The organism is Marinobacter sp. SS5-14b (assembly GCF_030541005.1).
GTDB lineage: Bacteria > Pseudomonadota > Gammaproteobacteria > Pseudomonadales > Oleiphilaceae > Marinobacter.
Genome location: NZ_JASSVM010000007.1, coordinates 1 through 57,671 on the forward strand (window position 1 = coordinate 1; position 57,671 = coordinate 57,671).

Genomic DNA, 57,671 nt, shown 5'->3' on the forward strand with positions numbered 1-57,671 from the left:
GAAATACCTCGGCCAGCGCCCACACGAATTACTTGGTCAACTTTTTAAAGAGCGTTTGAGCTGTTGCTCAATCAAGGTGGCGTATTCTACATCGTTCCGCTACCTTGTCAACCGTTTATTTCGAAGATTTTAAACTCTAAATTTTCGAATACTTTCAAACAGTTGCTTTCGTTTGGGAGGTTGCCGTTAGCGGCTTGTCCCTCAGAAGTGGTGCGCATTCTACAGGCGTAAGAAAAACTGTCAACACTCTTTCTCAAAAAAACTCTCTAACTTCGGTTTCCACCTATTCGACTGATCAATACCCCACCAAAAGGAACAAACTTTGATCGAATTTACGCTTTTCTAAGGGGAACCAATGAAGACAAACCGGACCAATATGCCCTTACCGCAAGAAGAAGAAACAATAACCCGCCGTAAACCACCATCTCGGTGACATCACTTCTTGCCTGCCAGAGAAAATGCACCCACACCAAAATGGCAGATGGGTAGATCAGTCGGTGCAATGGCTTCCACCAACGCCCGGTGCGCTTCATCATTTTCCTCGTCGACGTCACCGCCAGTGGAACGAGCAGAAGAAATGCCGCAGCACCAGCGATTATGTAGGGCCGGCGAGTAAAGGTGACCCACAGATCCCCCCACCCTAAAATCAACTGCAGAAACGCCATCACATGCAAAACGGCATAAAAAAATGCGAACAACCCCAGCATCCGGCGACATTTCAGCCAACCACTCCACCCAGTGAGCTTTTTCAGGGGCGTTATCGATAGTGTAGCAAGCAGGAGCTGAAAGGCACCAAGACCCAAGCTCTCGGTGATGACCTGGGCAGGATCCGGCCCCAGGTTACCTGTTACCAGGTTTTTGATCAGCACCGCGAGTGGCAACAAAGCTATTAGAAAAAGAGCGATTTTTAACCAAACCACCGAAACGCCCTTACGCATAACCCCTGCCATCAGTAGAACTTCGCCAAATCCATTCCTTTATACAGATGGGACACCTGCTGCTCATAGCCATTGAATTTCGTCGTCTCAATCCAATTCGGCCGAAAAATTCCGGACGGCAAGCGTCGTTCGCGCTTCTGACTCCAGCGCGGATGATCCACGTCCGGATTTACATTGGCGTAGAACCCATACTCACTCGGAGCGATCATCTCCCAACTGGTTTTCGGCTGCTCTTCCATAAAACGGATGCGGACTATGGACTTGATGCTTTTGAAGCCGTACTTCCACGGCACGACCAACCGGATCGGGGCGCCGTTCTGATTAGGCAACGCTTTCCCATAGAGCCCGACTGCCAGGAATGACAACTCATTCATCGCCTCATCCATGCGCAAGCCTTCCCGGTAGGGCCAGTCAATAGTACTGAACAGTGAGCGCTGACCCGGCATCTGCTCCGGACGATGAAGCGTCTCAAAGTAGACGTACTTCGCCTTCGACGTCGGCTCCAGTCTTTTCAATACATCAGCAAGGGGAACGCCCACCCACGGGATAACCATGGACCACGCCTCAACACAGCGTAGGCGATAGATACGCTCCTGGTAGCTGTGGGGCTCAAGCAGGTCGTCCAGAGCATACCTGCCTGGGCGAGCACACTCACCCTCCACCTCTATCGACCAGGGATCGACCGACATCTGTCCCGCATGATGGGCAGGATCGCCTTTATCGGTGCCAAACTCGTAGAAATTGTTGTACCGGGTTATGTCGTCGTAGGGAGCAGGGGGCTCATCCGTTGAATACTCGGCAGCCTGACGGTAATCCAGCGCCTCAAGCTTTGAGCTTTCTTTCGCCTGTAACAGGCCCGGCATGGCAAGCGTTGCCGCCGATGCAACAACGCCAGACATGAACTTGCGACGATTCAGATAGACGGATTCAGGTGTAACTTCGGATTCGGAAATAGCCCAGGACGGGCGCTGCTTGATAAACATCGGAAGGCTCCAGAGTTCGCTGTTATCCACATAGACCGAACATTCCTGGAGAAATTCCCGCCCGATTTAACCCGGGCGGAAACAGAGTGGCCGTCAGGCCCGCTTACCCTTATTGCGAAAGAGGGCTCGCACCGGACCGGACAACGCGTATATCAGGAACGCAGTAAACAGTACGGTAGCGGGATCAAGTGCGATCACCACAAAGATCAGCACAACCAGCAAAATGGCCGCAAAAGGCACCCTTCCCCGGAGATCCAGATCCTTGAAACTGCGATACAGAATATTGCTCACCATCAGCACTCCGGTTCCCCCGACGACAACCATCGTAAGCAGGGTAAGCCATCCCGCTGGCTCGAAGGTGTGGAAACACCAAACCAACCCGGCCACACAGGCAGCGGCAGCAGGGCTTGGCAGGCCAACAAAGTACTTTTTATCTACCGAGCCGATCTGGGTATTGAACCTCGCCAGGCGAAGAGCCGCACCCGCGACATAGATAAATGTAATGGCCCACCCCAGCTTATCCATACCGTTCAGTGACCAGAAGAAAGCTACCAGGCCTGGCGCCACACCAAAGGCAACCATGTCTGCCAGGCTGTCGTATTCCTCACCAAACTTGCTTTGGGTATTGGTCATACGGGCAACACGCCCATCGAGGCCATCAAGAATCATGGAAACAAAAATGGCAACGGCAGCGTTATCAAAAACACCATTGGCGGCAGAAACAATCGCGTAAAACCCGGAAAATAATGACGCGGTTGTCAGCGCGTTGGGGAGCAGATAGATACCTTTTCTGCGCACTTTAGCCCCCTCAACCAATTCTTCTTCTACCACCTCACCTGCCTCAATATCCGGCTCAACAGCCTGCTCGGGATCGGTATGTTCTACAGATTTTCTCTTTTCAGTCATTCCATCAACTCCGGAAAGCGTTTGAGCGGAGTATATACGAAAAACGCGGCCACTAGGGCCGCGCTTCCAAACCGTACCGGTAATTCCGGATCAGTTCTTTTCTTTATCCACGATCTTGTTCGCAGAGATCCACGGCATCATGCCGCGCAGCTTCTCACCCACAACTTCGATGTCGTGAGCCGCATTCTGGCGACGACGCGCGGTCATGGACGGGTAGTTCAGCGCTCCTTCGGAGATGAACATCTTGGCGTACTCGCCACTCTGAATACGCTTGAGAGCATTACGCATGGCTTCACGGGACTGCTCGTTGATCACCTCAGGCCCGGTCACGTACTCACCATACTCCGCGTTGTTGGAGATGGAGTAGTTCATGTTGGCGATACCGCCCTCGTACATCAGGTCAACGATCAGCTTGAGCTCGTGCAGACACTCGAAGTAAGCCATCTCTGGCGCGTAACCGGCTTCGGTCAGAGTTTCAAAACCCGCCTTGACCAGCTCAACCGCACCACCGCAAAGAACCGCCTGCTCACCGAACAGATCGGTTTCAGTTTCGTCTTTGAAGGTCGTTTCGATGATACCGGTACGGCCGCCACCGATACCGCTGGCGTATGACAGAGCCAGGTTTTTGGCTTTGCCGGATGCATCCTGGAAGATCGCGATCAGATCAGGAATGCCACCGCCTTTGGTGAACTCGGTACGCACGGTGTGGCCCGGAGCTTTCGGAGCAACCATGATGACGTCCAGATCTTTACGCGGAACGATCTGGTTGTAATGGATAGCGAAGCCGTGAGCAAACGCCAGGGTAGCGCCCTGCTTCAGGTTTGGCTCGATTTCTTCCTTATACAGCTGTGACTGGAATTCATCCGGAGTCAGCACCATTACAACGTCTGCCGCTGCAACGGCTGATGCAACATCGCTGGTCTTAAGGCCGTAGGCCTCTGCCTTGGCAATAGAGGATGAACCCGCGCGCAGACCAACAACCACGTCCACACCGGAGTCTTTCAGGTTACACGCGTGAGCGTGGCCCTGAGAGCCGAAACCCAAAATGGCAACTTTCTTGCCCTGGATGATGGACAGATCGCAATCCTTATCGTAATAAACCTGCATTAGAAACCTCTGCTATTAAGTAATGGCCAACCGGGGCCATGATGTTCGAATTTTTGATACAGCCATTAAAGGCTGAGTACTTTTTCGCCTCGCGCGATACCGGATACACCCGTACGCACCACTTCCAATACCCCTGACGTACCAACCGCCTGAATAAAGCCATCAAGCTTGCTGCTGTCACCCGCCAGCTGAACGGTGTAGACAGAGCTGGTTACATCAACAATCTGACCCCGAAAAATATCGACAGTGCGCTTGATTTCAGCACGCTGAGAGCCCGTCGCCTTCAGCTTGACCAACATCAGCTCGCGCTCGATGTGAGCACCCTCAGTCAGATCGACCAGCTTGACGACCTCGATCAGCTTGTTCAGCTGCTTGGTGATCTGCTCGATCACCTTGTCTGATCCGGAGGTGGTCACGGTCAGGCGTGACAAGGTGGGGTCTTCCGTGGGAGCCACCGTCAAGGTCTCGATATTGTAGTTGCGCTGCGAAAACAGACCAACCACGCGGGACAGTGCGCCCGGCTCGTTTTCCAGCAAAACAGAAATGATTCGACGCATGATCACACCCTCTCCGTTTTGCTGAGCCACATATCTTTCATCGAACCACGGGCAACCTGCATCGGGTACACATGTTCAAAGCGATCCACATAGATGTCGACAAACACGAGTTTGTCTTTCATCGCCAGAACCTCTTTGAGCTTGGGCTCAAGATCTTCCTTGCGATCTATGCGCACACCTACGTGACCGTATGCTTCTGCCAGCTTGATGAAATCCGGCAGGGACTCCATATACGACTGCGAATGACGGGATTCATAGTTCATATCCTGCCACTGCTTGACCATGCCCAGCGCCTGGTTATTCAGGTTGATGATCTTCACCGGCAGATCGTATTGCTTGCAGGTAGACAGCTCCTGAATATTCATCTGGATACTGCCTTCACCGGTAAAGCACAACACTTCGTGATCCGGGTGCGTCAGCTTGACACCCATGGCGGCCGGCAGACCGAAGCCCATGGTACCCAGGCCGCCGGAGTTGATCCAACGGTTGGGTTTGTCGAACTTGTAGTACTGGGCCGTAAACATCTGATGCTGACCCACATCGGTGGTCACGAAGGCATCACCGTTGGTGAGCCGCCAGAGCATCTCGACCACTTCCTGAGGCTTGATGACATCCGGGCTGGTTTCGTAACGCATACCGTGGAACGCGCGCCACTCTTCAATCTGTTTCCACCAGGCCGCAATGGCGTCCGCGTCAGGCTTCTCCTTGCTTTCTTTAATCAGTGAAAGCATTTCCTTCAGAACAGCATCAACGGGGCCTACGATCGGCACATCGGCATCAATGGTTTTGGAAATAGACGCCGGATCGATGTCGATATGAATAATCCGGGCACCAGGGCAAAACTTCTCTGTCGCGTTGGTGACCCGGTCGTCAAATCGGGCTCCGACGCAGAGAATCAGATCAGAATGGTGCATGACCATATTGGCTTCGTAGGTTCCGTGCATACCCAGCCAACCCAGATGCTGCTTGTCAGTTGCCGGATAACAGCCAATCCCCATCAGCGTATTGGTGATCGGGAAACCCAGCGTGCGGGTCAGCTCCGTCAACTGGCTGGACGCCTTGCCAAGAATGACGCCGCCGCCGGCGTAGATGACCGGACGCTTGGCCGCCATCAGCATGTCGACAGCCTTCTTGATCTGGCCTGCGTGACCGCGAATGGCCGGATTGTAGGAGCGCAGCTTGACCTTCTTCGGGTAGGCGTACTCATAGCGCTCGTTCGGCGTGGTCATATCCTTCGGGATATCCACCACAACCGGGCCTGGGCGGCCGGTCGCTGCAATGTAGTAGGCCTTGCGAATCACTTCCGGGATTTCCTCCGGGTGGCGCACACTCAGGTTGTGCTTCACCACCGGCCGGGAAACACCGATCATGTCGGTTTCCTGGAAGGCGTCTTCGCCAATCAAGGTCGATGCCACCTGACCGCACAGAACCACCATCGGGATGGAGTCCATAAAGGCGGTAGCAATACCGGTAATCGTGTTGGTGGCGCCAGGACCCGAAGTAACCAGTACGGTACCCGGTTTTCCGGTTGCACGGGCGTAGCCGTCGGCCATATGGACCGCCGCCTGTTCGTGCCGAACCAGAATGTGTTTGACTTTATCCTGCCTGAACAGCGCATCATATATATGAAGGGCTGCACCACCCGGATAGCCGTATATGTATTCGATCCCTTCATCTTGAAGGGAGCGGATCAGCATATCGGCACCAGACAATAACTCCACGTTTTCTACCCTCTTCTACGAGTGAATGAGCCGGGTTACGCCCCGGTTGCCTGGATTTTCGGTTTCCCTGCTTCTTTTGAAAGCGGAACCGGCGTATTCCTCCACACCAATTCTAAAGAGGTTGTCTCCTGGCCAGCCGCCCTCCTGAGGGTTGCGGAGAACGGCCAATCAACGGGTTGCACGTAAGCAACAACCATCGCCCGCCAGCACATGGCGCACTCGGTGTGGTGATTAACGGGGGATACTCGCTCGGGATTGCCTGCCGTATTGACCCCAGTCTTCAGGCAATCGGTAATTCTGACAGCGGGAAACTCGCTGTCAATAGTCGTTGTGGCTTAAATGGCACCATTTTCTGTTCTACTCTGCCATACTGGGCAAATAACAATGCAAGAGTTTTGAACCAGGCAGAAGAAAATCCATCCTCCGGATGGCATGATACCTTCAGGCAGTAACCGAAAGACGGGCAGAGACATGAACCGAAAAATCCTGATGTTTTCTATTCTGATGGCCGCCACCCCCGGCCTGGCCATGGGTGGTTCAGTATACAAATGGACAGACGAAAACGGCGTAACACATTTTGGCGACCGGCAACCGACCGGCAAGAATGCTGAGCAGGTGAATGTTCGCTCCGGCACCAGTCGCAATGCCGAAAACAGCCGGACAAGCCCGCAGGAACAACTGAATCAGCTGGAAGAACAGCAGCAAACCGCAGCGCAACGCCAGCAAGAAACCGCCGCTGAGGAAGCAAACAGAAAGCAGCGCGAAGCAAACTGCGCCACGGCCCAGTCGAATCTGAAAGTGATTAACAGTAATGCGCGGATTCGGGTCGAAGAAGATGGCGAAATGCGCTACCTCAACCCCGAGGAAATTGAAGAGAAGCGCCAGCAGTTTGAAGAGATTGCAGCTGAAAACTGCGGCCCCGCGCAGGCTGGCGACGCTCCACGCTGAAATTTGACCAACTGAACGAATAAGAGCCAGAGCGGGCAACCGCTCTGGCTCTTATTCTTTGGCGCAGGGTCCAGCAAAGCCTTAGCCTTTGGTGAACGTCAACTTATCGCCCTGCACGGTCGCCCGAATGATATCACCCGACACAAACTCCCCTTGCAGCAGCATCTGCGCCAGCGGGTTTTCGATCATACGCTGAATGGCTCGCTTCAGCGGGCGAGCGCCATAGACCGGGTCATACCCCACTTCGGCGAGCAACTGCAGTGCATCATCCCCCAGTTCAAGCTTCATATCCTGATCTTTCAGGCGCTTAGCCAGGTTTTCAACCTGAATGCTGGCAATGCCCTGAATCTGGCTTTCCGCCAGCGGGTGAAACACCACCACCTCATCTACTCGGTTGATGAACTCGGGACGGAAATGGGTGCCCACCACTTCCATAACGGCGGACTTCATATCCTCGTAGTTCTCTTCACCGGCCTTTTCCTGAATGATGTGAGAGCCCAGGTTCGACGTCATCACGATCACGGTATTCCGGAAATCGACGGTTCGGCCCTGGCCATCGGTCAGACGACCATCATCCAATACCTGCAAAAGCACGTTGAACACATCCGGGTGCGCCTTCTCCACCTCATCCAGCAACAGAACTGAATAGGGCCTGCGGCGAACGGCTTCGGTCAGATAGCCACCCTCTTCATACCCCACGTAGCCAGGAGGCGCGCCAATCAATCGAGCGACTGAGTGTTTCTCCATAAACTCGGACATATCAATCCGAACCATGGCTTCTTCAGTGTCGAACAGAAACGAAGCCAGAGCTTTACACAACTCGGTTTTCCCCACACCAGTGGGGCCAAGGAACAGAAAAGACCCATTCGGCCGGTTAGGATCTGACAAGCCGGCACGGGATCGGCGAACCGCATTGGAAACGGCCTCTACCGCTTCATGCTGGCCAATCACACGACCATGAAGGGCTTCTTCCATTCGCATCAGCTTGTCGCGCTCACCTTCCAGCATCTTGGACACCGGAATACCGGTCCACTTGGACACAATCTCTGCAATCTCTTCGTCCGTCACCCGATTGCGCAACAGCTTCATTTCCATCATCTCGGCCTGGCTGGCCATATCCAGCTGGCGCTCAAGTTCCGGAATCTTGCCGTACTGCAGCTCAGACATCTTGCCCAGATCACCGGCCCGACGCGCATTCTCCAAGTCCGTCCGCGCCTGCTCCAACTGGCTCTTGATCTTCTGGGAACCATGCAACGCTGCCTTCTCAGCATTCCAGACCTCTTCAAGATCCGCGTATTCACGCTCAACACAGCCGATAACCGCCGACAACTCTTCCAGGCGCTTCTTCGAGGCCGCATCGGTTTCCTTCTTCAGCGCCTCCCGTTCAATTTTGAGCTGAATTAGCCGACGCTCCAGGCGATCAAGTGCCTCGGGCTTGGAGTCCATTTCCATACGGATCTGACTGGCCGCTTCGTCCACCAGGTCGATAGCTTTATCCGGCAACTGACGGTCGGTAATGTAGCGATGCGACAATTTGGCGGCAGCAATAATGGCACCATCCGTGACCTCAACGCCGTGATGAACCTCGTAGCGCTCTTTGAGGCCGCGAAGAATCGCTATCGTGTCTTCCTCATTGGGCTCGCTGACCAACACTTTCTGGAAACGACGCTCCAGGGCTGCATCTTTCTCGATATTCTCTCGGTATTCATTCAGGGTTGTTGCACCCACACAGTGCAACTCACCGCGGGCCAGAGCCGGCTTGAGCATATTGCCTGCGTCCATCGAGCCTTCGGCCTTGCCAGCACCCACCATGGTGTGGATTTCATCAATAAACAGGATGATCTGGCCTTCCTGCTTCGACAGCTCGTTGAGCACGGCTTTCAGGCGTTCCTCGAACTCGCCGCGGAACTTGGCTCCGGCAATCAGCGAGCCCATATCCAGTGACAATACTTTCTTATCTTTGAGGCCATCCGGTACTTCGCCGTTCACAATGCGCTGAGCCAAACCTTCAACGATGGCCGTTTTACCGACCCCCGGCTCGCCAATCAGCACCGGGTTATTCTTCCGGCGACGCTGCAGCACCTGGATCGTGCGACGAATTTCATCATCCCGGCCAATCACCGGATCAAGCTTGCCTGCCAAAGCCCGTTCAGTCAGGTCAATGGTATATTTTGACAGCGCCTGGCGGTTTTCTTCGGCGCCGGCATCGTTAACGGATTCTCCGCCTCGAACCTCATCAATCGCTTTTTCCAGAGCCGCTTTGTCCAGACCATGTTCACGAAGAATGCGGCCAAGAGAGCCCCGATCTTCCACTGCCGCCAGCAGAATCAATTCGCTGGAGATGAACTGGTCGCCTCGCTTCTGGGCAAGCTTGTCCGAAATATTGAACAGGCGCCCCATGTCGTTCGACATGGAAACGTCGCCGGCATTGCCCTGTACTTCTGGCAGGTTTTCGATTTCCTTGGCAACCGCCTGGCGCACCCGGCCCGGCTCTACGCCGACTTGCTTCAGCAGCGGCTTCATCGAACCACCCTGCTGATCGAGCAAAGCCTGCATCAGGTGAACCGGCTCAATGAAGTTGTGGTCTTTACCAACCGCAATGGACTGGGCATCTGCCAGTGCGCTTTGCAACTTGCTGGTGAGTTTGTCGATTCTCATAGTCTCTGTCCCCGAATAATTCTGGAATACCTGGCATGCCATACGGACGGCAGCACGTTCAATCTGACGGCATTCACCTTGTCTTGATGTTTAATGTAGGGGCAATACGGGGGACTTCAAGCGAGGCCAGCAGAATATCGTCAGAAAATTGACGGTTGTCAGTTCATCCAGACCAATGTTGCCATACGACCGGTCTGACCATCTCGTCGATAGGAATAGAACCACTCCTGATCATAAACGGTACAGAGGCTGCCACCCAGAACCGTCGAAACTCCCGCACGGGTCAGTCGCAAACGCGCCAGTTTGTAAATGTCAGCGAAGAAATGCCCCGGGCGGGCACCCCGCTCACTGAAGGCAACAGCCGATTCCACCTGCTCGCTCACGAACGCAGCACGAACCTCCGGGCCAACCTCGAAATTTTGCGGGCCAATGGCCGGGCCGAACCAGGCGACGAGTTCAGAAGGATCTACCGCCATGGCGTCAATCAGGTTTTCCAGCACGCCGCCGCAAAGGCTGCGCCAGCCTGCATGGGCGGCACCGACCACGCTGCCCTGCCGGTCGGCGACGATAACCGGCAGGCAGTCTGCCGTCAGAATTGCACAGGCAACACCCGCCTGCCGGGTAAAGCTGGCATCGGCATCGGGGCAGGCGCCCGCGTTATCCGCAGTGAGTTCGACAACCCGGGTACCGTGTACCTGGTTAAGCCACCCGATACGATTCGCATCAACACCGGTGAACTGCGCCAGTCGCTGGCGATTCTGGCCAACATGCTCCGGATTGTCCCCCACATGCACCCCGAGGTTCAGACTATTCCACGGGGGCCGACTGACACCACCCTTGCGGGTTGTGCAAAGCGCCCGCACCTTTCGGGGAGCAGGCCAGTCCGGGCGCAGAACCAGGCTCTCAGAAATCATTGTTTTCCAAATCCCGGGCATGCTTGCGCAGGGCTTCGATGAGCTGCACCATGTCTTCCGGCAGCGGGACTTCCCAACTGAGGATCTCTCCCGTTTCCGGATGTTGCAGGGTAAGCTTCCTGGCATGCAATGCCTGCCGGTGAAATGCGGCCAGCGCTAAACGCAACTCTTCGGTGGTGCCTTTGGGTAGGCGCAGGCGGCCACCATACACCGGATCACCGACCAGCGGGTGGCGCACGTGGGTCATGTGAACCCGGATTTGATGGGTTCGCCCACTTTCAAGCTTGCAGTGGATATGAGTGTGGGCGGCAAAGCGTTCGATCAGCCGGTAGTGAGTAACCGCCGGCTTCCCGGAAGAGACCACTGCCATGCGCTTACGGTCCTGCGGGTGTCGGCCGATCGGAGCATCTACCGTAGCGCCGCCGGTGAGCGAACCCACCACCACCGCTTCGTACTCCCGCCCCATGGTGCGTGTTTGCAATTGATCCACCAGGGAGGTGTGGGCAATGAGGCTGCGGGCAACCACCATAATCCCGGACGTATCCTTGTCCAGACGATGCACAATGCCAGCCCGGGGCAGATTCTCAACCTCGGGGGCATGGTTCAGCAGAGCATTCACCAGAGTACCATCGGCATGGCCCGCTGCCGGATGAACCACCAGGCCGGCAGGTTTGTTGATAACCAGTATGTGTTCGTCTTCGTAGACAATATCCAGGGTAATGGGCTCGGCTTCCCAGGTCACCTGAACTTCCGGCTCAGCATCCAGCTCCAACACATCATTGAGCATCACCTTGTCTCTGGGCTTGCGGATGTTGCCGTTCACTGTCAACGCGCCGCTTTTGATCCACGACTGCAGGCGGGAGCGAGAATGCTCAGGAATCAACTCGGCAGCCGCCTGATCCAGACGCTTGTCACTGAGTTGCGGGGGTATTACGTAATGTCCGGTAATCCGGTTATTGGAAGACATTCAGCCTCTTTTTGCTACAATGCGAAATTCATTCAAGTTGTGACCATTATACGGGATTCCGGCATGAGATCAGTTGTCCGATTACTGCTACTTTCCACAATCATCGCGCTGGCCGCTGGCTGCGCCTCCCAGAAAGACGTGGAAGTACTGCCGGAAGAAACCTATTACGAGAACGCTCGTGCTGCCATGGACTCCGGCAATTTCAACGAAGCAGAACAAAACCTGGATGCGCTGGAGACCTACTATCCGTTTGGCCGCTACGCCGAACAGGCGCAGCTCGACCTGATTTACGCCCGCTACCAGAACCTCGACCTGGAAGGCGCCCGGGCCGCCGCCGACCGCTTCATCCGCCTCAACCCCCAAAGCGAACAACTGGACTACGCTCTGTATATGCGCGGCCTGGCATCTTACAACCTGGACCTGGGACTGGCCGCCCGGTACTTCCCGATTGATGTCGCCGCCCGCAACCCGGGCGAGCAGCTGCAGGCCTTCCGAGACTTTTCTCAGTTGCTGAACCGTTTCCCTGACAGCGAATACGCACCCGACGCCCGTCAGCGGATGATCGCTATCCGTAATCGCATGGCCGAACTGGAAGTGCATGCGGCCCGCTATTACATTAAACGTGAAGCCTATATCGCCGCCAATAACCGGGCTCGCTACGTGGTCGAAAACTACCCCTCGTCACCCGCCGTTGAACAGGCCCTTATTATTCTGGCCGACACTTTCCGCTTCATGGACCTGAAAAAAGGCGCCAGCGACGCCATCGCCACCTTGCGCAAGAACTTCCCGGACAGTGACGCGTTCAACGAAAACGGTGAGTTTCAACCAGATCAGATGCAGCAGCAGAGCCGATCTCTCACCAACGTGATCACCTTCGGCCTGATCGGCGACGAGTAAGGCCCACGCCTTACTTGCCGATTTTCCAACCGTTGGTGATCGGATACCGGCGGTCCTTACCAAACCCGCGCTCGGTAATGCGCACCCCGATAGGGGCCTGCCGGCGCTTGTATTCGTTGATATCCACCAGGCGAGTAACCCGCTCTACATCCGCACGGTCAAAGCCTTCCGCTACAATCGCGTCGGCGCTGTAATCCCGTTCCACGTATAGGTTGAGGATCTGGTCCAGAATGTCATAGCCCGGCAGGCTATCTTCGTCTTTCTGATCCGGCGCCAGCTCCGCTGATGGCGGCCTGGTGATAACCCGTTCCGGAATCACCGGAGACACCTTGTTCCGATAGCGTGCCAGACGGAACACCAGGGTTTTGGGCACATCTTTCAGGACATCAAAACCGCCAGCCATGTCACCGTACAGGGTCGAATAACCAACCGCCATTTCACTCTTGTTGCCGGTGGTCAGCACCAGAGAACCGAACTTGTTGGACAGGGACATCAGCAACACCCCACGCAACCGCGCCTGCAAATTCTCTTCCGTCGTATCCGGCCGGGTGCCTTCAAAGGGCTGGGCGAGTGTTGCCATGAAGGCATCGTACATGGGCTCGATGGAAAACACGTCGTAATGAACATCAAGCGCCGAAGCCTGCGCCTCTGCATCTTCCAGACTGGCGCTGGAGGTGTAACGGAACGGCATCATCACCGCCCTCACCCGCTCCTTGCCAAGGGCGTCAACCGCCACCGCCAGTGTCACTGCCGAGTCAATGCCACCAGACAACCCCAGCACCACCGATTTAAAGCCATTTTTGTTGACGTAATCCCGAACTCCGGTCACCAGAGCATTGTAGACGTTGGCTTCCAGGGATGGCTCAGGACAAAGCGACTGGGAAACCGGCTGACAATGGTGCTCACAAAGGAAATCCACCGGGAACAGACCGGCCGTAAACTGGGGTATCTCAACCGCCAAAGCTCCGGAATGATCGAACACCATTGAGCCGCCATCAAACACCAGCTCATCCTGGCCACCCACCAAATTGGTGTACACAATGCTGACTTTGTTGTCGGCCGCCTTACGCTCCAGCAGGGCCTTACGCCGAGCCTGCTTGTCGATGTCGTAAGGCGAAGCATTGAGATTGAGAACCAGACGAGCTCCGGCCGCGGCGGTGTCTTCCAGCGGGCCATCTTTCCAGAGATCCTCACATACCGTGATGCCTACGGGTACCCCTTTGATATCCAGCACCAGGGTTTCACGGCCCTCGGCAAAATAACGCTTCTCGTCAAACACCTGATAGTTAGGCGGGCAGCGTTTGAAGTACTGGCCCCGCAGCTCGCCACCCTCGATCACGATACCGGCGTTGAACAGCAGGCCACCAGAGCGCACCGGCGCACCTATCACTATGGCCGGCTCGAGCTTTTCCTGCCTCAACCGATCCAGTGCTTCCGCCACCCGCAAATCCAGACTTGGCCTCAGCAACAGGTCCTCCGGAGGGTAGCCCGTCAGACACAGTTCCGGAAACACCACAATGTCGGCCTGGTAATCCTGCCAGGCTTCACGGGCAGCCTGAATGATCAGGTCCGTATTGCCGGGAATGTCTCCCACCAGAAAATCCAGCTGGGCCATAACCACCCGCAAGTTCTTTGCGGCGGATAATTCCTCGCGTACTTTACCCGGTGCCGACATGCAAAAGGCTCCTGTAACTTATTGCCGTTAAAAGGCTATTATAACCCCGCACAGCCGAGAAATTCTCCTGACCAACTGCAGATAACACGACCTATGGCAGAAGACTCCCTCACAACAGCCGTCGCGCACTCGCCATTCGGGCCGCGCGCCAAGGGTCAGCAGGCCAGGCTGTTCCGCATTTATAACCACTACCGGGTTGTGATCAGCCTGGTGCTGGTGGGGTTGCTGTTCGTTGAACCGTTTATCGCTGACACCAAATTTCGCTGGCTGGACTACTACCAGGCAGGCGCCGTTGCCTACCTGGCCATCAACGGCTTTGTGGCCTTGATCCTGGTCGCCGGCTTTCATCCCCGGCAACGGCACATTACGCTCTCCATACTGGCTGACATTCTTCTGATCCATGGATTGCTGCTGGCCAGCTCCGGTATCACCAACGGCCTTGCCAACCTGGTCATTGTGTCTGTTGCCGCCGGAAACATCCTCACGCCCAGTCGCCTGGGCACCTTTTATGCTGCACTGGCGGCTATCTGTTCACTCGGGATTTCCTCCTGGGCCGTACTGGCCATCAACGAATCCGCTGACGATATCGTGCGGGCCGGCTCATTGGGGATTCTGTATTTTTCTGCAGCATTCATACTGCAGGGCATCTCGAAAAAAGTGATCCGCAGCGAAGCCCTGGCGACCAGCCGGGCCAGAAGCATTGCGGAACTGGAGCAGATCAACCAACAAATTATCCAGAGAATGCGCACGGGCATTCTGGTACTCGACCGGTACGGCCAGATTCGCCTGGCCAATGCGGCCGCCGAAGAGCTTCTGTTCGGAGTCTCTTCACCGCAAACAAACGGTGAGCACCCCTCGCGATTATTGCCCAGGGCGTTGCGCAAGGGGCTTGAGACCTGGCTTAAAAACCCCAGCATGCGCATAGAACCGTTTCAGGCCTCGCCCACGTCACCCTTACTACAGGCCAATTTCACTCAGCTGGACCAGGAGCGGGGCGACCAGATAATCGTGTTCATTGAAGATATGAGCAAGGTCACCCAGCAAGCCCAACAGATGAAACTCGCTTCCCTGGGCCGGCTCACTGCAGGCATTGCCCATGAGATCCGCAACCCATTGGGTGCAATCAGCCACGCCGCACAACTGATGGAAGAATCCCCGCACCTGGATAGCGGCGACCTGCAAATGCTGGACATCATCCGCCGGCACTCAAGGCGGGTAAACGGCATCATCGAAAACGTACTGGACCTGTCCAGACGCAGGACCGCCAACTCAGAAGTTGTCGACATTCATGCCTGGTTGACAGAGTTCCGCAACGATTTCCAGCATACCCAGGATGAAAACACGCCGGCCGACATTGAGCTGATCGCCCCTGGCAATATTCCCCCGGCACGCTTTGATAAAAGCCAGATTGAGCAGGTGATGGTTAACCTGTGCGACAATGGTTTGAGGTACAGCAAGCAGCAGACCGGCAAAAACAGGATACAATTACTGGCAGGCGCCACGGCCGATGGCGAACGGGCCTATGTGGACGTGCGGGATTTTGGGCCGGGCATTGCCCCGGAGTATCGCAACTCGGTATTTGAGCCCTTCTTCACAACCGACAAAAGCGGAACCGGCCTTGGGCTTTATCTGGCCCGGGAACTGTGTGAAGCCAACCAGGCTCACCTGTCGCTGGTGGAAGACGACCAGCCGGGCTGCCGATTCCGCATTACCTTCGCCCACCCAGGGCGGATGATCTAGCCAGAAATGCACTGGCATCGGGCGTTTGCAATTCAACAGGGAACCGACCACAGAAAATGACCAATCAAACAGCGCTGATTGTTGACGACGAACCGGATATCCGGAGCCTACTTGAGATCACCCTCGGGCGCATGGGCATCACCACCTACACAGCTGCCGACCTGGCCAGCGCCCGCGCACTGCTTGAACAGCACAAACCGCAACTGTGCCTGACCGACATGAACCTGCCGGATGGCAACGGCATTGAACTGGTGCAATGGATTCAGCAGCACACCCCCGCGACACCGGTAGCCGTCATCACCGCCTACGGCAGCATGAACACCGCTATTGAATCGCTCAAAGCCGGTGCCTTTGACTTTGTGTCCAAGCCGGTAGAACTCCCTCGCCTGCGGGAACTGGTGAACAGCGCGCTTAAGTTGTCTGAACCTAAAGTCCGGGAAACCACAGACTCCGACAACCCCGGCCTGTTGCTGGGCGATTCCCCCGAACTACGCAAACTCCGGAACCAGACCCGCAAACTGGCCAGAAGCCAGGCGCCCGTGTTTATCAGCGGTGAATCTGGCAGCGGTAAAGAACTGGTCGCACGAATGATTCACCTGCAGGGCCCCCGCGCAGATGGCCCCTTCATCGCCGTTAACTGTGGCGCCATTCCTTCAGAACTGATGGAAAGCGAGTTTTTTGGCCACAAGAAAGGCAGTTTTACCGGTGCCACAGACAACAAAGATGGCCTGTTCCGAAGTGCCGACGGCGGCACCCTGTTCTTGGACGAAGTGGCAGACCTGCCACTGGCAATGCAGGTAAAGCTGTTGCGCGCCATCCAGGAGAAGGCCGTTCGCCCGGTGGGTGATACCAAAGAAGTGCCGGTGGATATCCGCGTGCTCAGCGCCACCCACAAGAACCTGCCCGAACTGGTTCAGGAAGGTGACTTCCGTCAGGACCTGTTCTACCGGATCAACGTCATTGAATTGGCCGTGCCCCCCCTGCGGGAGCGCGCCAGCGACATTCCGCTTCTGGCAAACCACATTCTTGAACGCATCGCCAAAGAGTATGAATGCGAGCCGGCAAGCCTCACCCCGGCCGCCATTGATCGGCTGCAACGCTATGATTTTCCCGGCAACGTCCGCGAACTGGAGAACATTCTGGAGCGGGCCTTTACACTGTGTGATGAAGACCTGATTGATGCCGGCGATCTGCACCTCGGCGGCGGTGCTGTGCCCGGCCTGAATATGCGGGCTTCAGACGGCATCAGTGACTCTCACGCCGCAACCGTACCTGAGGGCGAGATTGATCTTGAAGGCTATCTTGAGAGCATTGAGCGACAGGCTATTGAGAAAGCACTCGAGGCTACGCGGTGGAACAAGACGGCGGCGGCGAAACGGCTGGGAATCAGTTTTCGGGCGCTGCGGTACCGGTTGAAGAAGTTGGGGATGGAGTAGATAATTGCCTCTGACCTTCAGGACGAAGGCCTAAACATCATTCACAAGGACGTAACCATGATTTCCTCTCAACATCGGGGCCTGACCCTGATTGAGCTTTTGCTCGCTATCACCATCCTTTCTATTGCACTGGGTATCGGCGCCCCCTCGTTCAGTAAATTGATTGAACTCACGGAGCGAAAAACCATACGGAACGATCTGCTCACTGGCATCAGCTTCGCACGAACACAGGCCATCACACGCTCTACAAACGTGACACTCTGCCCACTGGACAGCACGAATCGCTGCTCGCGCGACTGGAACCAACCCATTACCATCTTTGCTGACCCAGGCAGGAAACGGACGCTTTCAGACCCTGCCAATATTCTGAGGATTCTTGACGCACCCGGAGAAGGTGTACTTCATGGCCGAACGGGCATCAGGAAGCACTTCGGATTCAGGCCAACTGGAATGGCAAGGGCGAGTATCGGCCACCTTCTGTGGTGCCCGGACAATGGCAACGAAGGCAATGCCTTTCAGATCAGAATCAATATGGGCGGCCGCCCAATAATGGCCAGGGATACCGACGGCAACGGAGTCGCTGAAGACGCCTATGGGCGAGACCTCGTCTGCCCATAGGCTCTTTTGATAAAGACAGCAGATTTAGTTATTCCACTCCACCCAGTTGGTGCCATCCGCTTGCCACTGGCGCACACCGTTCGATAACAGACGCAACGGACCATTTCCAGCCTGGGCGCCTTTGGGTGTGGCCAAAAGCGTATAGCTGTTCCTGGTCGCCGCACTGATGGTCAGATCATAGAATTTCACGCTACCGTCCAAAGGCGCTTCCGTTGGAAAAATCGCAGGGGCGCCCGTATTGGCGCCACCTGCAGCAGCGCCCAGATAGGTATTACCGTTATCTGTGTAATACCGTTCCATCCGACCACTGAAGGCCGTCAACGCACTTTGGGCATCCGCCCGGCGACTGTTCTCAACAGACGATTGATAGGATGGATAAGCGATAGCAGCCAGGATTCCGATGATGGCCACCACGATCATCAATTCAATCAGCGTAAAGCCTCGAGAACCCAGGGGCCTGGCAACCAGGCCCGTTACAACATTGTTAGTCATAGTTTATCCATCACTCAGTCAATGATCTCGTGCCAGCCAACACGCCTGGTGCCACTCAGTCCTGCACCAAAGTCCGTCAGGAATGGCGTTTTTCCGCCGCTGGTGTCCGGCGCCATCAGGATGTTATCGATGAACGCCAATCCCGTGATAATACCATCTCCGTAGAACACACCTGCCCAGCCCTGGTCATCCCCGTCCAGCTTGCCATCGTTGTTCACATCGATGATGGATTTACTGGAATCCGTGGAGCCGTCCAGTTGAAGCGCCGTCAGGTAGGAGCTACCGCCGCCACCACAGGGGTCACCGCCTACCGGTATGGTTGAGGCAAAGACCACATAGCTGCCGCGAACCGCCGGTGATTCGACCACTCGCTCACCCGAACTCGGCAAATCCACATACCAGCCAAAATCGGTTGCCCAATCGAGCTTTGCGCCGTCGGTTTTACGAGCCGGCACCTGCACACCGTCAACAGTCACGGAGCCCGTGGTAACCGTGCGTTCGGCCAAGTCATCCCGGCTGAGGCCATTGTTGTTGGTATCCACCGCCGTACCTCGATCGCTGATACCGTAGAACGTCTGAGTAGCTGGCGTTGCCCCTGCCGCCGGAATATCGCCGGCATCCAGGTACTTACCTGTACCGAAGAACACCAGCAAATTCGGATCGTTCAGGTCTGTCTTGAAGGTGTTTCTGGCAATGTCCGGCTGAGCTGTGATCGGCTGAATATTGCCAAGGCTATCTTTGGCAACGAACAGAGGCGCACCATTAGGATCAACATCCCATGCAGATTTGCCGCCAGTTAGATCGATTGCCCACAGGCGGCCTTCCAGATCACCCGCGTACACCCGGTCGGCGACACCATCACTGTTCGGGTCACCCGCAGCATCCACGTTATCCACAAGCCTTGCTGGAGAAAGACCACTACCACTGCCCAACTCAATAAATTTGTTGTCGGACGGATTTTCAATGTCGAGAACAAACAAACCATTTTTGCCACTCGGCGCGCCGTAACCATTGCTGAAGACAGCACTCCAACGGTAGTCGCCATCCGCCCATTTCAACAGCGCAATCTGAACGGCCTCCGTCAGGTTGCCGAGGTTACTGTCTCCGGAAAACTCCCACATCACCGTAGAGCCTGCATTCGCGGCCGAAAACTGAGAGGGGTCTGTCACATCAAGAGCAAAGATACCTGGTTTAGCACCGCGGGAACCGCCAATCACGATCGAACGCCAGGCACCATCCACATAAACGTCGGACGTGTTTAGCGGCAAATCGACATAACTCTGATAATCCACGTTTGGATCCGTCAGCGCACTCAGGCCTTTATTTGCGTCCGTCGAGTACAGGAAACTCGGAATGTATGCCAGGACTTCTTCACCGGTGCCTGCATCAAACCCATGCAGCATGCCATCATTGGCACCCACATAAACCGCTTTGGTACGGCTCTTCATGCTGGTTTTGAAGGCACTGTATGGGGCCGCACCAAACATGGTCTTATCCGGCCAGATGCGATTGGGTTCGCCCACGTATACCGGAGCTGAATTTACGATGGCACCAAGACGGCTTTTACGATCCCGAAAGGTTACTCCTTCGGCACTCACAATCTCGTTACCCTGCAGAAAAGACAACCGAGCTTGACCAAGAGCATCTACACCCCCGGCCTTCAAGTCATTTTTCTGAGTAGTCGTCAGGTTTGCCCAAGCAAACTCAACGCCACTTCCGTTATTAGTCAGTATCAAGCGAGGGTTTGCCTGCAGATCTCGAGCATTCAACTGAGTTGCCGCATCCCATATCTGACTGCTGACCACGCCATCCTTGTCGATAGCTTCAGCTCGCAGCGTTCCCGACCATACCTGAGAGGTAAACTGGGCACTGAAAATGTATCCGCCACTCTTGAGCGAGGTAGTGTTGAAGCTTACGTTTGAGCCGCTACCAAGCTGCTGTTTGATCTTTCCGACAGCCCCTTTCAACGACTTTACAAGCAGCTCGGTAGACCTTGCATCGTAATATTCACCTTTGCCATTAACTGCCGCATGGTAGAGGTCGTCTATCTGAGCGGCATTGTCAGTCGAGCTCATGCTCACTGAACCCCAGGCAGGATTCGAGTCATGCGCATCCTGAACATCAAAATGCGTAATCCCGGCATACTTTTCACCCTGAAGGCCAAGGGCAACCGTGTAAGTATTCATGTGATATTCAGAGTTGCAATCCATCCAGGGCTTTTCCGCTCCAGTGCCGCAAGCCGGATCCAGACGAACCTCGCCGCCAGGAATGACTCCGCCACTGGCGTTCCTCAGCCCCTGATTGTAGTAATAGGCAATATCTCCCAAGGTATCGGAATACTTTTTGTTTCCAAAAGGCGCAGCCGCATTCGCGTCAGCATTGTCGGCGGAAATTGAACTGGTATTGTGTTGGTTCGACAAACCATCCGTAAAAAGCAGCGTAAAGTTGCTGCGACACTCCAGGCTGCCTCTTACAGCCGTTTTTGCGTACTGTATGCCTGCATTTTGGAGACCCAGGCGGTTAGGTGTGCCCCCACCGCTCCATTTTCCGTCATCAAACTGGCCATAATGGTCATCCAGAAAGTTCCCAATCTGGGAGTCAGAGTCGTAAATTTTGCCATCCATGTCCCTTCGGTTATTGATCCAGAAAACCCCAAGCCTCATGTTTTCAAGGCCTTGGACAGACTCGGCGATCGCCGCACGAATTGCCTGATGACGACGTCTGTAATAAGAAAACCAGTTTGCAAAGTTTTGCTGCTGATCTGCAAAGAAATCGTCCACACTACCTTCACCGCCGAGAGCCGCATAGACGTCGGTTTTGTTCAATCCGCCTGCATCCGCCACCAACTCAAGCCGTTGAATACAAGCCCCGTCTGGCGCAAAGCCCATGTTACGAGTTGGGATCTGAACACCGCTTGAATCCTTGAACCGATAGGTTTTGTTCTCATTGCGCCAATCATCGTACTCGTTGGACGCCGGCTTCAAACATGAAAACAGTTTGGTTTCGCTAGCCAAAATCGGCTGTGGACTGTTTGCATAAGTGGTTTGCGTATCCCAATAACAGCCCCAAAAGCCACAAACTCTTACTTGGTCTTGTTTGTAACAATATCCGTTGTTGGTAATGCCGTCCCACTCCGAAGCACAAGCCTGATAGCTCGCACTGACATCAAACACTTCAGCGGTTTTATTTGGCACAAACACCGTCGCGGGAACATCATCGTTTCCTAAACCCAGCTCCCCCTTTTTCGTTAAATCGAATGAAAGGGTATTTGTAAGCCCAGGGTCCAGTTCAGCATTAGTGATGCTAGCATTGGTAAACGTGCGACTAGACGTTGAAGGCCAAGGAGAATAGTCGACGTTCGGATCGTAGTATTGAAGGTTATAACCCGGAGAGCGCAGATAATAATATCGCTTTTCGAAATTCCTAAAATTATTACTGACCAACCGCTTACCTGTTTTGTATTGTCGGCCGTTTCCATAAGATCCCGACTCATCACCGGGATAGAAAATGTAGCCAGAGTCAACCGCACTGGCCACCCCAACTTCAGGCGCAATGACTTCATAATCCATACTTCCCGAATCGTCGACCACAAACATCAAGTTGTGATCAACCGCAGCATCGATAAACAAAGGCCGGTCAGTAACGGAAGCGGACCAACCTGTAGCTGGCGCGGCAATAAACATTGCGACCAGGCAACTTTTTAATCCCTGGCGAAAAAACGGATTCATTTTCATAGTCATTCTCCACGTGAATGGTCACGCAATATTTACTGAGCCCGGATAATATATGCTTCTACCGCTCGGGCCGCCTGGCCCGACGCACCGCTGCTGAACGCAACCACCCGGTACACCTTGCCGTTGGAACCGGACACCTGAACACCGTCCCCGACACCACCGGCGCCCAAACCGAAGCCTGCGGATGGTGCACTGCCGGTTGCAGGCGTTGCCTTTATGAAGTACCTGGGTGCCTCTGCCAGCAAAGGCTGCCCGGAATTATCCTGAGGCATAGGCGCCGCACGAGTACCATTGCCATGACCACCTCCCGATGGCGCTACCCAGGTTTGTGGGTCCAGCACCGCGCTGGGGGGCAGAGTTGTTTCATCATACAGGCCATTAGACGCCTGGAAGGTTGGTACCGTACCACCGCTTAGCTCAGTCTCGGCGGCTACAAGCGCTGCCTCAGCGCCTTCAAGGGCGATCTGCGCATCCCGTTGGGAAGACACCATTTTTTCCTGAGTCGTTGTTCCCTGCATGCTTGATAGCGCAAGCACCGTCAAAACCAGAAGAATAACCAGGCTCACCAGAAGCGCTGCACCTGACTGGGCATCGGGAGAGCTGGACAATGTTTGCATGGGTCGCGTCATTAACACTCTCCTCCGGTTACGGACCTGTATTCAGCAACCGATTGCGGACGCTGTAAGTTGAAGTATAAACACGGTAATAGTGACGGTCAGCTGCGGATGCAGGCGTCCAGTTATCGCCTCCACTGCAATCGGACCATGCCGGATAGCAAGCACTCTGCAGGCTGCCGGCAACATCATCTTCCGGGCTACGCACCAGCAGACTGACTTTGACCGCTTTCACATAGGTCACTGAGGTATCGTTAATCGTCGCAAGGTTGGCCGCTGTCAGGGTTTGCCAGTTATTGATAATGTTATCGCCCTGAGGACCAGAACCCACCTGCACTTGCATATCGATCACGTCAGCAATAATTTCTTGGGTATTAGCGACGCCGGTACCACCAATACCTTCAAAAACCATTGATCTTCGACCGGCGTTATCCTGAATGAAATAACGCTCAGAGAAGGGTACAAAAATATCCCCTGACGTGTAGGTATCAGGGAAGCAATTGGCAGAGCTGCTGCCGTTAGGGCAACCGCCGCCACTTTTGATGTTACCGGGTACGATGCTGTTACCTGTGTTGTGCTGAAGCTTGAGAGAGGTTTCGTTCACTCCAGACAATTGGAATACAACACCGTTGGCGCAATCTGTCAGCAGTACCACCCCGCCGGAGCCCAAAAGACCCGAGGGCAAAGAAGACACGTCAATTACTGCAGAAGATGCATTCATACCCGTCATGCTGATGCCCGGGCTACGAGCGCCCTTCAGCTCGATAGCCACGGTTCCAGCAGCCGCATCTGTTCCGTCTCCAATCGCAAATTGAATAGCTTCGGGACTGGAAAAATCGTGCAGGCCCGGGTCAAAGTTGGCGTGAGTCTCATCAAGAACACTGTCTACTTCCGCAAAGTTAAGGCAGCCCCAGTAGTCCGCATTTCGAATCGTTCGACCAAGAATATCCTGAGCCATCCTGCCGGACTCCTGCATCCTGCCAATTGACTCAGCCATCCGGAAGGAGTCGCTGCTGCTGACGAACAATTGAGCAACCCCAAGCGTTAACAGCAAGCCCAAGGTTGACGCAATCAGAAGTTCAACCAGAGTGAGGCCAGATTGTTTGCCTATGGCAATCATTGTGCAAACCTCGTAATCAGTGTGTAACTGGAGCTGCCTTCACCTGCCGCGTTGTTGCCGCTGGCGTCGAGATACATCATTCGCTCAGGCCAGGTAATGGTCGTTGTGAACTCCCGGTTGGTCGCATCCCAGGCAGAAGTAAACGTCGAGCCCTGCAGCGTGTGGGACATTTCATCGCACCACAGTTTGAATTCTCCCGATAGCGACCCGCAGGAAGCGGTATCTCCAGCCGACGCTACATAAGTCGTTGGATCGTTGACGGTTCGAGCCAGTTCACTGAGTTCCTGGGCAAACAAGGTTGCCTGAGTCCGAAGTTCCGCGTTACTGATGTTCTGCAGCGATAGCAGTTGGAGCGCCGCGGCCCCAAGTAACCCGATACCCAGAATCAATACTGCAATGAGCACCTCTATCAACGAGAATCCTCGTTGTGTGCTGCGAATGGGTGAGTGATACAGTGTCACGACAAGCTCCCTCAAGGACAAGTTGCGTTGGTGTTGTCATTGATGCGGATTTGCCCGCCCAGATTCACTTCGACATCCACGGCCGGCGTACCCGAGCGACCGCACAGCCGATATACAAACTGCTGATTCGCCATTCCGCGTCCATTGAAAACAAGGTCTGCCGCAGTGGCCGGCGTGGTCTGGCTCAAGGTAACGGATCCGGGCAAATCGTTGGTGGTTCTCAGAAGCTGTTCCGCATTGGCTGTTCCCGCCTTACAGGCTGCCAGTGAGGCGCGAACGCAAACCTCATAGCCTCTTGAGGTATCGCCGGTGTCCCGGGCGTATACGACAACACCATTGGCCCGACGAATCGCTTCAGCCCTGGCAAAATTAAGAAGCCCGGATATGTCGTTAGCCGTTGAGGCTCTCTGATTGCTATCAATCATCCGGCTGAAGTTCGGGACCGCGATAGCCGCCGTGATCCCCAGCAACACCATGACGATAAGCAACTCGATCAGAGTAAATCCGCGCTGAGTTGTGAACCTGCGCATGAACCAGCTCCCTGAATATTTTTTCATATTGGTAGAATACGAGAGTACAAAAAAACCGCCAGTTGATGTCGACAAGTGGCGGCTTCTCTCAGACAAGTGGATTGCTGTGATGAAAAACTTGAACTACGTCAAACATTCACCACATCAATCCGCAGCTCTTTAGGCATTGAAAACACAATATTCTCTTCCCTGCCGGCGACTTCCTGTGGCTCCTGTCCACCCAACTCCTTCAAGCGATTAATCACATCCGCCACCAGCACTTCCGGGGCAGAAGCACCGGCAGTTACACCAACGGCGGTTTTACCTTCCAGCCACTGGGGGTCAATCTGGCCGGCTTCGTCGATCAGGTAAGCGGGGGTGCCCATGCGCTCGGCCAGCTCCCGCAGCCGGTTTGAGTTGGAGCTGTTGGGGGAGCCCACGACCAACATGATGTCGCAGTCGCCGGCCAGTTGTTTGACAGCATCCTGTCGGTTCTGGGTGGCGTAGCAGATGTCGTCTTTGCGGGGGCCTTCGATTTTCGGGAATTTGGCGCGCAGGGCGTCGATCACCCGGGCGGTGTCGTCCATGGAGAGGGTGGTCTGGGTGACGTAGGCCAGCTGGCTTGGGTCTTTCACTTCCAGCGTTTCTACGTCGGCCTCGTCTTCCACCAGGTAGATATCACCGCCGTTGCTGTGGTCGTACTGCCCCATGGTGCCTTCGACTTCGGGGTGACCATGGTGGCCGATGAGGATGCACTCTCGTCCGTCGCGGCTGTAGCGCATCACTTCCATGTGCACTTTAGTGACCAGCGGGCAGGTGGCGTCGAAGACTTTCAGACCACGCTTGGCCGCTTCGTTCTGAACCGCCTGGGAAACACCGTGGGCGCTGAAGATCACCAGCTTGTCATCCGGCACTTCGTCCAACTCGTCAACAAAGATCGCGCCGCGCTCCCGCAGGTTGCTGACCACGAACTTGTTGTGGACCACTTCGTGGCGCACGTAGATGGGCGCACCGAACACGTCCAGCGCGCGGTTTACGATTTCGATGGCGCGGTCTACGCCGGCACAAAAGCCACGGGGGTTAGCGAGTCGGATTTGCATAGTCAGTGAGTCGGCCCTGCTGGTTCCACATCAATTATCTGCACTTCAAAGCTCAGTGTATGCCCTGCAAGCGGGTGATTAAAGTCCACATCCACCTGGTCGCCTTCCACGCGTTTGATCACGCCGGGCAGCTCCTGCTGGCGGGCATCGGCAAAGGAGATGACAACGCCCTTCTCCAGGACCATATCGGCACTGAATTCGTGGCGTTTGAAGGTCTGGATGTTGCTGGGGTTGTGCTGACCGAAAGCTTTTTCTGGCAGCACTTCAAAGGTCTGGTGATCGCCGGCTTTCAGGCCAATGAGATAGGCCTCAAAGTTTTCAGGCAGATTTTCGTCACCGATTTCCAGTGTGGCCGGTTCTTTATCAAAGGTGGAGTCTACGGTTTCACCGTCTTCGAACTTCAGGGAAAAGTGAAGGGTTACCCGGGTGCCTTTTTCGATTGGCAGTTCTTTCATAGCAATCAGTTACTCCGGTTTTGCATCGCCGCCATCTTCAGCGGGTTTGCGGAATACGTCGAGAATCATCATGGCAGCGCCGAGGGTGATGGCGGTATCCGCCAGGTTAAACGCGGGGAAATGCCAGTCCTGCCAGTAAAAATGCAAGAAATCCACCACGTAACCGTGCACCACCCGGTCGTATACATTGCCAATGGCGCCACCAAGAATGAGTACGATGGCGATGGCGCTCCAGGTTTCATGGGCTTTGAGTTTTCTAAGCCAGCCGATCAGCACCACACTGACCACCAGGGCGAGGGTGACGAAGAACCAACGCTGCCAGCCAGCGGCGTCTGCCAGAAAGCTGAACGCAGCGCCGGTGTTATGCAGCAGGGTCAAGTTGAAGCTGGGCAAAACCGGTACCGGGTTGCCGTAGGTGAGCATCGCGGTGGCCATGGCCTTGGTGCCAAGATCAACAACGATCACCAGCACCGCCAGCCACAACCACTTCAGCTTGCTACCTTCCCTGCCCTCAGCCATAACCGCATCCATCAGGCGTAGGCGCGGGTTTCGCCCGCACCATCGACATTGGTCACGCAGCGGCCGCACAGGTCGCTGTGGCCCTCATGCTGGCCAACGTCTTCACGGTGATGCCAGCAGCGTTCGCACTTGCCGTGGCTGGCGGGAACGACTTTCACCAACAGGCCTTCCAGGTTGGTCTGCTCCATGCCCACCGCTTCGCTGACCGGCTTTACCGTGGCTTCGGAGGTGATCAGCACAAAGCGCAACTCTTCGCCCAGGCGATTCAAGCGCTCAGCCAACTGGCCCTCGCAGTAAAGGGTAACTTCGGCACTCAATGAGCCTTTGATTTCACCTCGGGCGCGGGCCTCTTCCAGGCACTTGTTGACGGCTTCTTTCACGGCATAGATTTCGCGCCAGTAGTCGCGACCCAGCTCGAAGTCTTCCGGCAGCGCAGTCAGACCTTCGTACCAGGTTTCGTAGAACACAGTGTCGCCGCGCTTGCCCGGCAGGTGCTGCCAGATTTCGTCCGCGGTGAAGCTGAGGATCGGCGCAATCCAGCGCACCAGGGCTTCGGCCACATGGTACAGGGCGGTCTGGCAGGAGCGCCGGGCCAGGCTGTCAGCCTGGGTGGTGTACTGGCGGTCCTTGATGATGTCCAGGTAGAAGCCGCCGAGGGTGGCCTCGCAGAAGCTGTACACCTTCTGGTAGATGCGCAGGAACGCGTAATTCTGATAATCCTCGTGGAGCTCTTCCTGCAACTGCAGGGCGCGGTCGACCATCCAGCGATCCAGAGCAATCATGTCTTCCGGCGCTACCGTGTGCTGCTCCGGATCAAAGCCGGTCAGGTTGCTCAGCAGGAAGCGGGCGGTATTACGGATACGGCGATAGCCGTCTGCAGTCTGGCGCAGAATGTCTTTGGAAACACTCATCTCACCGCTGTAGTCGGTGGCCGAGACCCACAGCCGCAGAATGTCCGCACCCAGCTCGTTCATCACTTCCTGGGGGGCGATGACGTTGCCCATGGACTTGGACATCTTGTAGCCCTTGGCATCCACGGTAAAGCCGTGGGTCAGCACCTGCTTGTAAGGGGCTACGCCGTTCATGGCGATGGAGGTTTTCAGGGACGACTGGAACCAGCCTCTATGCTGGTCCGAACCTTCCAGGTACAAGTCGGCCGGGAACTGACCAAGCTCTTCCCGAACGCGCAGTACCGAATCGTGGGTGACGCCAGAATCGAACCAGACATCCAGGGTGTCGAGCACTTTTTCGTACTGGTCAGCATCTGCACCCAGCAGTTCTGCCTGGTCAATGTCATACCAGGCATCGATGCCGCCGGCCTCTACCGCTTCGGCCACTTTTTCGATCAGGGCCTGGGTGCTCGGGTGCAGTTCCTGAGTTTCCTTATGGATGAACAGGGTGATCGGTACGCCCCAGGTACGTTGACGGGAGATACACCAATCCGGGCTCTGCTGGAACATGGCTTCGATGCGATTCTGGCCCCAACTCGGCACCCAGCGGACGCCTTTGATCGCTTCAAGGGCATCGGCACGCAGGTTGAGCTTGTCCATGCTGATGAACCACTGCGGCGTGGCCCGGTAGATCAGCGGGGTTTTGGTGCGCCAGCAATGCGGATAGCTGTGGCGAAACTTCTCCGCTTTGACCAGCTTGCCTTCACGCTCCAGGGCGGCGCACACCGGCTCATCGGCCTTGTACACGTGCACACCGGCAAACTCGCCAGCGGCTTCGGTGTAGGTGCCGTCGGCTTTGACTAGGTTGATGGTGCCAATGCCGTAGGCCTTGCCTACTTCAAAGTCTTCCATACCGTGGTCTGGCGCGGTGTGAACTGCGCCGGTACCGGCGTCCAGGGAGACGTGATCGCCCAGCAGCACCGGCACCTGCTTGTCGTACACCGGATGGTGCAGCAGCTGGTTTTCCAGCGCGGAACCGGCCACGTTGGCCAGCACCTGGTAGTCTTCCACGCCCCAGCGAGCCATGATGCCCTGCACCATGTCGGTGGCCAGGATCATGCGCTCTTCGCCGTGGCCCACATCTACCTGTACCAGTGCGTATTCGATATCGGCACCGATGGACACCGCCTGGTTGGCGGGGATGGTCCAGGGGGTGGTGGTCCAGATCACCAGGGAGACATCACCCTGGCCGCCGTCGGCTCCAAAGGCTTTGAGGACAGCATCCTGATCCACGGCGGTAAAGCGCACATCAATCTGGGTCGAGGTTTTGTCCTGGTATTCCACCTCGGCTTCTGCCAGTGCGGACTGACCAACCACACTCCAGTAAACCGGCTTGAACCCACGCACCAAGTGGCCCTTGGCCACGATCTTGCCCAACGCCCGCACAATACCCGCTTCTACTTTCGGGTCCATGGTCAGGTAGGGTTTGTCCCACTCGCCCATCACACCCAGGCGAATGAAGTCGGCTTTCTGACCTTCGATCTGCTTGGCGGCGTAATCGCGGCAGGCCTGGCGGAAGATTTTGTAGTCGACCTTCACGCCGGCTTTGCCGATTTCCTGCTCTACCTTGTGCTCGATCGGCAGTCCGTGGCAATCCCAACCCGGCACGTAGGGTGCATCAAAACCCATAAAGCTGCGGGATTTCACGATCATGTCTTTCAGAATCTTGTTGACCGCATGCCCGATGTGAATGCTGCCGTTGGCGTAGGGAGGGCCATCGTGCAGGATGAACTTTTCCCGGCCTTCGCGTTGCTTGCGCAGGTTGCCGTACACATCGAGGTCCTGCCAGTGCTTGAGCATGTCCGGCTCTCGCTTGGCCAGGTTGCCGCGCATGGCGAAGGCGGTGTCCGGCAGATTCAGGGTATGCTTGTAGTCGCTCATGGGTGTGTGCGTACTCTTTGGTTGGTCAGTTGAATCAGGTTTCCGGCGTAGCAGGGTTGCTTGCCAGCCAGGCCCGGGCATGTTCAAAGTCCCGGGCAATCTGTTGCCGCAATTCGTCAACAGAGTCGAATTTCACTTCGTCCCGCAGGCCATGGCGGAACACGACTTCCAGATGCTGGCCATAAAGTGTGCCAGCATAGTCGAACAGGTGCACTTCCAGTGACGGCCGCTTGCCATCGACCGTGGGGCGCAGGCCAATGTTGGCGATACCATCCAGCCATTCACCACTTTCAAGCCGGGCCCGAACCACATAAACCCCACGCAAGGCCGGCATCCGGTTCAGCAGGATATTGGCGGTAGGGGCGCCGATTTGCCGCCCGAGCTGGCGACCATACACCACCCGACCGTGGATGCGATAAGGATGCCCCAGCAGGCGCTCCGCTTCTTCAAGGCCGTTCACATTCAGAGCATTGCGCACCCGGGTGCTGCTAACGCGCTCGCCATCGACCGTCACCGTCCGGGTATTCTCAACGGTAAAATCGTGCTCCTGCCCGACTTGCTCCAATAGCCGGAAATCGCCAGCGCGATCGCAGCCGAAGCGGAAGTCATCACCCACGACCAGATGACGTACGGCAAGGCCATCGATTAACACCTCTTCCACGAAGCCCATGGCCGAATAGCTGCGGAAGGTATCGTCGAAACGAATGCTCAGTACCATGTCGATGCCCTCCGCCAGCAAGGCCTGAAATTTCTGACGAAACGGCATCAGCCGAGGTGGCGCTTCTTTACCCTGAAAAAACTCCCGGGGCTGCGGCTCGAAAATCATCACGACCGAAGGCACGCCCAGTTCAACCGCTTTCTGTTTCACCTGATCGATAATGGTTTTATGGCCCAGGTGTACGCCATCGAAGTTACCGATGGTGGCCACACAGCCATCGGCCAGCGGCGAATCCGCTTGTACGGACAGGCGCTTAAGATTGGTCAGGCCTCGAATCAGACGCATGTACTGCGAACCTTAACTTGCCAGCTGGCTTTTTGGCGCACATACCCAAGGTAATGCGCTGGTGAGAAAACGCGCGATTATACCCCAGGACAGGGTGCGGTAGAAATCGCAGAAGGCATTGTATTCGGCTTACTTCTGCCGGAACTGACGCAGGCGCACGCCTGAAAGCATCAAAGCCACAAAGTAGGCCGCCACGCCCGCTCCAACCATAACCGCCATATCGGCTGTGCGCTGCAAGCCGGTGGACGCCAGCCAGTCCGCAACCGGCATATTCAGCCACAGCACCACGGCGATCAGCGCCCCATTCGCGACCGCCAGTTGCACCAGGAACTTCGGCCAGCCCGGCTGACTCTTCCACGCCCCTTGGTTGCGCAAACCGCGCCAGAGCAGGTAACCGTTCAACCAGGCAGACATTGAGGTGGCCAGCGCCAGGCCAGCATGAGCCAGCGGCACAATCAACGCCAGGTTGAACGCCATGTTGGCCACCATGGCAATGACACCGATTTTGACCGGCGTTTTGGTGTCTTCCCGGGCAAAGAAACCGGGCGCCAGCACTTTAATCAGCATGAATGCCAGCAAGCCGGCCGAATAAGCTCGTAAGCTCTGGGCCGACATGGCCACGTCGCGGTCTGTCACCTCGCCATAATGAAACAGCGTAGCGATCAATGGCTCAGCCAGCAGCGCCAGTGCGACCGCTGCAGGCACACCAATCAACAGCACCGCCCTAACGGCCCAGTCCAGAGTGGCGGCAAACTGATCCGCCGACGCTGCGGCGTGCTTTCGAGACAGGCTTGGGAGGATCACCGTGGCAATCGCAATCCCGAAAACCCCCAGCGGCAACTCAGACAAGCGGTCCGAATAGTAAAGCCAGGAAACACTGCCGGTTTGCAGAAAAGACGCCAACACCGTATCAAGCAGCAAATTGATCTGGCTGACCGACACACCGAACAGGGCCGGCACCATCAGTTTGAGAATCCGGCTGACGCCCTCGTGGTGATAATCCACCCGCGGCCGCGGCATCAGGCCGAGCTTCATCAGGAACGGCAACTGGAAAAACAACTGTAGCGCCCCGGCAATAAACACGCCCCAGGCCAGCGCCATCACCGGTTCATCCATCAAGGGAGCCAGAAAAATCGCGGCGCCAATCATGGCGAGGTTCAACAGCACCGGCGTAAACGCTGGCACCGCAAAACGGTCGTAGCTGTTCAGAATACCGCCGGCAAAAGCGGTCAGCGAAATCAACAACAGATAGGGAAAGGTAATCCGCAGCATGTCGCTGGCCAGCGCAAACTTCACCTCATCGCCCAGAAAGCCAGGAGCAAAGACCGCAGTCAGGACCGGCGCACCCAGCATGGCCACCAGAGTGACCGCCAGCAACACCAGCCCGAGAGAGCCTGCCACTGCATTCACCAGGCGCTTCACCTCGGTGATATCGCGATTTTCCCGGTACGAGGACAGCACCGGCACAAATGCCTGAGAAAACGCACCTTCAGCAAACAACCGGCGCAGAAAGTTGGGAATCTTGAAGGCCACAAAAAACGCGTCCGCAGCGGTACCTGCGCCAAAATAGCGGGCAATCACCATATCCCGCACCAGGCCAAGCACCCGGGACATCATGGTCATAATGCCAACCACGCCCGATGAGCGCAGCAATCCCGGCGCCTTGGGTGGCTCTTTGACGGTTGATGGCGGCGGCGTTGGTTGCGGTTCCGAAGACATGTTTTGAGAATCCAGAATTCAGGGTTCGGGCCGGGACGGCGTTTCGGTAATCCACAGGGCAACGATCATCACCGGCGCAAGCCCTGTGCGGCGATGGGCGAGTGTATCACAGGGCTCTGCAACGCAGGGATTACTGCGGCGTCAGCCTTGACATTTCAGGGATTCAGCGGCATAGTTCCGCGTCATTTATTCCGACGCGCTGGTTTTGGCGCGCCCGCGATGTAAACATATTCCGTTTTTATAGCAACGAATTTCAGGAGTTTTACGGTGGCAAATACCCCGCAAGCCAAAAAGCGCGCTCGTCAAAACGAGAAAAACCGCAAGCATAACGCCAGCCTGCGTTCCATGGCACGTACCTACATGAAAAAGGTCGACGCTAAAATCAATGCTGGCAACTACGAAGAAGCTCAGACTGCCATGAAGCAGGCTCAGCCTATTCTGGACAGCATGGTTAACAAAGGCATCTTTGCCAAAAACAAGGTTGCTCGTCACAAGAGCCGCCTGAACGCCAAGATCAAAGCACTGAAAGCTGCCTGAATCTAGCGTTTATAAAAAAACCGGCTTACGAGCCGGTTTTTTTTATGCGTTGAATTCAGAAACCCACGCTCAAACCACCACCAGGTTATCCCGGTGAATCATCTCCTCATCGGAGACATAGCCCAGCACATCATTAATTCGATCACTGGAGCGCCCGGCAATCGCCCTCGCCTCATCGGCATCATAATTCACCAGGCCTCGCGCAATTTCTTTGCCATTCAGATCAACACAAGACACCATCTCCCCGCGACGGAATCGACCCGTCACAGATTTCACACCCACCGGTAGCAGGCTCCTGCCACCCTGCCGCAACACCTTGACGGCACCATCGTCCAGAGTGAGCGTGCCTCGCGTTTGCAGATGACTGGCAATCCACTGCTTTCGCGCCGCCATCCTGCCCTGCTCCGGCAACAACAAGGTGCCGATCACATCACCCTGGCGCAGGCGGGCAATCGCATGCTCGATGCGCCCCCCGACAATCACCGTGAAAGCGCCAGAACGCGCCGCCAGTCTCGCCGCACGCAGTTTGGTGAGCATCCCCCCGCGCCCAAGCGCACCGGCACCGCCACCCGCCATGGCATCCAGCTCATGATCGTCGGCCTTTCGCTCGGTCACCAGCTCGGCATCGTCGTGTTTGCGGGGATCTTTATTAAACAGACCCAACTGGTCAGTAAGAATAATCAGACCATCAGCCTCGATCAGGTTGGCGACAAGCGCACCCAGTGTGTCGTTGTCGCCAAACCGAATTTCATCGGTCACCACGGTGTCATTCTCGTTAACGATGGGCACCACACCATAATCCAGCAACGTCCGCAGTGTGCTGCGACCGTTCAGGTAGCGCTTACGATCAGAAAGATCATCGTGGGTCAGCAAAATCTGGGCAGTGTGAATATCGTGGCGCTTGAACTGAGCCTCCCAGGTTTGCACCAGGCCCATCTGACCGACGGCGGCGGCAGCCTGCAACTCATGCAAGTGCTGGGGCCGGGCATTCCAGCCCAAACGGCTCATACCTTCTGCCACCGAGCCGGACGACACCACCACCACTTCAACGCCATCCGCGATCAGCTCAACAATCTGATCCACCCACAAGCCAAGGGCCGCCACGTCCAGGCCCTTTCCGTCGTTGGTCAGCAAGGCACTGCCAATCTTGATAACCAGTCGGCGGGCCTTGCGAAGCTGGAGGCGGTCACTCATGGCGGCGGTAGATCTCTTCAGGTTGCAGATTACTCGGGTGCGTAGACCACTTCGACGTCATAGTCATCGTCGTCAAAATCGTCATCGTCATCTTCTTCGCGGGCCGCTCTGCGCGCCTGGCGATCCGACTCGATTTTGGCTCGGGCCTCCTCATCCATGCGGCGGCGGCGAGCCGCTTCCTGCGCAGCAATATCGGGATTTTCGGCCTCTTCTTCCGCCTGCTCTTCAATCCAGCGCATTACTGCCTGCACCAGCGGCTTGGTGCCTTCGCCCGTCAGCGCAGACACGCTGAACACCGGGCCGTCCCAGCCGAGCTCGTCAACGATAGCCCGACAATGGGCCTCGCGGTCCTCTTCGGGCACCATGTCCACCTTGTTCAGAACCAGCCAGCGCGGCCGGCTGGCCAAGGTTTCACTGAACTTTTCCAGCTCGTGGGCAATGGCCTTAACCGCAGCCACTGGAGACGAACCGTCGTACGGCGCCACATCCACCAGGTGCAGCAACAACCGGGTACGAACCAGATGCTTGAGAAAACGAATGCCCAGGCCTGCGCCTTCTGCAGCACCTTCGATCAACCCCGGGATATCGGCGATCACAAAGCTCTGATGGGCCTGAACACTGACCACCCCAAGATTGGGCACCAGCGTCGTAAACGGATAATCAGCCACTTTCGGCTGAGCCGCAGACACCGAACGAATAAAGGTGGATTTACCCGCATTGGGCATACCCAAAAGCCCCACATCCGCCAGCACCTTGAGCTCCAGCCTCAGGTTCCGGGCTTCGCCCTCGGAACCCTTTGAGGTTTGACGCGGAGCACGGTTGATCGAGGACTTGAACCGGGTATTGCCCAGCCCGTGAAACCCACCCTGAGCCACCTTCAGGCGCTGACCCTCTTTGGTAAGGTCGCCCAGCACTTCGTGAGTGTCCATATCCACAACCGTGGTTCCAACCGGCACCGGCAACACCAGATCTTCACCTTTGGTGCCAGTACAGTTACGACCGGAACCCGGCTCTCCGTTCGGTGCCTTGTGTCTGCGCTGAAAGCGATAATCAATCAGCGTGTTCAGGGCGCTGTCGGCCTCCAGGTAGACGGAACCCCCATCCCCGCCGTCACCGCCGTCGGGACCACCCTTGGGTATATACTTTTCCCGCCGGAAACTCAGACAGCCATGGCCGCCTTTTCCCGCTTCAACAATGATGGTGGCTTCGTCTACAAATTTCATACGCCTGATGCCTTTGCATAAACTAAAAAGCCCCGCAGCCTCATGGAAGCTTTGCGGGGCTCCGGATTCACCTGAGGAACTGATCAGATCAGCATATCAGGCAAACCCAAGGTTCGACAGAACCGGATCGCCGCTGCTTACGCAGCTGGAACGATGCTCACGAACTTGCGGTTCTGCGGGCCTTTGGTTTCGAACTTCACCTGACCTTCCGCTTTCGCGAACAGGGTGTGGTCCTTGCCAATGCCTACGTTACTACCAGCGTGGAAACGGGTACCGCGCTGACGGATGATGATGCTGCCTGCAGTGACAGTCTCGCCGCCGTAGCGCTTGACACCAAGTCGTTTCGACTCGGAATCGCGACCGTTACGGGTACTACCTGCTGCTTTTTTGTGAGCCATGACAGGCCTCCTTAATTGGGGGGTTATTCCAGAGCTTAGCCCTGAATACCCGTGATCTTGACTTCAGTGAACCACTGACGGTGGCCCTGACGCTTCATGTGATGCTTACGACGACGGAACTTGATGATGTTGATCTTGTCGTGACGACCATGGCTAACCACCTCAGCAGTCACCTTGGCACCGTCAACAACCGGAGCACCCACTTTAACGTCGTCGCCGTTCACTACCAGCAGAACGCGGTCAAACTCAACAGAGCCGCCGGTTTCAACTTCCAGCTTTTCCAGCTTCAGAGTTTCGCCTTCTTTAACACGGTGCTGTTTACCACCGCTAACAATAACTGCGTACATTCTATGTCTCCGCGATTGACCCATCCCTGCTCTTATCCACCTGGTTCTAAGGGAAGCACTTCGGCAACCCTATAGCAGGGAGCGCAGGTTGGGATGAGTTGGGCGCGTGATTGTACGAAAAGGCGCCGGGCAATACAAGCGAGTTTACGACTCAAGTTGACACTGTAGGCAGCAATACCTAGCATTGCCGCGACCTGCCCGAAAACTCAACGAAAACACCAGCAAGGGACGTTTCAGCCCGATGACAGCCCAGCGTATCCATGACACCGTGGCCGACGACTTCAGCCGCGTTAATGACCTGATTATCAAGCGGCTTGCCTCGGATGTCCCGATGGTGGAAAAAATCGCCCATTACATTATTGAAAGTGGCGGTAAGCGCCTGAGGCCATTGCTGGTTTTGCTGTCCAGCCGGGCGGCAGGCTACCACCAGGACGACCACCTGAAGCTGGCCGCCGTGATCGAATTCCTGCACACCGCCACCCTGTTGCACGACGATGTGGTGGACACCTCCGACATGCGTCGGGGCCGCAGCACCGCCAACGCCAAGTGGGGCAATGCGCCGAGCGTACTGGTAGGTGATTTCCTGTATGCCCGGGCCTTCGAGATGATGGTGGAGCTGGAAAGCCTGCCGATCATGAACGTGCTGTCCCACGCCACGGCGGTGATTGCCGAGGGCGAGGTGATGCAGCTGATGAACGTGAAGAACCCGGACCTCACCGAAGAGCAGTACATGGTGGTTATCCATAACAAGACCGCCATGCTGTTCGAAGCGTCCTCCCACACAGGCGCGCTCCTGGCGGGCGCCGATGAAACACAGGAAGCCGCCCTGAAAGACTACGGCAAGCACCTGGGCCTGGCGTTTCAGCTGGTGGATGACGTGCTGGACTATCAGGGCGACGCCGAAGCCATGGGCAAGAACGTGGGCGACGACCTGGCCGAAGGCAAGACCACCCTGCCCCTGATTTACGCCATGGCCAAGGGTAGCGATGAAGAGCGCCAGCTGATTCGCCAGGCGATCCGTAAAGGCGGGCTGGACGACCTGCCGAAGGTACTGGAAATAGTAAAGTCCTCCGGAGCCATCGAATACACCATGGCGAAGGCGAAAGAGCAGGCGCAGATTGCGAAAGACCTGCTGGCCTGCCTGCCGGAGTCCGAGCACCGGCAATCCCTGGAACTGCTGACCGAAGCGGCGGTCGCCCGGGTCAGCTAATCCGGAATCAGCCGAGGCGCCCACGCCCGTGAGGCGCCTCGAAGTCCAGATCTGGCCCCACCGGCACAATCTGGGTGGGGTTAATGGTGCGCTGGCTCACGTAGTAATGCTGCTTGATCTGGCGAATGTCCACCGTCTCTGCCACGCCTGATACCTGATACAGCTCCCGCAAATAGCCGGACAGGTTCGGATAATCCCGGATCTGCTGGCGATTGCATTTGAAGTGGCTGTAATACACCGCATCAAACCGGATCAGCGTGGCGAACAAGCGCCAGTCAGCTTCGGTGATCTGGCTACCAGTGACATATCGCTGGCTCTCCAATTTCGCTTCCAACCAGTCCAGTGATTCAAACAGCGCCTTGTAGGCCTCTTCGTATTTGTCCTGGGCGGTGGCAAAACCGGCCTTGTATACGCCGTTGTTGACCGTGTCGTACACCCGCTCGTTTACTGCATCGATTTCACTGCGCAAACTTTCCGGGTACAGGTCCAGATCCGCGTTTACGCCATCCAGCTCATTAAACGCCGAATTGAACATGCGAATGATATCGGCGGATTCATTACTGACGATGGTTTCCCGCTGCTTGTCCCAGAGCACCGGCACCGTCACCCGCCCCGAATAATCCGGCGCCGCCCGGGTGTATACCTGGTGCATGAACTCTGAGTTGTATAGGTGGTCCTGGTGCTCCGTACCTCCGGGCCGGAACTCCCAGCCGTTCTCGACCATGTCCGGATGCACCACAGACACATCGATGTGTTGCTCAAGACCTTTGAGCTTCCGGAAAATCAAAGTGCGATGCGCCCAGGGGCAGGCCATGGACACATACAGGTGATAACGCCCGCTCTCGGCGGCAAAGCCACCCTCACCTACCGGCCCGGCGGAGCCGTCTGCGGTGACCCAGTTCCGGAAGCGGGCAGCCTCACGCTCGAACTTGCCGCCGGTTTTGCCAGTGTCGTACCACTGGTCGTGCCATTTGCCGTCTACCAATAAGCCCATCGAAGCCTCCGTTGGGGTCAGACCCCCGTTACAATTGTTGCAGACAGGCTAGCGGGTTGACTGCTAGGCTGATAGCAAGCATTTCTGGCAAACACTTTCAGATAATTCGAACATGCATACAGCCATTACGATTGACGCCCTCAAGGTGCTCGACGCCATTGACCGCAGAGGCAGCTTTGCCGGGGCAGCGGGAGAGTTGTTCCGGGTTCCGTCAGCGATCAGTTACACGGTTCAGAAGCTCGAGGAAGACCTCAGCGTCAGTATCTTTGACCGTACCGGTCACAAGGCGGTTTTAACGCCTGCCGGCCGGTACCTTCTGGAAGAGGGGCGCTCACTGCTTGAGGCCGCCGAAAACCTCGCCCACAGCACCCGGCAAGTTGCCCAGGGATGGGAAACCCGACTGCGAATCGGCTTTAATTCGCTGCTTCCCGCTGAATGCCTGTTCCCTGCCATTGAGGCGTTTCAGACACTAGGCGTACCGGTAGACGTGCAAGTTGTTGAGGAGGTATTTGCCGGCACCTGGGATGCCCTGCAAAGCAGGCGGGTCGATATGATTGTCGGGGCAGATCAGCTCAGCAAGCCTGCGGGCTCGTTCACCACCAAGGCGTTGGGGCACATGCCTTTCGTGTTCGCCGTCGCCGCCAACCACCCTCTGGCGAGCGCCCGCGAGCCACTTACAGAGTCAGAAATTGCCCGCTACCCGGCTGCGGTTGCCGCCGACACTTCCCGCTCACTGCCACCAGGCCATGCGGGCATTTTCCGGCGGCAACGCACAATTACGGTCAGCAATATCGACCAGAAAATCGCCGTGCAACAGGCAGGCCTGGGTGTCGGCTGGCTGCCTGAACCCCGAATTTGCAAACAGCTTGCGGACGGATCGCTTGTTGCCAAGGCCGTGCATGAGCCTCGAGCCCCCATCAGCATACACCTGGCGCGCCACAGTGACGACAAAGGCAAGGCCTTGATGTGGTTCTGGAATCAACTGGGGGAAGGTGATGCGCTCCGGAACTGGCTGCAATCCGATCCGGCCTGAGGCAACAGGGTCAACCGCAGTCCAGTCGCTTTGAGATATACTGCTGATCCGTCTGGTAAAACGTGACACACAAGGGAGTGCGCTAGATGCGTCAGCTGTCGGAACTGGATGCCTCGTTTCTGTATCTGGAATCAGAAACCACGCCCATGCACATCGGCGGCGTTTACCTTTTTGATGCCAGCGGCCTGGCAACCCCCCTCGCTTTCAGCACGTTTGTGGCGTACTTGCGCAGCCGACTGCACGTCGCGCCGCTGTTTCGCCAGAAATTGAAGGAAATCCCGCTTCGGCTTGGCCGCCCTTACTGGATTGACGATCCGGACTTCAGTATCGAAAGGCACCTGGCTTATGTGAACCTGGGCGAGCACGGGCAGCAAGCCAGCATCATGTCACTCGCGTCGAAGATACTGGAAGAGCCCCTGAAACGCGATCGCCCGCTGTGGCACATCACCTTTGTAGACGGTTTCCAGATTGATAGCCCTGAGGGCGGGAAAGAAGGCTTTGCACTGATCGTAAAACTGCATCACGCATCGATTGACGCCTTCAGTGGCGAAGAAATCATGGGCAAACTTCTTGAGTACACACCGGAACCCAGGGCCATCAGCCTGCCCCGCCCCTGGCAACCGCGGCCGGAACCCTCAGAGGAACGCGTATTTCTGCAGGCCAGCGCGAACATGCTGAAAACCCCCATGCAATTTGCCTCTCTCGCCTACAGCGCCGCAGAGGCCACCGCCCGGGGACTGATACAGAAACAGCTGCACAAACTGCCACTGCCACTTCCGCTGTTTACTGCGCCCCACAGCCCTTTCAACCGGCAGATAACCGCCAATCGGAAGATTGTTTCTGCCAGCGTACAACTGTCACGTTTAAAAGCGATCAAGGCGAGCCTGGGTGATGTCACCCTCAACGATGTGGTACTGGGCCTCTGCGCCGAAACGCTGCGCCGCTATCTGACACTGCAGGGCATTGATAACTCGAAATCGCTGGTTGCCATGACTCCGATTTCCGTCAGATCCAGCAGCTTGCGTCGCGCCACCGGCAATCAGATGTCAGCCATGCTGCTGGATCTAGCCACCGCAGAGCCCGACCCAGCCGCCAGAATACGACGTATTCACCGCAATGCGGTTGAGTCCGAACCTTACCGGGAAGCGATAGCCGCAGACCGCCTCACCGAGCTGCTGCCATCAACACTCCTGGCCCTGTCAGCCCGGCTTTATTCAGAATTTCAGGTCGCCCAACGCTATCAACCCCTTTTTAACCTGCCCATTACCAATGTACCCGGGCCTCAGGTGCCTCTGTATCTGCAGGGTGCCAAGCTGGTACAGCAGTACAACAGCGCACCACTGTTCGACAGCATGGGGCTTGTGGTGGTTGCCGTAAGCTATGAAGGCCAGCTGACACTGAACTTCACTCTGTGTCCGGACGTCGCACCGGACGGTGAATGCCTGACAGACCTGGTGCAGGAAAGCCTCGACACCATTGAAAAGATGGCATCCTCGGCCAGCTCAGACCACGCTCCTGAGTTTCCTATAACAAGCACACCGACCCTGACGGACGGCGTGCTGAGCTATCTTGAAGGTCTTCTGAAAAAGCGCCTGCCTCGAACCAGGCGCTAGCAAAAGGCTCTCTGTCGGTTACTCAAAGGCCCAGCGGAGGAAGGTTTTCTTTTCTTCGTCCGTTGCCTGCCCCCAGAGAGCCTGCAATTTTTCCAGCGTGTTGACCGGGGCAGCGTCAGGGGCCCCCTCACCAGCCCCTGAAACCGGCGTGCGTGCTGTGAGCTGGCCACTCCAGGCTTCCGCTCGGGCGACCACATCGCCGTTCGCGCCGATAAGAGATGCTGAAAAGTTATCCCTGAGCGCTTCCGCCTCTTTGCGATTGGACGGCTTGTCAAAGTCAAAGCTATAAACCACGCCAGGCTCCGCCTGGAAGCGCATCACTTTGGGCTCGGTTTCCACCACATGCACCTTGGACTCACCGTTGTTCACCACCCCCGTCTTCGCCCAAATGGTCTTGTAGGTGAACACAACCACATTGTTTCCGGGCAAAAGCCCGTAATCCAGCGCCAGATCGTCCATCAGGAAGTTTTGCATCGCTTTGCCATTTACACGGGTCACCTGAATATTGCCGGGAGCCTTCAGAACGGCAGGTTCGGTGGAGCCTGGCAACTCTCCTTCCCAGGTGTCTATCCGGGTCAGCGTGGATGCGCAACCTGCAATCAATAAGCTCATGGTTATCGCCGCCAACTTGAAAAGTCTACCAACGTGACACACAATCATTTTTGTATCCTTTGTAAAAAAATGTTGAATTCGGCTGTAATTGGGCTAATTCTAAACAGGTCGGCACAAACAATGCGACGCCCGAAAAGAAAAAAATAAGTGGGCTCAGGAGAAAACATGGACATTCAAAGTCGGTCTGGCGAGAACGCCCCGCCACCTTTTCGGAGCAGCCGCTTCTTCTGTGTGGGTAGCAAATGGTATTTCACGACCCGGGAAGGCTTCGACAGCGGGCCTTTTGCCTCTCGGGAACGGGCTGAAATCGGCCTAAGGCGCTTCCTGCACGTAGTGCGTTTACTGCCGGAAGAACAGCAAATCCACTGACCCTGAGTTTCACCCCCAAACAGGTGCCTTTTAAAGAATGAAAGGCATTATCCACACGTCTATGGCTATAAGACAGCCAAGGGCCATAAACCCTGCGACCACATCATCCACCATTATGCCCAGTCCCCCAGGCATACGGGCATCCAGCCAGTTAATCGGCCAGGGCTTTAACACGTCAAACAGTCGGAACAGCATAAACGCCATCAGAACACCGTAGACCTGATCGGGAAGCAGCCCGAGCGCGATCCACATACCAACAAACTCGTCCCAGACGATGCCGCCATGATCGTGAACCTTTAAATCCGCTGCCGTCTTACCGCACAACCAGATACCCACCAGAAAGGCCACCAGGACGACCAGCCAATAGGCCACCGGCGGCATCCACTCGAAGGCGTACCACAGGGGAATTGCCGCCAGGCTGCCCCAGGTACCAGGTGCTCTGGGCGCAGCACCACTGCCAAAACCGAAAGCCAACAGGTGCACGGGGTTGCGAAGGAAACCCGGCGGCAATATTGCCTGGGCGTTATCCGGTTCGTGCAGCAGGTTTTCGTCCGTCAATCTGGCCTCCTAAAATGATCAAATCCTTGATGGCGTTCAGCGTCGTCACAGCCCGCTACGCTCAAACCGCGCTCGCGATGAATCCGCCCGATGACCGTCAACTGATTACGAACTGACGGATCCAGCCCCGCCAGCATGTCGGGGGCGATCGTTACACACAGCTCGTAATCATCACCGGCACTCAGTGCAAAGGCCAGGGCATGATCAGCCTTCAGCTGAGACAACGCTGGCGACAGGGGGACTGTCGCCGCATCAAGCTCGGCACCCACTCCTGACGCGTCCAGAATGTGTTGCAGGTCCGCCAACAGACCATCGGAAATATCGATCGCGGCCGACGCCTTGCCCGCCAACTTCTGCCCAATAAGCAGGCGCGGCTGCGGGTAATGGTAACGTAAAAGCACAGCCTGTTGCGCGGCCGTGGGTTTCGGAGCGCCAAGAAAGTCCAGGGCAGCCCCCGCATCACCCAACGGTCCTGTCACACACACCATGTCACCGGGCTGCGCGCCTGAACGCCTGAGGGCCTGACCCTCGACGACGGTGCCATGAACCTGCAGAGTAATGGTTAGCGGCCCCCGAGTAGTGTCGCCTCCCGCCAGTGCGATTCCGAATTCCGCACTCGCTTTGGCCAAACCCGCGGCAAGTCCCGCAAGCCATTCCGGGTCTGCTGCCGGCAGGGTCAGCGCCAGGGTGAAACACACAGGTTCGGCACCCATGGCCGCAAGGTCACTGGTGGCGACGGCAAGTGCTCGCCAGCCAAGATACTCAGGGGGATAATCAAGAGGAAAGTGGACACCCTCAACCAGGGTGTCCACTGAAAACACCAGATCCCGACCCGATGGCACGCGCTGAATAGCGCAATCGTCGCCAGGGCCGAGCACGAGCTGATCTTGCCTGGCGTTATCCGCCAGCGGCTGAAAATACTGCCGGATAAGCTCGAATTCGCCCATGAATCAGCGCGGACGGGTTTCGGCCAGTCGCAGGCGACGGCTGAGCTTGTCCAGAATGCTGTTCACAAACTTGTGCCCCTCGGTACCACCAAAACGCTTGGCCATTTCGATACCTTCGTTAATCACCACTTTGTAGGGCACGTCAATGCGGTGCTTCAATTCATAGGCACCCAGGCGCACAATGGCCAGTTCCACCGGGTCCACCTCTTGCAGGGGCCGATCGAGGAACGGCTCCAGCAGCTTGTCCAGTTCTGCCTGTTCCCGGTGCACGCCCCGCAAAACGTCTCGAAAATACATAACATCCACCTTGCTCATGTCGTTATCCACCATGAACTCGGCTTCGATATCGGAAATCGGCGTCTTGCTGAAGTGCCGCTGGTAAAGCCCCTGCATAGCGAGAGCTCTGGCCCGACGGCGGTCTCCGGCCTTAGGCTTGCTGGTCATCCCCGGCTGGGGAGAAGTATCACCCGCTTCAGTCATTACTCACCCAACTTTTTGAACAGACTGACCATTTCCAGGGCAGTAATGGCGGCTTCCGCACCTTTGTTGCCGGCTTTGGTACCCGAGCGCTCAATGGCCTGCTCAATGGAATCCACCGTCAACACACCAAAGGTCACTGGCACGTCGGTTTCGAGGCTGACAGCACCCAGGCCACTGGAGGCCTCACCCGCCACGTACTCGAAGTGCGGGGTGCCACCGCGAATCACCGCGCCCAGAGCGATGATGGCATCAAAATCCGAAGACTCCGCCACACGCTTGACGGCCAGCGGCATTTCGTAGGCACCCGGAACACGGACAATGGTGATGTCGTCATCAGAAATACCGTGGCGGCGCAGGGTATCGACAGCACCTTCCACCAGGCTCTCCACCACAAAACCGTTAAAACGGCCAACCACCAGCGCATAGCGACCACTGCACTGGGTAAAATCACCTTCAATTACTTTGATAGCTGCCATCATGGGCTCCTTCGCGGGCTGCAGCGGGTTATGCCGCAGCCAGGTTTATCATTCAGGTGTATAGGGTACGTACTCCACCACTTCCAGATCGAAACCGGAGATGGCGGAAAATTTAACCGGCGGGCTCAGCAGGCGCATTTTACCCACACCGATGTCACGCAGAATCTGGGAGCCGGTCCCCACCGTAAAGTACACGCCGGAGCTGCCCTTGCCGGCCGACTTCTGGCCGCTGTCATAAAACTCCTGAATGCGATCTTCCAGGTTGTAGCTGTCTTCTGCACTGTTCAGCAGCACCACCACGCCACGACCTTCATCGGCCACTTTTTCCAGCGCGTGGTGCAACGGCCAGCTGCGGGAATCCTTCCGGCGAGCACCCAGCAAGTCACGCAGCGTATCGGTAATATGCACCCGAACATACACAGGCTCATCCGACGAAATATCGCCCATGATCATCGCCAGATGGGTCGCGCCCTGAATGTTGTCCCGGTAGGTGCGCAGCTTGAACTCACCGTACTCAGTGTCCAGCTTGTGCTCTTCCACGCACTCCACGGTTTTTTCATTCATGGTGCGATAATGAATCAGATCGGCAATCGTACCGATTTTCAAGCCATGCTCTTCCGCAAACTTTTCCAAATCTTCACGGCGGGCCATGGAGCCGTCGTCGTTCATGACCTCACAGATCACACCCGCCGCCTCGCAACCCGCCAGCGCGGCAAGATCACAGGAAGCTTCAGTGTGCCCGGCACGACTCAGCACACCGCCGGGATCGGACATCAGCGGGAAAATATGGCCTGGCTGCACCAGATCAGCCGCTTTGGCATCCCGAGCGACGGCCGCTTGCACAGTACGGGCGCGGTCTGCCGCAGAAATGCCGGTGGTTACGCCTTCCCGGGCTTCGATCGACAAGGTGAACTTGGTGCCAAAGCCAGAAGCGTTCTGCTGTACCATCAACGGCAGGCCAAGCTGTTCACAACGCTGCCGGGTCATTGGCATACAGATCAAGCCACGACCAAAGCGGGCCATAAAGTTGATGGCTTCCGGCGTGCAATGCTCTGCCGCCATCACAAGGTCGCCTTCGTTCTCGCGGTCTTCGTCATCCATCAGGATGACCATTTTACCCTGACGAATATCTTCGATGATGTCTTCAATGCTGTTCAGTGCCATACGTTTCTGCACCCTGTCACTCCGGCCATTATTCAGAACAGCTCAGAGGAATGAATTGAATGATTAGCGACGAGCCAGGATCAATCGCTGATCCTCTCCCACCTGACGGCGATCCAGCACGCTCCATTGCACTTTGTCAGCCATGACTTCGATTGGCAGATGCGCGGTTGGGCGACCCGTACTCCCCAGAAACACCGGGGCCTGGTACAGCCAAAGCTCATCCACCAGATTCTCGTTGATAAAGGTTCCGGCCAGTGTCGGCCCCGCTTCCACCAGTAATTCGTTGATGCCCATCTCGCCAAGGGCATCCAGCAACTCGGCCACATCCACACCGTTGTCTTTCCAGGCCACGCCGGTCAGGCTGACCCCCAGTGCCGCCAAATCCTGCGCAGGAGCGGTCGCCAATGTGGAGCTGGCGCAAAACACCTGCACATTGCCACCACGGAGAATTCTGGCGGTTGCCGGCGTACGGGCATCCCGGTCAGCAATTACCCTCAGGGGTTGCCTTGAGGGGTCGGTGGCGTCGCCAATATCGCCCATTTCATCCCGGCGCACGGTCAGGGACGGATCATCGGCCATTACCGTGCCGACTCCCGTAAGAATAGCATCGCTCATGGCGCGCAGCCGCTGCACGTCTCGCCGCGCCTCTGGCCCGGTAATCCACTGGCTCTCACCGGAAGCCATGGCCGTGCGGCCGTCCAGACTGGCCGCCATTTTCAGGCGAACCCAGGGACGACCTTTATTCATACGATTCATAAACCCGGGGTTCAGGCGGGCCGCGGCCTCGCCAAGCACGCCTTCGGTGACCTTGATGCCGGCATCCCTCAGCATGTCGAGCCCCCGGCCAGAAACGGACGGGTTCGGGTCTTTCGTGGCGGCAAACACCTGGGCCACTCCCGCATCTACCAGCGCCTTGGCACAGGGCGGCGTGCGGCCATAATGGCTGCAGGGCTCCAACGTAACGTATGCCGTTGCACCTCGCGCCTCATACCCGGCCTGACTCAGCGCCCGGACTTCTGCGTGGGCCTCGCCCGCTCGCTCGTGCCAACCTTCGCCGACAATGCGATTGCCCCGTGCAATTACACAGCCAACCCGGGGGTTGGGATGGGTAGAATAACGACCACGCCAGGCCAGCTGGATAGCTCGGGCCATCATCGCCCTGTCACGGTCTGAAATCATGCCTTGCCTTTATCGGACTGGTTATCCGCCAACACCCGGGCAACATCCACGGCGGTATCGCCGTTGCCCTGAGACAAGCGCTCGATCTCTTCCTTGAATTCGTTGATGTCCTGAAAGCTACGGTACACCGAGGCAAACCGCACGTATGCCACCTTGTCCAGCTGGCGCAGTTCAGTCATTACTTCTTCACCCAGCTGCATGGACTTTACTTCGCGCTCGCCGGTTGCTCTCAACCGATACTTGATCCGGTTCAGTGCCGCATCGATCTCTTCGATGCTCACCGGCCGCTTTTCCAGCGCCTTCATCAGGCCGGCCCGCAACTTTTCTTCGTCAAAGGGTTGGCGGGTGCCATCCTGCTTGACCACCCGCGGCATCACCAGTTCGGCTGTTTCGAAGGTGGTAAACCGCTCATGACAGGACAAGCACTCCCTGCGGCGGCGTACCTGATCACCCTCGGCCACCAGGCGCGAATCAATCACCTTGGTATCGGCTTCACCACAGAAAGGACAATGCATAATTCACAGGCTCCGGAAAGGAAGAACCCGGATGGTCCTTGCGGAGCACCCGGGCAGGCACATTACCGTGCGTTTCAGCCGTAAACCGGGAAGCGGGCACACACCGCTTCAACCTGTTCACGCACGCGGCTGATGACGGCGTCGTCTTCAAGGTTGTCGAGGATGTCGCACATCCAGCCTGCCAGGTCACGGCACTCCTGCTCACCAAAGCCGCGAGTGGTAACCGCCGGGGTACCGATACGCAGCCCGGAGGTGACGAACGGTGAACGCGGATCGTTAGGAACGGCGTTCTTGTTCACGGTGATGTGAGCGCGGCCGAGGGCTGCGTCTGCATCTTTACCGGTGATGTCCTGCTTGATCAGGCTGACCAGGAACAGGTGGTTCTTGGTGCCACCGGAAACCACGTCAAAACCGCGCTCAACAAACACCTCGGCCATGACGCTGGCGTTGGTCACCACCTGCTGCTGGTAGGCCTTGAAGTCATCGCTCATGGCTTCTTTGAAGCAGATGGCCTTGGCCGCGATAACGTGCATCAGCGGGCCACCCTGACCGCCGGGGAAGACAGCGGAGTTCAGTTTCTTGTGCAGATCTTCGTCGTCACACGCCAGAATCAAGCCGCCACGGGGGCCGCGCAGCGTTTTGTGGGTGGTAGTGGTGACCACGTGGGCGTGCGGCATAGGATCCGGGTACACGCCGGCGGCAACCAGGCCGGCTACGTGGGCCATGTCGACAAACAGGTAAGCGCCCACCTTGTCGGCAATGGCTCGGAACCGGGCAAAATCCAGCTCCTGGGAATAGGCGGAGAAGCCGGCGATGATCATCTTCGGCTTGTTCTCAACGGCCAGGGCTTCCACTTCGTCGTAATCGATCAGGCCGGTTTCCGGGTTCAGGCCGTACTGAACGGCGTGGTAGATCTTGCCGGAGAAGTTCACGCTAGCACCGTGGGTCAGGTGACCACCGTGGGCCAGACTCATACCCAGAACGGTATCGCCGGGCTTGAGCAGTGCCATGAATACGGCGGAGTTAGCCTGGGAGCCGGAGTGCGGCTGCACGTTGGCGTAGGCGGCCCCAAACAGTTCCTTGGCGCGGTCAATGGCCAGCTGCTCGGCAATATCGACAAACTCGCAACCACCGTAGTAGCGCTTGCCGGGGTAGCCTTCGGCGTACTTGTTGGTCAGCACGCTGCCCTGCGCTTCCATTACCCGGGGGCTGGTGTAATTTTCGGACGCAATCAGTTCGATGTGCGCTTCCTGGCGCTTTTCTTCCGCCTGCATGGCGTTCCACAGTTCGTCATCGAAACCGGCGATTTTCATATCACGATTAAACATGGATGTGCTGCCCCTGTCTGAATGGCTGGCCCGGCTTGCCTTTGCGCATGCCGCAACCCCTGAAAAATTGGGCCGCTATTCTATCTCGAAAGCGGGTTAAAAATCATCCTTTATGCCGTCCGCAGATACCGGCACACGGGCAGTGCGAAATTTCACTCAATTGCTATCCCTGATCGGTTTAGATACCTTAGCCGGTTAACGTTCCAAGGTGCTGGATTTGGCAGTGCCCACCCCGAAGGCCTCAGCCGGACACCTGCAGTGTTTTCGTCCTGTTACGCACATTTCTGAAAAAGGATTCCGACAACATGGCTCAATACGTCTACACCATGAACCGCGTGGGCAAGGTAGTACCACCCAAGCGGGAGATCCTGAAAGACATTTCTCTGAGCTTCTTCCCCGGCGCCAAAATCGGCGTCCTAGGCTTGAACGGCTCCGGTAAGTCCACCCTGCTTCGTATTATGGCGGGCGTTGACCAGGATTACATCGGCGAAGCCCGGCCACAGCCCGGCATTAATGTGGGCTACCTGCCCCAGGAGCCGGAGCTGGACGAAGAGAAGACCGTCAAGGAAATCGTCGACGAGTCCGTGGCCCACGTACACAACGCCCTGGCTGAGCTGGACCAGGTCTACGCCGCCTACGCCGAGCCAGATGCCGATTTCGACGCCCTGGCCAAAAAACAGGGCGAACTGGAGGCCATCATTCAGGCCACCGACGGGCACGACATCGAACGCAAGATGGAAGTGGCTGCCGATGCCCTTCGCTTGCCGGCCTGGGATCAAAAAGTCAAAGTGCTGTCCGGCGGTGAGCGCCGCCGTGTGGCCCTGTGCCGCCTGTTGCTGTCCGGCCCGGACATGCTGCTGCTGGACGAGCCCACTAACCACCTGGATGCAGAATCCGTGGCCTGGCTGGAGCGCTTCCTGCACGATTACGATGGCACAGTGGTCGCCATTACCCACGACCGTTACTTCCTGGACAACGTCGCCGGCTGGATTCTCGAACTGGACCGTGGCCACGGCATCCCGTTCGAAGGCAACTACAGCCAGTGGCTGGAAAACAAAGAGAAGCGTCTGGAGATGGAGTCCAAGCAGGAAGCTTCGCACCAGAAAGCCATCAAGCAGGAGCTTGAGTGGGTGCGTTCCAACGCCAAGGGACGCCAGTCCAAGAGCAAGGCCCGCCTGGCCCGCTTTGAGGAGATGAGCTCTCAGGAATTCCAGAAGCGGAATGAAACCAACGAACTCTATATTCCACCCGGACCACGCCTGGGCGGCAAGGTGATCGAAGTGGAAGGCATCAGCAAGGCCTTCGGTGACCGTCTGCTCTACGAAAACGTGTCCTTCAGCGTACCCCCCGGTGCCATTGTCGGCATCATCGGCGGTAACGGTGCTGGTAAATCCACGCTGTTCAAGATGATTGCGGGCATGGACAAGCCGAATTCCGGCACCATCACCGTGGGCGAAACCTTGGAGCTGGCCTACGTAGACCAGATGCGCGACCTTGACGGCAGCAAAACCGTGTGGGAGGAGCTGTCCGACGGCAACGACATCATCAAGGTGGGCAACTACGAAACCCCCTCCCGCGCCTACGTCGGCCGTTTCAACTTCAAGGGCACCGATCAGCAAAAGCGGGTCGGTGATCTTTCCGGTGGTGAGCGTAACCGCCTGCATCTGGCCAAGCTGCTGAAGCAGGGCGGCAACGTGTTGCTGCTGGACGAACCGACCAACGACCTGGATGTGGAAACCCTGCGCGCACTGGAGGAAGCCATCTTGAACTTCCCGGGATCTGCGCTGGTGATCTCGCACGACCGCTGGTTCCTGGACCGCGTCGCCAGCCACATCCTGGCGTTCGAGGATGACGGCGAGGTGGTGTATTTTGAAGGCAACTTCACCGACTACGACGCCGACTTCAAGAAGCGCAAAGGGGAATCAGCGATGCAGCCCAAGCGCATGAAATACAAGAAGCTGGCGTAATGGCAAAACCGAAAACCGCGTTTGTCTGCACCGAGTGCGGCGCTGACTACTCCAAATGGCAGGGCCAGTGTACGGCCTGCCAGGCCTGGAACACCGTCAGCGAAGTGCGCGGTGTCTCCGGGGGCAACAGCACCAAAGGCGTGCGCGGCATCCGCTTTGAGGGTTATGCCGGCAGCCTGTCGGAAGTTAAAAGCCTGGACGAAGTCAGCCTGGCTGAGCAGTCCCGCATCAGCACCGGTATGCAGGAGTTTGACCGGGTGCTGGGTGGCGGCCTGATTGAGGGCTCAGCGGTGTTGATGGGCGGTCACCCCGGTGCCGGCAAGAGCACACTGCTGCTCCAGGCCGTGTGCCAACTGGCCGCTCAACACCCTGCCCTGTACGTGACCGGTGAGGAGTCGCTGCAACAAGTGGCCATGCGCGCCAAGCGCCTGGGCTTGCCCACCAAAGACCTGAAAATGCTATCGGAAACCAGCGTGGAACGTGTCATGCAGGTGGCTGAGGCAGAGAAGCCCCGCATTCTGGTGGTAGACAGTATTCAGGTGATGCACGTCGCCGAGATCGAATCTGCACCGGGCTCGGTCTCGCAAGTGCGCGAGAGCGCTGCCTACCTGACCCGCTTCGCCAAGCAGACCGGTACCATCCTTTTCCTGGTTGGCCACGTCACCAAAGACGGCAGCCTGGCGGGCCCGAAGGTGCTGGAGCACATGATTGACTGTTCGATTCTGCTCGAAGGCTCCAGTGACAGCCGTTACCGCACCCTGCGGGGCATCAAGAACCGCTTTGGTGCGGTCAATGAGCTGGGTGTGTTCGCGATGCTGGAACAGGGCCTGAAGGAAGTGAAAAACCCCAGTGCCATCTTCCTGAACCGGGGAGAAGAAGCGGCGCCCGGCAGTGTGGTGATGGTGGTATGGGAAGGCACAAGGCCAATGCTGGTGGAGATCCAGGCGTTGGTGGATATGGCTCAGGGCAGCTATCCGAGGCGGGTGGCGGTGGGCCTGGACCAGAACCGCCTGGCCATGCTTTTGGCGGTGCTGCACCGCCACGGGGGCATGCACGTAGCCGATCAGGATGTGTTCGTAAACGTGGTGGGTGGCGTCAAAGTCAACGAAACCAGCGCCGACCTGGCCCTGCTTGCTGCTGTGGTATCGTCCTTCCGCAACCGGGCCTTGCCACAGGATCTGGTGATTTTCGGAGAAGTCGGCTTATCCGGCGAAATCCGCCCGGTTCCCAGCGGACAGGAGCGCATTTACGAAGCCTCGAAGCACGGCTTCACCCGCGCCCTGGTGCCCAAAGCCAACGCGCCACGCAAGCCTGTGGAGGGTATGAAAGTTATTCCAGTGACCAAGCTTTCGGATGCGCTTTCGGCTTTGGAGGAGTTTTAGGCACTCACCCAAGCCTGCTTATTGAGGTGCGTATGGCTATTGCTGGGACTTCCTTCCAAAAAACGCTACGAGCACATCCCTGTGCGCTTCGCTCCGGCCATCCATGGCCTCCGAGATTTTTGGAAGGAAGTCCCAGCAATAGCCAGCCGAGCCTTGGTGTTATCCGCCACAAACTCAATCGATCAGATGCGCAAACTCCCGCTCCAGAAGAGCTTGATCACCTAAATTCAGTTCCACCAACCGCTTCAGATGCGTTGCACTATCCAAGTCAATGTACTGACACCGGAACCCAAGCCGGTGATCCTCAACGTGCTTTAACTCCACCGCCATCACAATCGCAGCTTCGTGCTCGTTCAGATGAACCACCAACTCACAGGGCTTACTCAACGGTACATTCCAACCCTCGGGCCGCTGAACCAGAACACCCTTGAGTGATATATCCAGCACCTCCGTCGTCCACACGTGATCCTGATAGTGCAGCTCGCACGGGGCATCAAAGTTGATGCGATGGAAACGACGGTTTTCCGGTGTTTTCGTGGACAAGACAGAGGCTCCGAGTCATGAGTGTTGCTTTCCATGACTATAGACCGGACACAAACGCGAAGCCAATCTTATGATAAAGGCAACCTGAACAGGCAAGCCAAGGGGTCGGGAGAATATTTCCAGAGATCAAAAGCGGGGTGGCGGTAGGGCCTCCAAAAAATCTCGGAGGCCATGGATGGCCGGAGCGAAGCGCACATGGATGTGCTCGTAGCGTTTTTTTGGAGGCCCTACCGCCACCCTGCCCACTCCACAACCCTCAGGCTGGGAGTAAACAGAGCACAGGCTCGAACTTATTGGTGATACTGCCCGCTAAGCTCAACAACCGCCTCTATGAACGCCCCGGCATGCTCCGGATCCACATCCGGTGTAATCCCATGTCCAAGATTGAAAATATGCCCGGAACCGGAGCCATAGCGCTTGAGGATGTCCGCCACTTCCTGGCGAATCCGCGCCTTCGGCGCATACAGCATTGCCGGGTCCATATTGCCCTGCAGTGCTACCTTATCGCCTACACGAGCACGGGCATTACCGATATCCGTGGTCCAGTCCAGACCCACCGCATCGGCGCCACAGTCTGCGATGGACTCAAGCCACTGGCCACCGTTCTTGGTGAATACGATGACCGGCACCCGACGGCCTTCGTTTTCACGAATCAGACCATCCACAATCTTCTTCATATAACGCAGCGAGAACTCGTCGTAGGCCCAGCTGCTGAGCACGCCGCCCCAGGTATCAAAAATCTGCACCGCCTGGGCGCCGGCCTTGATCTGGCCGTTCAGGTAGTCGATCACTGAGTCTGCCAGATGATCCAGCAAACGGTGCATCACCTCCGGCTGACCGTACATCAACTTCTTGGCTTCCGAGAACGTCTTCGAAGAACCACCCTCAATCATATAGGTGGCCAGAGTCCACGGGCTCCCGGAGAAACCGATCAGCGGAACACGGCCATTCAGCTCGCGGCGAATCGTAGAAACCGCGTTCATTACGTAGTCCAGGTCCGACTCGGCGTTCATTTTTGGTAGCGCGTCAACATCGGCTTCAGAGCGAATCACCTTGCGGAATTTCGGGCCTTCGCCGGTTTCAAAATACAGGCCCAGACCCAGAGCGTCCGGAATGGTGAGGATGTCTGAAAACAGAATCGCGGCATCCAGCGGGTAACGCTCCAGAGGCTGCAAAGTGACTTCGCAGGCCAGCGGAGTATTCTTGCAAAGGCTGAGGAAGTCGCCCGCTTTCGCCCGGGTGGCACGGTACTCAGGCAGGTAACGGCCGGCCTGGCGCATCATCCACACCGGGGTGCGGTCCACGGGCTGGCGCATCAGGGCGCGCAGAAAGCGGTCATTCTTCAGCTCAGTCATAGTTCCAGTCTTCTCGTCGGTAAATGGTCAGAGACAATGGGGAGCAATGATACCCCGTTTGCGCCAATAAAAAAGGGCGGCTTTCCACTAGAAAGCCGCCCTTCTGACACCGGTCAAGCGTTCAATCAGACATCCAGGTAATCCAGGATGCCCTCAGCAGCCTGACGCCCCTCCCAAATGGCAGTGACCACCAGGTCGGAACCGCGAACCATATCGCCACCGGCAAAGATCTTCGGGTTGCTGGTCTGGAACGGTAGCTCCGCCTGCTCCGGAGCCGTTACCCGGCCGGAATCATCGGTGTTCACCCCAAGTTCTTCAAACCAGGGCGCCGGGCTTGGGCGGAAACCGAACGCCACCAGCACCGCGTCGGCCGGAATCACTTCTTCACTACCGGGCACAACTTCCGGGCGACGACGACCGTTTTCGTCCGGGGCACCCAGCTCAGTCGTGACCACTTTTACGCCTTCTACCTTGCCGTTACCGACGATCTCTATCGGCTGGCGATTGAACAGGAACTTGACCCCTTCCTCTTTGGCGTTGGACACCTCACGGCGGGAGCCGGGCATGTTTGCCTCGTCCCGGCGGTAGGCGCACACCACGCTTTCCGCCTGCTGCCGAATGGAGGTCCGGTTACAGTCCATGGCGGTATCTCCGCCGCCCAGAACCACCACACGCTTGCCCTTCAGATCGATGAAGTCGGCTGGCTTTTTCTCAAAGCCGAGGCGGCGATTCACATTGGACACGAGGAACGGCAAGGCATCGTAAACACCGGGCAGGTCCTCACCGGGAAAGCCACCTTTCATGTAGGTGTAGGTTCCCATACCCATAAACACCGCATCGAACTCTTCAAGGATGTTTTTGAGCTGCACATCTTTGCCCACCTCGGTGTTCAGGCGGAACTCAACACCCATTTCCTCGAACACCTTGCGGCGGCGAGCCATCACGGATTTTTCCAGCTTGAACTCGGGGATACCAAAGGTCAGCAGACCGCCGATTTCCGGGTAGATATCGAAAACCACGGGCTTGACGCCGTTGCGCACCAGAACGTCAGCGCAGCCGAGGCCTGCAGGGCCGGCACCGATGACGGCCACTTTTTTGTCCGTCCACTTCACGTTGGACATATCGGGCTTCCAGCCCAATGCAAAGGCGGTGTCGGTGATGTACTTTTCAACAGAGCCGATCGTGACCGCGCCAAATCCGTCGTTCAGAGTACAGGCGCCTTCACACAAGCGGTCCTGAGGGCACACACGACCGCAGACCTCTGGCAAGGAGTTGGTCTGGTGGCACAATTCCACCGCTTTCATGATATTGCCCTCCGACACCAGCTTCAGCCAGTTCGGAATGTAGTTGTGTACCGGGCACTTCCATTCGCAGTATGGGTTGCCGCACTCCAGACACCGGTGTGCCTGAGAGGCTGCATGGGTTTCCGTGAACGGGTGATAAATTTCCCCGAACTCTTTCTTCCGCTTCTTGGCAGGCACCTTTTTTGGATCAACCCGCCCTACTTCGACAAACTGAAAGTCATTGTGGAGACGTTCTTTCATAGTGTTGCTCTCATCAGCTCGATTTCGACGGGGCTGCGCGCCGGGCGCAACCCATCAACCTGTTATCCCGAAGTGACTATTCCGGGCGGGCACGGGTGCTGGCCAACAGGCTGCGCAGGTTTGCAGCCTTCGGTTTAACCAGCCAGAACCGGCCAATGTAATCGTCGAAATCCTCCAGAAGGTGCTCAGCCCAAGCGCTTCCTGTTTCTGAAATATGTTCCCGGATCACACCGCGCAGGTGGTTCCGGTAGGCTTCCATGTCTTCCCGTGAAATACGCTGGATCTCAACCAGTTCGTGGTTGTACTTGTCCACAAACGTGTTGTCCAGATCGAGCACATAAGCGAAACCGCCGGTCATACCGGCGCCAAAGTTATAGCCGGTAGCACCGAGAACCGTCACCAGGCCGCCGGTCATATATTCACAGCAGTGATCGCCGGCACCTTCAACAACCGCATGAGCACCGGAGTTACGAACGGCGAACCGCTCGCCCGCAGTGCCAGCCGCAAACAGTTTGCCGCCGGTAGCACCGTACAGACAGGTATTACCGATGATCGACGTTTCCTGGGTCTTGAACTTGCTGCCACGGGGTGGCTTGACCACCAGCTTGCCGCCGGTCATACCTTTGCCCACGTAATCGTTGGCATCGCCTTCCAGGATCATGTTCAGGCCACCGACGTTCCACACACCAAAGCTCTGACCCGCCGTACCGGTCAAATCCAGCGTGATCGACGCATCGGCCATGCCCTGGTTGCCATAACGCGCTGCAATTTCACCCGACAGCCGAGCGCCAATCGAACGGTCGCAGTTGGTGACCTTGTAATTCCAGGCACCACCGGATTTCTCGGCGATTGCACTGGCGGTGTCTTTCACCATCCGCTCAGCGAGCTTACCCTCATCAAAGGGCTGATTACGCTCTACCTGACAGGTCTGCGGCTTGTCTGCCGGAATGTGGTCATTCTGCAACAGACGTGTAAGGTCGAGCTTCTTCTGACGCTCGGTGTCACCCGGCAGGCGCTCCAGCAGGTCAACACGGCCCACCAGCTCTTCAAGGGTGCGCACACCCAGCTTGGCCATCCACTCCCGGGTTTCCTCTGCCACAAAGCGGAAGAAGTTCATGGCCATCTCGACCGTGCCCTTAAAGTGTTCTTCCCTCAGATAATCATTCTGGGTCGCCACACCGGTTGCACAGTTGTTCAGGTGACAGATTCGCAGGTACTTACAGCCCAGAGCAACCATGGGCGTGGTGCCGAAACCAAAGCTCTCTGCGCCCAGGATGGCCGCCTTAACGACATCCAGACCGGTTTTGATGCCGCCGTCGGTCTGCAGGCGAATCTTGCCACGCAGATCATTGGCACGCAGGGCTTGCTGAGTTTCAGTCAAACCAAGTTCCCAAGGGGAGCCGGCGTAACGGATCGAGGTCAGCGGGCTGGCCGCGGTACCGCCGTCGTAACCAGATACGGTAATCAGGTCTGCGTAGGCCTTGGCCACACCCGCTGCGATAGTACCGACACCGGGCTCGGAGACCAGCTTCACCGATACCAGTGCCTCCGGGTTCACCTGCTTCAGATCGAAAATCAGCTGAGCAAGATCTTCGATCGAATAGATGTCATGGTGTGGCGGCGGCGAAATCAGGGTGACGCCGGGCACGGAATAGCGCAGCCGTGCGATCAGGTCGTTGACCTTACCCCCGGGCAACTGGCCACCCTCTCCGGGCTTGGCGCCCTGGGCGACCTTGATTTGCATAACGTCGGCACTGCGCAGGTACTCGGCGGTAACGCCGAAACGCCCGGAAGCCACTTGTTTGATTTTCGAACGCTTATTGGTGCCGTAACGGGCAGGATCTTCACCACCCTCACCGGAGTTAGAGCGGCCACCCAGCGTGTTCATCGCCACAGCCAGCGCTTCGTGGGCCTCGGGGGACAGAGCCCCAAGTGACATAGCGGCCGAGTCGAAGCGGGTGAAGATGTTCTCCACCGGCTCTACATCCGCGATATCGACAGGTTTGATGTCCTTTTTGAACACCAACAAATCCCGCAGAGTGGCCACCGGACGCTCGTTGACCAGGCCGGCGTATTCCTTG

Annotated in this window: 52 protein-coding genes (1 of these 52 running past the window's edge); 12 read left to right on the top strand and 40 right to left on the bottom strand. The window is 56.8% G+C overall.

Going from position 1 to position 57,671, the window contains the following annotated elements; all coding sequences use genetic code 11:
* Nucleotides 1–332 precede the first annotated feature (332 nt).
* From QPL95_RS14555 to QPL95_RS14580, 6 genes are all read right to left on the bottom strand, one after another.
* Entirely contained in the window at nucleotides 333–950 is a 618-nt protein-coding gene (locus tag QPL95_RS14555; protein WP_303291720.1) for a sulfite oxidase heme-binding subunit YedZ, read from the bottom strand.
* The gene (gene msrP / locus QPL95_RS14560) at nucleotides 950–1,921 is read right to left on the bottom strand and encodes a protein-methionine-sulfoxide reductase catalytic subunit MsrP (protein WP_303291721.1); all 972 of its coding nucleotides are present in this window, start codon (nucleotides 1,919–1,921) and stop codon (nucleotides 950–952) included. Before msrP ends, QPL95_RS14555 begins: the two co-directional genes overlap by 1 nt.
* A gap of 93 nt (nucleotides 1,922–2,014) precedes the next feature.
* Entirely contained in the window at nucleotides 2,015–2,827 is an 813-nt protein-coding gene (gene pssA, locus QPL95_RS14565; RefSeq protein ID WP_303291722.1) for a CDP-diacylglycerol--serine O-phosphatidyltransferase, read from the bottom strand.
* Between the two features lie 90 nt (nucleotides 2,828–2,917).
* Nucleotides 2,918–3,934 (bottom strand): ketol-acid reductoisomerase, encoded by a 1,017-nt coding sequence (ilvC, locus tag QPL95_RS14570; RefSeq protein WP_303291723.1) that lies wholly within the window; start codon nucleotides 3,932–3,934, stop codon nucleotides 2,918–2,920.
* A gap of 65 nt (nucleotides 3,935–3,999) precedes the next feature.
* Nucleotides 4,000–4,491: an acetolactate synthase small subunit gene (gene ilvN, locus QPL95_RS14575; RefSeq protein ID WP_303291724.1), complete on the bottom strand. Its 492-nt coding sequence runs from the start codon at nucleotides 4,489–4,491 to the stop codon at nucleotides 4,000–4,002.
* A 2-nt stretch (nucleotides 4,492–4,493) separates the two neighbouring features.
* Nucleotides 4,494–6,212: an acetolactate synthase 3 large subunit gene (locus tag QPL95_RS14580; protein ID WP_303291725.1), complete on the bottom strand. Its 1,719-nt coding sequence runs from the start codon at nucleotides 6,210–6,212 to the stop codon at nucleotides 4,494–4,496.
* A gap of 471 nt (nucleotides 6,213–6,683) precedes the next feature.
* On the opposite strand from QPL95_RS14580, the gene QPL95_RS14585 reads away from it, so the two are divergent.
* Nucleotides 6,684–7,160: a DUF4124 domain-containing protein gene (locus tag QPL95_RS14585; protein ID WP_303291726.1), complete on the top strand. Its 477-nt coding sequence runs from the start codon at nucleotides 6,684–6,686 to the stop codon at nucleotides 7,158–7,160.
* A gap of 81 nt (nucleotides 7,161–7,241) precedes the next feature.
* Here QPL95_RS14585 and clpB read toward each other — a convergent pair whose 3' ends face one another.
* The 3 genes from clpB to rluD all read right to left on the bottom strand — a co-directional run bounded on the left by clpB (nucleotide 7,242) and on the right by rluD (nucleotide 11,699).
* Entirely contained in the window at nucleotides 7,242–9,818 is a 2,577-nt protein-coding gene (clpB, locus tag QPL95_RS14590; RefSeq protein ID WP_303291727.1) for an ATP-dependent chaperone ClpB, read from the bottom strand.
* A 158-nt stretch (nucleotides 9,819–9,976) separates the two neighbouring features.
* Nucleotides 9,977–10,732 carry a peptidoglycan editing factor PgeF gene (pgeF, locus tag QPL95_RS14595; protein ID WP_303291728.1) on the bottom strand — a complete coding sequence of 252 codons (756 nt, stop codon included), beginning with the start codon at nucleotides 10,730–10,732 and terminating at the stop codon, nucleotides 9,977–9,979.
* On the bottom strand, nucleotides 10,722–11,699 hold the full coding sequence (gene rluD, locus QPL95_RS14600; protein WP_303291729.1) for a 23S rRNA pseudouridine(1911/1915/1917) synthase RluD: 978 nt from the start codon (nucleotides 11,697–11,699) through the stop codon (nucleotides 10,722–10,724). The genes pgeF and rluD overlap by 11 nt, the downstream gene beginning before the upstream one ends.
* Before the next feature lie 63 nt (nucleotides 11,700–11,762).
* On the opposite strand from rluD, the gene QPL95_RS14605 reads away from it, so the two are divergent.
* The gene (locus QPL95_RS14605; protein ID WP_303291730.1) at nucleotides 11,763–12,596 is read left to right on the top strand and encodes an outer membrane protein assembly factor BamD; all 834 of its coding nucleotides are present in this window, start codon (nucleotides 11,763–11,765) and stop codon (nucleotides 12,594–12,596) included.
* A 10-nt stretch (nucleotides 12,597–12,606) separates the two neighbouring features.
* Here QPL95_RS14605 and QPL95_RS14610 read toward each other — a convergent pair whose 3' ends face one another.
* The gene (locus QPL95_RS14610; protein ID WP_303291731.1) at nucleotides 12,607–14,271 is read right to left on the bottom strand and encodes an NAD+ synthase; all 1,665 of its coding nucleotides are present in this window, start codon (nucleotides 14,269–14,271) and stop codon (nucleotides 12,607–12,609) included.
* Nucleotides 14,272–14,364: 93 nt separating this feature from the next.
* On the opposite strand from QPL95_RS14610, the gene QPL95_RS14615 reads away from it, so the two are divergent.
* Genes QPL95_RS14615 through QPL95_RS14625 form a run of 3 tightly spaced genes read left to right on the top strand, consistent with a single transcriptional unit; the run spans nucleotide 14,365 to nucleotide 18,065 of the window.
* A complete protein-coding gene (locus QPL95_RS14615) occupies nucleotides 14,365–16,011 on the top strand; it encodes a PAS domain-containing sensor histidine kinase (protein WP_303291732.1) in 1,647 nt (548 codons plus the stop codon).
* A 56-nt stretch (nucleotides 16,012–16,067) separates the two neighbouring features.
* Complete coding sequence (locus QPL95_RS14620; protein ID WP_303291733.1) at nucleotides 16,068–17,447, top strand: sigma-54 dependent transcriptional regulator; 1,380 nt, start codon at nucleotides 16,068–16,070, stop codon at nucleotides 17,445–17,447.
* 57 nt (nucleotides 17,448–17,504) lie between these two features.
* Nucleotides 17,505–18,065, top strand: a complete 561-nt coding sequence (locus QPL95_RS14625) for a GspH/FimT family pseudopilin (protein WP_303291734.1) — start codon at nucleotides 17,505–17,507, stop codon at nucleotides 18,063–18,065.
* A gap of 24 nt (nucleotides 18,066–18,089) precedes the next feature.
* On the opposite strand, the gene QPL95_RS14630 is transcribed toward QPL95_RS14625, so the two are convergent.
* The 12 genes from QPL95_RS14630 to murJ form a co-directional block, all read right to left on the bottom strand.
* On the bottom strand, nucleotides 18,090–18,557 hold the full coding sequence (locus tag QPL95_RS14630) for a type IV pilin protein (protein ID WP_303291735.1): 468 nt from the start codon (nucleotides 18,555–18,557) through the stop codon (nucleotides 18,090–18,092).
* 14 nt (nucleotides 18,558–18,571) lie between these two features.
* Nucleotides 18,572–22,291, bottom strand: coding sequence for a pilus assembly protein (locus QPL95_RS14635; RefSeq protein ID WP_303291736.1), 3,720 nt, complete (start codon nucleotides 22,289–22,291; stop codon nucleotides 18,572–18,574).
* Nucleotides 22,292–22,323: 32 nt separating this feature from the next.
* Nucleotides 22,324–22,920, bottom strand: a complete 597-nt coding sequence (locus tag QPL95_RS14640; protein ID WP_303291737.1) for a PilX N-terminal domain-containing pilus assembly protein — start codon at nucleotides 22,918–22,920, stop codon at nucleotides 22,324–22,326.
* 16 nt (nucleotides 22,921–22,936) lie between these two features.
* Entirely contained in the window at nucleotides 22,937–24,025 is a 1,089-nt protein-coding gene (locus QPL95_RS14645; RefSeq protein ID WP_303291738.1) for a PilW family protein, read from the bottom strand.
* Complete coding sequence (gene pilV / locus QPL95_RS14650) at nucleotides 24,022–24,486, bottom strand: type IV pilus modification protein PilV (RefSeq protein ID WP_303291739.1); 465 nt, start codon at nucleotides 24,484–24,486, stop codon at nucleotides 24,022–24,024. Before pilV ends, QPL95_RS14645 begins: the two co-directional genes overlap by 4 nt.
* Before the next feature lie 11 nt (nucleotides 24,487–24,497).
* Nucleotides 24,498–25,016: a GspH/FimT family pseudopilin gene (locus tag QPL95_RS14655; protein WP_303291740.1), complete on the bottom strand. Its 519-nt coding sequence runs from the start codon at nucleotides 25,014–25,016 to the stop codon at nucleotides 24,498–24,500.
* A gap of 128 nt (nucleotides 25,017–25,144) precedes the next feature.
* The gene (ispH, locus tag QPL95_RS14660) at nucleotides 25,145–26,095 is read right to left on the bottom strand and encodes a 4-hydroxy-3-methylbut-2-enyl diphosphate reductase (protein ID WP_303291741.1); all 951 of its coding nucleotides are present in this window, start codon (nucleotides 26,093–26,095) and stop codon (nucleotides 25,145–25,147) included.
* 2 nt (nucleotides 26,096–26,097) lie between these two features.
* Entirely contained in the window at nucleotides 26,098–26,550 is a 453-nt protein-coding gene (gene fkpB / locus QPL95_RS14665; RefSeq protein ID WP_303291742.1) for an FKBP-type peptidyl-prolyl cis-trans isomerase, read from the bottom strand.
* 9 nt (nucleotides 26,551–26,559) lie between these two features.
* Nucleotides 26,560–27,081 carry a signal peptidase II gene (gene lspA / locus QPL95_RS14670; RefSeq protein WP_303291743.1) on the bottom strand — a complete coding sequence of 174 codons (522 nt, stop codon included), beginning with the start codon at nucleotides 27,079–27,081 and terminating at the stop codon, nucleotides 26,560–26,562.
* Nucleotides 27,081–29,900, bottom strand: a complete 2,820-nt coding sequence (ileS, locus tag QPL95_RS14675) for an isoleucine--tRNA ligase (protein ID WP_303291744.1) — start codon at nucleotides 29,898–29,900, stop codon at nucleotides 27,081–27,083. The genes lspA and ileS overlap by 1 nt, the downstream gene beginning before the upstream one ends.
* Nucleotides 29,901–29,934: 34 nt before the next feature.
* Complete coding sequence (gene ribF / locus QPL95_RS14680) at nucleotides 29,935–30,903, bottom strand: bifunctional riboflavin kinase/FAD synthetase (protein WP_303291745.1); 969 nt, start codon at nucleotides 30,901–30,903, stop codon at nucleotides 29,935–29,937.
* Nucleotides 30,904–31,032: 129 nt separating this feature from the next.
* Nucleotides 31,033–32,622, bottom strand: coding sequence for a murein biosynthesis integral membrane protein MurJ (gene murJ / locus QPL95_RS14685; RefSeq protein ID WP_303291746.1), 1,590 nt, complete (start codon nucleotides 32,620–32,622; stop codon nucleotides 31,033–31,035).
* 267 nt (nucleotides 32,623–32,889) lie between these two features.
* Here murJ and rpsT point away from each other — a divergent pair, with 267 nt between their 5' ends.
* The gene (rpsT, locus tag QPL95_RS14690) at nucleotides 32,890–33,159 is read left to right on the top strand and encodes a 30S ribosomal protein S20 (RefSeq protein ID WP_303291747.1); all 270 of its coding nucleotides are present in this window, start codon (nucleotides 32,890–32,892) and stop codon (nucleotides 33,157–33,159) included.
* 69 nt (nucleotides 33,160–33,228) lie between these two features.
* Here rpsT and proB read toward each other — a convergent pair whose 3' ends face one another.
* The 4 genes from proB to rplU form a co-directional block, all read right to left on the bottom strand.
* Nucleotides 33,229–34,353, bottom strand: coding sequence for a glutamate 5-kinase (gene proB, locus QPL95_RS14695; RefSeq protein WP_303291748.1), 1,125 nt, complete (start codon nucleotides 34,351–34,353; stop codon nucleotides 33,229–33,231).
* 29 nt (nucleotides 34,354–34,382) lie between these two features.
* Nucleotides 34,383–35,576 carry an Obg family GTPase CgtA gene (cgtA, locus tag QPL95_RS14700; protein ID WP_303291749.1) on the bottom strand — a complete coding sequence of 398 codons (1,194 nt, stop codon included), beginning with the start codon at nucleotides 35,574–35,576 and terminating at the stop codon, nucleotides 34,383–34,385.
* A gap of 137 nt (nucleotides 35,577–35,713) precedes the next feature.
* On the bottom strand, nucleotides 35,714–35,974 hold the full coding sequence (rpmA, locus tag QPL95_RS14705) for a 50S ribosomal protein L27 (protein WP_022987754.1): 261 nt from the start codon (nucleotides 35,972–35,974) through the stop codon (nucleotides 35,714–35,716).
* A 35-nt stretch (nucleotides 35,975–36,009) separates the two neighbouring features.
* The gene (gene rplU, locus QPL95_RS14710) at nucleotides 36,010–36,321 is read right to left on the bottom strand and encodes a 50S ribosomal protein L21 (RefSeq protein WP_303291750.1); all 312 of its coding nucleotides are present in this window, start codon (nucleotides 36,319–36,321) and stop codon (nucleotides 36,010–36,012) included.
* 241 nt (nucleotides 36,322–36,562) lie between these two features.
* Between rplU and ispB the strand changes: the two genes are divergently transcribed.
* Nucleotides 36,563–37,531: an octaprenyl diphosphate synthase gene (gene ispB / locus QPL95_RS14715; protein WP_303291751.1), complete on the top strand. Its 969-nt coding sequence runs from the start codon at nucleotides 36,563–36,565 to the stop codon at nucleotides 37,529–37,531.
* A 7-nt stretch (nucleotides 37,532–37,538) separates the two neighbouring features.
* On the opposite strand, the gene QPL95_RS14720 is transcribed toward ispB, so the two are convergent.
* On the bottom strand, nucleotides 37,539–38,525 hold the full coding sequence (locus tag QPL95_RS14720) for a glutathione S-transferase family protein (protein WP_303291752.1): 987 nt from the start codon (nucleotides 38,523–38,525) through the stop codon (nucleotides 37,539–37,541).
* Nucleotides 38,526–38,637: 112 nt separating this feature from the next.
* Here QPL95_RS14720 and QPL95_RS14725 point away from each other — a divergent pair, with 112 nt between their 5' ends.
* Together QPL95_RS14725 and QPL95_RS14730 are read left to right on the top strand one after the other, a co-directional pair.
* On the top strand, nucleotides 38,638–39,558 hold the full coding sequence (locus tag QPL95_RS14725; RefSeq protein ID WP_303291753.1) for a LysR substrate-binding domain-containing protein: 921 nt from the start codon (nucleotides 38,638–38,640) through the stop codon (nucleotides 39,556–39,558).
* A gap of 86 nt (nucleotides 39,559–39,644) precedes the next feature.
* Nucleotides 39,645–41,171, top strand: a complete 1,527-nt coding sequence (locus tag QPL95_RS14730) for a wax ester/triacylglycerol synthase family O-acyltransferase (RefSeq protein WP_303291754.1) — start codon at nucleotides 39,645–39,647, stop codon at nucleotides 41,169–41,171.
* An 18-nt stretch (nucleotides 41,172–41,189) separates the two neighbouring features.
* Here the strand turns inward: QPL95_RS14730 and QPL95_RS14735 are convergent, their stop codons facing one another.
* On the bottom strand, nucleotides 41,190–41,783 hold the full coding sequence (locus QPL95_RS14735; protein ID WP_303291755.1) for a DUF2057 family protein: 594 nt from the start codon (nucleotides 41,781–41,783) through the stop codon (nucleotides 41,190–41,192).
* Nucleotides 41,784–41,948: 165 nt separating this feature from the next.
* On the opposite strand from QPL95_RS14735, the gene QPL95_RS14740 reads away from it, so the two are divergent.
* Nucleotides 41,949–42,152, top strand: a complete 204-nt coding sequence (locus QPL95_RS14740) for a DUF6316 family protein (protein WP_303291756.1) — start codon at nucleotides 41,949–41,951, stop codon at nucleotides 42,150–42,152.
* Nucleotides 42,153–42,182: 30 nt separating this feature from the next.
* Here the strand turns inward: QPL95_RS14740 and QPL95_RS14745 are convergent, their stop codons facing one another.
* From QPL95_RS14745 to glyA, 8 genes are all read right to left on the bottom strand, one after another.
* Nucleotides 42,183–42,710: a phosphatidylglycerophosphatase A gene (locus tag QPL95_RS14745; protein WP_303291757.1), complete on the bottom strand. Its 528-nt coding sequence runs from the start codon at nucleotides 42,708–42,710 to the stop codon at nucleotides 42,183–42,185.
* The gene (gene thiL / locus QPL95_RS14750) at nucleotides 42,707–43,657 is read right to left on the bottom strand and encodes a thiamine-phosphate kinase (protein WP_303291758.1); all 951 of its coding nucleotides are present in this window, start codon (nucleotides 43,655–43,657) and stop codon (nucleotides 42,707–42,709) included. The genes QPL95_RS14745 and thiL overlap by 4 nt, the downstream gene beginning before the upstream one ends.
* A gap of 3 nt (nucleotides 43,658–43,660) precedes the next feature.
* On the bottom strand, nucleotides 43,661–44,137 hold the full coding sequence (gene nusB / locus QPL95_RS14755; protein ID WP_303291759.1) for a transcription antitermination factor NusB: 477 nt from the start codon (nucleotides 44,135–44,137) through the stop codon (nucleotides 43,661–43,663).
* Entirely contained in the window at nucleotides 44,137–44,613 is a 477-nt protein-coding gene (gene ribE / locus QPL95_RS14760) for a 6,7-dimethyl-8-ribityllumazine synthase (RefSeq protein WP_303291760.1), read from the bottom strand. The genes nusB and ribE overlap by 1 nt, the downstream gene beginning before the upstream one ends.
* 48 nt (nucleotides 44,614–44,661) lie before the next feature.
* Nucleotides 44,662–45,777 (bottom strand): bifunctional 3,4-dihydroxy-2-butanone-4-phosphate synthase/GTP cyclohydrolase II, encoded by a 1,116-nt coding sequence (gene ribBA / locus QPL95_RS14765; RefSeq protein ID WP_303291873.1) that lies wholly within the window; start codon nucleotides 45,775–45,777, stop codon nucleotides 44,662–44,664.
* Between the two features lie 63 nt (nucleotides 45,778–45,840).
* Nucleotides 45,841–46,956, bottom strand: coding sequence for a bifunctional diaminohydroxyphosphoribosylaminopyrimidine deaminase/5-amino-6-(5-phosphoribosylamino)uracil reductase RibD (gene ribD / locus QPL95_RS14770; protein ID WP_303291761.1), 1,116 nt, complete (start codon nucleotides 46,954–46,956; stop codon nucleotides 45,841–45,843).
* Nucleotides 46,953–47,471: a transcriptional regulator NrdR gene (gene nrdR, locus QPL95_RS14775; RefSeq protein WP_303291762.1), complete on the bottom strand. Its 519-nt coding sequence runs from the start codon at nucleotides 47,469–47,471 to the stop codon at nucleotides 46,953–46,955. Before nrdR ends, ribD begins: the two co-directional genes overlap by 4 nt.
* Before the next feature lie 74 nt (nucleotides 47,472–47,545).
* Nucleotides 47,546–48,799, bottom strand: coding sequence for a serine hydroxymethyltransferase (glyA, locus tag QPL95_RS14780; protein ID WP_303291763.1), 1,254 nt, complete (start codon nucleotides 48,797–48,799; stop codon nucleotides 47,546–47,548).
* 305 nt (nucleotides 48,800–49,104) lie between these two features.
* On the opposite strand from glyA, the gene ettA reads away from it, so the two are divergent.
* Both ettA and radA read left to right on the top strand, forming a co-directional pair.
* On the top strand, nucleotides 49,105–50,766 hold the full coding sequence (ettA, locus tag QPL95_RS14785; protein WP_303291764.1) for an energy-dependent translational throttle protein EttA: 1,662 nt from the start codon (nucleotides 49,105–49,107) through the stop codon (nucleotides 50,764–50,766).
* A complete protein-coding gene (gene radA, locus QPL95_RS14790; RefSeq protein WP_303291765.1) occupies nucleotides 50,766–52,148 on the top strand; it encodes a DNA repair protein RadA in 1,383 nt (460 codons plus the stop codon). The genes ettA and radA overlap by 1 nt, the downstream gene beginning before the upstream one ends.
* Before the next feature lie 174 nt (nucleotides 52,149–52,322).
* On the opposite strand, the gene QPL95_RS14795 is transcribed toward radA, so the two are convergent.
* The 4 genes from QPL95_RS14795 to gltB form a co-directional block, all read right to left on the bottom strand.
* On the bottom strand, nucleotides 52,323–52,691 hold the full coding sequence (locus QPL95_RS14795; RefSeq protein ID WP_303291766.1) for a PilZ domain-containing protein: 369 nt from the start codon (nucleotides 52,689–52,691) through the stop codon (nucleotides 52,323–52,325).
* A gap of 290 nt (nucleotides 52,692–52,981) precedes the next feature.
* Complete coding sequence (gene hemE / locus QPL95_RS14800; protein ID WP_303291767.1) at nucleotides 52,982–54,046, bottom strand: uroporphyrinogen decarboxylase; 1,065 nt, start codon at nucleotides 54,044–54,046, stop codon at nucleotides 52,982–52,984.
* 125 nt (nucleotides 54,047–54,171) lie between these two features.
* Nucleotides 54,172–55,590 (bottom strand): FAD-dependent oxidoreductase, encoded by a 1,419-nt coding sequence (locus QPL95_RS14805; protein WP_303291768.1) that lies wholly within the window; start codon nucleotides 55,588–55,590, stop codon nucleotides 54,172–54,174.
* Nucleotides 55,591–55,666: 76 nt separating this feature from the next.
* Nucleotides 55,667–57,671, bottom strand: the final stretch of a protein-coding gene (gene gltB / locus QPL95_RS14810; protein WP_303291769.1) for a glutamate synthase large subunit. 2,444 nt of this gene lie beyond the right edge of the window; 2,005 of the gene's 4,449 nt are visible here — the last part of the coding sequence; its start codon lies beyond the right edge, outside the window; it ends in the stop codon at nucleotides 55,667–55,669.

Coding starts and splice junctions, on each gene's coding strand:
- QPL95_RS14585 (WP_303291726.1), top strand. CDS start 6,684: ATGAACCGAAAAATCCTGATGTTTTCTATTCTGATGGCCGCCACCCCC.
- nusB (WP_303291759.1), bottom strand. CDS start 44,137: ATGACTGAAGCGGGTGATACTTCTCCCCAGCCGGGGATGACCAGCAAG.
- QPL95_RS14725 (WP_303291753.1), top strand. CDS start 38,638: ATGCATACAGCCATTACGATTGACGCCCTCAAGGTGCTCGACGCCATT.
- QPL95_RS14615 (WP_303291732.1), top strand. CDS start 14,365: ATGGCAGAAGACTCCCTCACAACAGCCGTCGCGCACTCGCCATTCGGG.
- ribD (WP_303291761.1), bottom strand. CDS start 46,956: ATGATTTCAGACCGTGACAGGGCGATGATGGCCCGAGCTATCCAGCTG.
- QPL95_RS14720 (WP_303291752.1), bottom strand. CDS start 38,525: ATGGGCTTATTGGTAGACGGCAAATGGCACGACCAGTGGTACGACACT.
- murJ (WP_303291746.1), bottom strand. CDS start 32,622: ATGTCTTCGGAACCGCAACCAACGCCGCCGCCATCAACCGTCAAAGAG.
- QPL95_RS14555 (WP_303291720.1), bottom strand. CDS start 950: ATGGCAGGGGTTATGCGTAAGGGCGTTTCGGTGGTTTGGTTAAAAATC.
- lspA (WP_303291743.1), bottom strand. CDS start 27,081: ATGGATGCGGTTATGGCTGAGGGCAGGGAAGGTAGCAAGCTGAAGTGG.
- nrdR (WP_303291762.1), bottom strand. CDS start 47,471: ATGCATTGTCCTTTCTGTGGTGAAGCCGATACCAAGGTGATTGATTCG.
- QPL95_RS14735 (WP_303291755.1), bottom strand. CDS start 41,783: ATGAGCTTATTGATTGCAGGTTGCGCATCCACGCTGACCCGGATAGAC.
- QPL95_RS14740 (WP_303291756.1), top strand. CDS start 41,949: ATGGACATTCAAAGTCGGTCTGGCGAGAACGCCCCGCCACCTTTTCGG.
- ribE (WP_303291760.1), bottom strand. CDS start 44,613: ATGGCAGCTATCAAAGTAATTGAAGGTGATTTTACCCAGTGCAGTGGT.
- rpmA (WP_022987754.1), bottom strand. CDS start 35,974: ATGGCTCACAAAAAAGCAGCAGGTAGTACCCGTAACGGTCGCGATTCC.
- QPL95_RS14605 (WP_303291730.1), top strand. CDS start 11,763: ATGAGATCAGTTGTCCGATTACTGCTACTTTCCACAATCATCGCGCTG.
- pssA (WP_303291722.1), bottom strand. CDS start 2,827: ATGACTGAAAAGAGAAAATCTGTAGAACATACCGATCCCGAGCAGGCT.
- ribF (WP_303291745.1), bottom strand. CDS start 30,903: ATGCGTCTGATTCGAGGCCTGACCAATCTTAAGCGCCTGTCCGTACAA.
- QPL95_RS14620 (WP_303291733.1), top strand. CDS start 16,068: ATGACCAATCAAACAGCGCTGATTGTTGACGACGAACCGGATATCCGG.
- QPL95_RS14645 (WP_303291738.1), bottom strand. CDS start 24,025: ATGATTGCCATAGGCAAACAATCTGGCCTCACTCTGGTTGAACTTCTG.
- QPL95_RS14655 (WP_303291740.1), bottom strand. CDS start 25,016: ATGCGCAGGTTCACAACTCAGCGCGGATTTACTCTGATCGAGTTGCTT.
- cgtA (WP_303291749.1), bottom strand. CDS start 35,576: ATGAAATTTGTAGACGAAGCCACCATCATTGTTGAAGCGGGAAAAGGC.
- ileS (WP_303291744.1), bottom strand. CDS start 29,900: ATGAGCGACTACAAGCATACCCTGAATCTGCCGGACACCGCCTTCGCC.
- ispH (WP_303291741.1), bottom strand. CDS start 26,095: ATGCAAATCCGACTCGCTAACCCCCGTGGCTTTTGTGCCGGCGTAGAC.
- QPL95_RS14630 (WP_303291735.1), bottom strand. CDS start 18,557: ATGACTAACAATGTTGTAACGGGCCTGGTTGCCAGGCCCCTGGGTTCT.
- pgeF (WP_303291728.1), bottom strand. CDS start 10,732: ATGATTTCTGAGAGCCTGGTTCTGCGCCCGGACTGGCCTGCTCCCCGA.
- rplU (WP_303291750.1), bottom strand. CDS start 36,321: ATGTACGCAGTTATTGTTAGCGGTGGTAAACAGCACCGTGTTAAAGAA.
- proB (WP_303291748.1), bottom strand. CDS start 34,353: ATGAGTGACCGCCTCCAGCTTCGCAAGGCCCGCCGACTGGTTATCAAG.
- hemE (WP_303291767.1), bottom strand. CDS start 54,046: ATGACTGAGCTGAAGAATGACCGCTTTCTGCGCGCCCTGATGCGCCAG.
- msrP (WP_303291721.1), bottom strand. CDS start 1,921: ATGTTTATCAAGCAGCGCCCGTCCTGGGCTATTTCCGAATCCGAAGTT.
- ispB (WP_303291751.1), top strand. CDS start 36,563: ATGACAGCCCAGCGTATCCATGACACCGTGGCCGACGACTTCAGCCGC.
- ilvN (WP_303291724.1), bottom strand. CDS start 4,491: ATGCGTCGAATCATTTCTGTTTTGCTGGAAAACGAGCCGGGCGCACTG.
- thiL (WP_303291758.1), bottom strand. CDS start 43,657: ATGGGCGAATTCGAGCTTATCCGGCAGTATTTTCAGCCGCTGGCGGAT.
- QPL95_RS14635 (WP_303291736.1), bottom strand. CDS start 22,291: ATGAAAATGAATCCGTTTTTTCGCCAGGGATTAAAAAGTTGCCTGGTC.
- fkpB (WP_303291742.1), bottom strand. CDS start 26,550: ATGAAAGAACTGCCAATCGAAAAAGGCACCCGGGTAACCCTTCACTTT.
- clpB (WP_303291727.1), bottom strand. CDS start 9,818: ATGAGAATCGACAAACTCACCAGCAAGTTGCAAAGCGCACTGGCAGAT.
- ettA (WP_303291764.1), top strand. CDS start 49,105: ATGGCTCAATACGTCTACACCATGAACCGCGTGGGCAAGGTAGTACCA.
- radA (WP_303291765.1), top strand. CDS start 50,766: ATGGCAAAACCGAAAACCGCGTTTGTCTGCACCGAGTGCGGCGCTGAC.
- QPL95_RS14625 (WP_303291734.1), top strand. CDS start 17,505: ATGATTTCCTCTCAACATCGGGGCCTGACCCTGATTGAGCTTTTGCTC.
- rluD (WP_303291729.1), bottom strand. CDS start 11,699: ATGTCTTCCAATAACCGGATTACCGGACATTACGTAATACCCCCGCAA.
- QPL95_RS14640 (WP_303291737.1), bottom strand. CDS start 22,920: ATGACGCGACCCATGCAAACATTGTCCAGCTCTCCCGATGCCCAGTCA.
- QPL95_RS14805 (WP_303291768.1), bottom strand. CDS start 55,590: ATGAAAGAACGTCTCCACAATGACTTTCAGTTTGTCGAAGTAGGGCGG.
- ilvC (WP_303291723.1), bottom strand. CDS start 3,934: ATGCAGGTTTATTACGATAAGGATTGCGATCTGTCCATCATCCAGGGC.
- glyA (WP_303291763.1), bottom strand. CDS start 48,799: ATGTTTAATCGTGATATGAAAATCGCCGGTTTCGATGACGAACTGTGG.
- ribBA (WP_303291873.1), bottom strand. CDS start 45,777: ATGGCACTGAACAGCATTGAAGACATCATCGAAGATATTCGTCAGGGT.
- QPL95_RS14610 (WP_303291731.1), bottom strand. CDS start 14,271: ATGTCGGCACCGGGTAAAGTACGCGAGGAATTATCCGCCGCAAAGAAC.
- QPL95_RS14730 (WP_303291754.1), top strand. CDS start 39,645: ATGCGTCAGCTGTCGGAACTGGATGCCTCGTTTCTGTATCTGGAATCA.